This is a genomic window from Thermoleptolyngbya sp. M55_K2018_002, from assembly GCF_015295965.1.
Classification (GTDB): Bacteria; Cyanobacteriota; Cyanobacteriia; order Elainellales; family Elainellaceae; genus Thermoleptolyngbya; species Thermoleptolyngbya sichuanensis.
In genome coordinates, this window is record NZ_DVEA01000347.1 from 1 (window position 1) to 46706 (window position 46706).

Sequence of the window (46706 nt, forward strand, 5' to 3'; positions counted from 1 at the left end):
CGCGCCACTGGCACAAGCGATGCTAGCAGCGAATCGCCCGCTAGCGCCGAGGGCCGGCCTGCGGCGAACCAGCCCTCCCTCAACCCGCAGGATTACACCAACGTTTACATCGACGACACGCCGCAATACGACCTTGGTTCGACCCGCAGTGGACAAGCGCCCGTCGTTCTCTCAGAGCGGTCTACGGGCTGCCAGGTTGTGCTACAACCCGGCGCAGGCGTACCCAACAGCGTGTGCGCTCCTGGTGTGGGTGCAAGCGGGGTCACAACTGTCCAAATTGACCCAGAGACGGGCAAGCCGATTGCGGGCACAGAGGCGATCGCCCCTGGGAGTGTCCCTGGAACTGTGGCAGCCAGTGCCCCCACGGGCGGCGGTCGTGCCCTCAGCCTGTCGGTTGCCTCGCTGCAATCCTTCTACAACCGCACGATTCGCCCTCTGGCGCTGCGCGGCAATGGCAACACCAGCCTGATGTTCCCGTTGTCTATTCCTGCCGCCATTTCCTCAGCCTTTGGCTGGCGGGTGCATCCGGTCACGGGAGATGCACGCTTCCACTATGGCACCGACCTGGCCGCCCCGACGGGAACTCCGGTGCTGGCTGCCTTTTCGGGGCGCGTGGAAACGGCTGACTATTTGCGCGGCTACGGCCTGACGGTTGTGCTGAATCACAACAACGGTCGTGAGCAGACGCTCTACGCCCACATGTCGGAACTCTTCGTCCGGGCGGGGCAAACGGTCGAGCAGGGCGAAGTGATTGGCCGGGTTGGCAGCACGGGCCTATCCACCGGGCCGCACCTCCACTTCGAGTTCCGCGAGCTGACCCCGCAGGGCTGGGTGGCGCTGGATGCGGGCCTGGTGCTGCAAGCGGCGCTGAATAACTTGTTTAACGGCGTTCAGCTTGCTCTGGCGGCTCCGGCAACCAAGGTCGAAAAACCGGAGTCCGAATTTTCGGTAAAGGGACTCCAGGATTTTGGCAAGCTGGCGGAACGGGCCACGCCCCAGGTTGAGGCCGCAGCGGCATCCAATGCACCCGAGGATCAGGCAGCGTTGCCAACTGTTACGGTTCCCAAGCAAGCGCCGGGAGCAGAATAGCTCCTCTTAGGCAGCTAAGTGGTGCAGTTAAGTGTTACGAAAGGGGGCCTGTTGGCTAATACCCTCAAACCTTTCTATGTCCGCTGAACTATGGGTACTCGTGGCTGAGGAAAGGCAGCGGAACCAGTGTCCCCACTACATTGCCCGCTTGCACTGTCCCTAACCCTGCCTCGATTGCCTTCGTGCGGATGTAGGCCAGCCCTAGCGCCCCCGACTCGGTTTCTACCACGCTAGTCACATGCCCCACTTTATCTTCGCCGGAGGTTAGCACCGTCTCCTGCGGCGCGGCGGCACTGAATTGTACGCCCCATAATTGCTGCTTGACCCCGCGATAGGTGTGCAGGCGGGCGATGGTTTCCTGCCCGATATAGCAGCCTTTATTCAGCGAAATGGTGTGCCAGAGTCCTGCTTCTAGCGGGTTGTAGTCTTCCGTCAGTTCGTGGTCGGGCATCGGTCGTCCCTGCTCGATTCGCAGTCGCTCCCAGGCAGCCGCTTTTATCTGCGTCGCGCCTGCCGCCTGTAGCGCTGCTCGGAGAGACTCTGCTGCTGCGACTGGAGCCATAAGCGTGTAGCCTGGTAGCCCCAACCCGCTGCCTACCGCCACCCGCACCTCTGCCCCTGCGATGGGATAGAGGGCATGGCTACCGTAGGGCTGTCCCGCGCGATCGCCCGCTCCCAGCGCTTCAATCAGGCGATCGCTCTCTGGACCAATCAGCATCAGTGCGGTAGTCTCTGCGGTCACGTCCGCCAGCTTCACCTTGTCAGCAAAGAAAATAAACCGATCTAGCCAATCCATCAAAAACTCGCGGCGGGCAGGCGACACCAGCAGCAGCACGGAATCATCTTGCACGTAGGCTGTTGCCAGATCGATTGTCCGCCCCGTCGAGGTGACAAACACGGTATCGCAGCCCTCTCCCGGCTGGCGGGTCTGGAAGGTGTTCGTCGTCTGATTGTGCAAAAATCGCAGGCGATCGCCATCCGACACCACAATGCGCCCCCACTCCGAGGCATCGTATACTACGACACTGCTGCGGGCTGCCGTCACTTGGTCGCCAATTGAAACCTGAGTTGAATCAAGCCCCGCACTCATTCCAACCCCCATCCTGTCTAACGTTTACTCAATCCTCTATTTACTCAATACTCTAAGGCGGAATTTGGTCGGTCGGAATTCTGGAATTCTGCGGCTGCGCCGACCCCTTGCTCCCTGACCGCCAGAGCTACAGAACCAGTCCTAAATCCCTGCCCCTTGTTCCCTTACAATAAATTGCAATGCTTCAAAATGCGATCGCCCATGACTCATTCGACCGACCTCACCGCCCTGGCCCGCTGGATGGCTGCCGACTTTAGCAACCAAGAGCAAGCCTTCGAGAACCCGCCCTTTTTTGCCCATATCCGGGTCTGTATGCGGCCGCTGCCCGTGGAACTGCTGTCGGGCATTAGCCTGTTTGTGGAGCAAGCCTACGACTATGCGCTAAACGATCCCTATCGGCTGCGGGTGCTGAAGCTAGTGAACGCAGGCGACCATATCGAGATTGAAAACTACACCGTCAAGGACGAGACAGAGTTTTACGGTGCATCTCGCGACCTGACTCAGTTGAGCAAGCTGACGGGCGATCGCCTAGAAAAACTACCAGGCTGCAACATGATTGTGGAATGGACAGGGCACAGCTTTCGCGGCAAGGTGGAACCTGGCAAAGGCTGCATGGTGACTCGTCGTGGCAAGGAAACCTATCTAGACAGCGAGTTTGAAATCGACGACCAAATCTTTATCAGCCTCGACCGGGGCCGCGATCCCGAAACAGACGAGCATATCTGGGGTTCCGTCGCGGGGCCGTTTCACTTTGTGCGCTGGGCTAGCTTCGCGGATGAGATCCGCGCCTAGATCGCTATTCCAATCGCTATTCCAATCACGCTTCCAATCGTGCTTTCGGCGGCCGCGATTGCGCCAAAGCTGCAACTTGCGCTGACAAGGCTGGCAGGTGAGCCGCTTGAACCCTGGTGTGAAACTTGGGATGGGAGGCGATCGCCGCTACGATAGCTTCTAGATCGGCGTTGCCTGCCCGCGCTCCCAGCCCATTCACCGAACATTCCACCTGGCGCACGCCGACCGTCAGGGCCGCCAGGGAGTTTTCGTCCGCCAGCCCCAGGTCATTGTGACAGTGAACCGCCAGCGTTGCCTGGTCAATGTTCGGAACGCGATCGCCCACAGATTTGACCAGCGCGACAAACTCAGATGTCCTTGCCACTCCCATACTGTCGGGAATCGTGATGATGCTGGCTCCGCTGCAAATGGCCGTTTCCACCGCGCGACACACCACGTCGAGAGGGCAGCGCGTCGCGTCAAACGCAGACCATTCCACCTCTTCGCAATAGCGTCTGGCTAGAGACACCCCCTGCCGAATAGCGGCGATCGCCTCTGACTCAGCCCCCGCCGACGGGACGCGAATCGGCGTGAATACATTGATCGGGTTCCAGTGCTGCCGCCACCGCCTCAATTTCTTCCGGCTGACTGCTGGCAAGTCCGCAAATCGTTGCCTGCTTGACCTGGGCTGCCACCTCCAGCAGGTCGTCCCTATCTTTGCGAAACGCGCCCGGATAGCCCACTTCGATCACGTCTACACCCGCTGCCTCCAGCATCAGCGCCAATTGCAGCTTTTGAGCAAGGGTAAATTTTTGCGTCAGCGCCAGTTCACCGTCGCGCAGCGTTGTGTCAAAGATGGTAACTTGAATCGTTTCATCTGGTTGCCTCATCGCTCTACGCTCCCTTCCGCCAAATATTCCACCAAATATCGGGTAAACGCCACGCCGTCAAAATCCACCGCTTCAGTGTCGTATAGACGGAAGCCGAATTTCTGAAACAGCCCCAGGCTAAACTCGCTGGCTTCTGCATAGAGCCGCGTGACAGGTTTCGCGGCTGCGTCGTCCAAAAGCGCTTGCAGCAGCATAGACCCGATACCCTGATGGAGGCGATCGCCCCGCACATAGGTCGAGCGAATGTGGCCATTCGTCTCGATACCTGCAAATCCCACAATTCCGGTTTCATCAGTCGCCACATAGGTCGTCGCGTCTAATATAAAGTGGCGAAAGAGGTCCAGATTTTCGGCAAAGGATGCCCAAGTCTGCGTTTGAACCAGGCTGTAATGCTGCGGCCCGTGCTGCAAGACGGTGTGCTGATACAGCGCCGCCAGTTCAGCCAGATCTGATTCTTCAGCGAGTCGAATATTCATAGTCCCTATCCCGCCGCTTCCACTCCCTGAACTTTGCCCATCTCTTTGTTGCCCATCTCATTTCTTCAAGGGTCGCGAAACCTGTAAAAGATTTTTTCACGATGCTGATTTTATGCGTTATCCTAGACAAGGCACAAATCTCTAACACAGCTTGCAGATTGTCTTTGAAAGTTCTGTCTGCAACTTGCTAGACAGCTTGTGTTGATTGGTTTATAATTTGAAATTGTCGCCAAAATCGGGCTGTGCGTGTTTGCGAGTGCCTTCCCGGCAGGAATAGTGCCCGGAAGCCCTTATGGATACTGGGTGGTTTATCTGCTCAAGTCCCGGCGACTCAGGCAGAAGCCATTTATTTGAGCTAGTGAGTCTGTCTGCAAGATTGTAGAACATCTGTGAATCTGTGTGCCTTTGGGCTGACAGCAGATTGATTGTGTTCGACAAAAACAGCTTGGTGTCTTATGAAGTTTGCAAGGCAAGTTTTGTCTGGCACCCTTGCAGCGTGTAAATAGGGAGACGATTAACCGTGTCTGTTGGAATTCTTGGCACCAAACTGGGGATGACCCAGATTTTTGATGAGGCAGGGAAGGCTATTCCTGTAACCGTCGTCCAGGCTGGCCCCTGCACAGTCACGCAAATTAAAACAGCAGAGGTGGATGGCTACAGTGCTGTCCAGGTTGGCTTTGGCGAGGTTACCGAAAAGGCGTTGAACAAGCCTGAACTCGGACACCTCAAAAAAGCTGAAGCGTCTCCCCTCCGCCACTTAAAGGAATATCGGCTCGACAGCCCTGCTGATTATCAGTTAGGGCAGCAATTGACGGCGGATATCTTTACGCCAGGGCAACAGGTGGACGTAATTGGAACGAGCATCGGACGCGGCTTTGCGGGCTACCAAAAGCGCCACAACTTCAAGCGGGGGCCGATGGCTCACGGTTCCAAGAACCACCGTCTTCCCGGTTCTACGGGCGCGGGCACTACGCCGGGTCGGGTTTATCCTGGCAAGCGCATGGCAGGTCGTCTGGGTGGCACGAGAACCACGATCAAGAAGCTGACAATTGTGCGGGTGGATGGCGATCGCAACTTGCTCCTGATCAAGGGGGCAATCCCTGGAAAGCCCGGTGCCTTGGTCAATATTGTTCCTGCCAAGCAGGTCGGAAAAGCAAACTAAGAATTTGCTGAGCGTTTAGATTTTGCGATTTTGGTGATTGGAGCAGTGAGCCAGCACCCCGACGAGGAGAAACAGACCCATGGTTGAGTGTGTAGTTAAAAATTGGCAGGGTGAAAGCGCTGGCACCGCCTCGCTAGATCTGCGCGTCGCTAACGAAGACAATGCGCCCCATATCGTTCATCGGGCCTTGGTGCGCCAGTTGAACAATGCTCGACAGGGCACTGCCTCTACCAAGACTCGTTCTGAGGTTAGAGGTGGTGGACGCAAGCCTTGGCGGCAAAAGGGCACAGGTCGCGCCCGTGCGGGTTCGATTCGCTCTCCCCTATGGCGTGGCGGCGGCGTTATCTTTGGCCCCAAGCCCAGAGACTACTCCGTTAAGATGAACCGCAAGGAGCGGCGCTTGGCGCTCAGAACCGCGCTGCAAAGCCGTGCTGAAGACCTGATTGTGGTTCAAGATTTCGCAAATGAGTTGCCCCGTCCCAAAACCAAGGAACTGGCGCAGGCGTTGACTCGCTGGGGCGTAGGGGAAAACGAAACGACTCTCCTAATTGTTTCTGAGCGAGACGAGATGGTTTATCTGTCGGCTCGAAACATCAGCTCCATCAAGCTAATTTCTGCTGGCAATCTCAACATCTTTGATCTGCTGGCGGCTGACAAGATCGTGGCAACTGCGTCTGCCCTAGAAAAAGTGCAGGAGGTATACGGTGACTAAGTTTGATTCGCGCAACCTGGCAGATCTGATTCGCCGTCCCCTAGTGACTGAAAAGGCAACTCAGCTTCTTGAGGAAAACAAGTACGTCTTTGAAGTGGTTCCCAGCGCAACAAAGCCGCAGATCAAGGCCGCTATTGAATCTTTGTTTGAAGTGAAGGTGGTTGGTGTGAACACCAGCAAGCCCCCGAAGAAGCATCGTCGAGTCGGTCGATTTGCTGGACACAAGCCCCAATACAAGCGGGCAGTTGTGACCCTGGCAACAGGTGATTCCATCGTCCTGTTCCCCGAAGTGTAACGTCTGAAAGCCATCCCCTTGAGAGATTGAAGCCATGGGCATTCGTACATACCGACCTTATACACCTGGCACGCGAGAGCGCTCCGTTGCTGACTTTGCTGAGATCACTCGTAGTGAACCAGAAAAGTCCCTGACTCGCTCGGTGCATCGTCCCAAGGGACGCAACAATCGGGGCGTAATCACCTGTCGCCACCGGGGTGGCGGGCACAAGCGACTATATCGGGTAATTGACTTCCGCCGCGACAAGCGAAACATTCCCGCCAAAGTGGCAGCAATCGAGTACGATCCCAACCGCAACGCCCGGATTGCGCTTCTTTATTATCAGGATGGCGAGAAGCGCTACATCCTTTGTCCTGCTGGCTTGACGGTCGGTACAACTGTGATCGCGGGTGAGGACTCTCCTTTTGAGGTCGGAAACGCTTTACCACTGGGCAGTATGCCGCTGGGTACGACGGTTCACAATGTGGAATTAGTCCCTGGCAAGGGTGGACAGATTGTTCGCGCAGCAGGCGCTTCGGCGCAAATTGTAGCGAAAGAGGGTGACTTTGTGACACTCCGCCTGCCGTCCACAGAGGTGCGGATGATTCGCCGCGAGTGCTACGCCACGATTGGTGCAGTGGGTAATGCCGAGTCTCGCAACATTAGCCTGGGCAAGGCAGGGCGCAAGCGTTGGCTGGGCCGTCGTCCGGAAGTTCGCGGCAGCGTCATGAACCCAGTCGATCACCCCCACGGCGGCGGTGAAGGACGTGCGCCGATCGGTCGTTCTGGCCCTGTGACTCCCTGGGGCAAGCCAGCCTTAGGCATGAAGACTCGGAAGAAGAAAAAGGCAAGTAATGCGTTGATTGTTCGTCGCCGCCGCCGCACGTCCAAGCGCGGTCGTGGAGGTCGCGAGTCTTAAGGTTCCGAGTCTTTTTACAGGGTTTATGGTTCGTTGACTATCACACGTTTGGTCAATTGGTAGAGGTAAGTCGGTTATGTCTCGCTCACTCAAAAAAGGTCCTTTTGTGGCCGATCATCTTCTAAAAAAGGTTGAAGCGTTGAATGTGAAGGGCGATAAGCAGGTAATCAAAACCTGGTCTCGTGCCTCAACGATTCTGCCTCAGATGATTGGACATACGATTGCCGTTCATAACGGTCGTCAGCATGTTCCGGTTTATGTAACGGAGCAAATGGTGGGACACAAGTTGGGTGAGTTTGCGCCGACTCGTACCTTCCGGGGACATGCCAAGAGCGACAAGAAGTCTCGTCGTTAGGTTGAGTCAGGTTTATTTCAGGACGTTCGCAGTAGTTCACAGATACTTGGATTTAGTGCTTGCTGTTGCTCAAACTCTAAAAGCTTGCTGCAAGACACTTGAGAGGAAATCATCATGGCAGTTACGACCGCAGACGAAGTAAAAGCTGTTGCCCGTTATATCCGCATGTCGCCCCATAAGGTGCGTCGGGTTCTGGATCAGATCCGGGGGCGTTCTTACCGAGAGGCACTGATTATCCTGGAATTTATGCCCTACCGCGCCTGCGATCCGGTGCTTAAGGTGCTGCGGTCTGCCGTTGCCAATGCTGAGCATAACGAGGGCTATGCCCCTGCTGAACTGGTGGTGACGACTGCCTATGCTGATCAGGGCCCCGTGCTGAAGCGGTTTCGCCCCCGCGCTCAGGGTCGGGCCTATCAAATTCGCAAGCCGACTTGTCACATCACGATTGCGGTTGCGCCGGGTGCTGAAGACTGAGTTACGACCCTGTTTGAGCGTGTTGAATGGCGATCGCCCCTTGTTTTATACCCTTCACTCAAATTCTTGCCTTTTCTGAGGACGCATTGTGGGACAGAAGATTCATCCAGTTGGTTTCCGCCTCGGCATCACCCAGGAGCATCGCTCTCTCTGGTTTGCTGACTCCAGCCGCTATCCCAAGCTGCTGCAAGAGGACTACAAAATCCGCAAGTATGTTGCCAAAGAGTTGAGCAGTGCAGGTATCTCTCAGGTTCGCATTGAGCGCAAGGCCGACCAGATCGACCTCCAAGTTTTGACGGCCCGCCCTGGCGTGGTTGTGGGTCGTGGCGGCGCGGGGATCGAAAAGCTGCGCGAGGGTCTTCAAAAAGAGTTGGGAGACACCAGCCGCCAGATTCGGATCAACGTGGTTGAGGTCGCTCGTGTGGATGCTGATGCTGCGCTGATTGCTGAATACGTGCAGCAGCAGCTCGAAAAGCGGGTTTCGTTCCGTCGGGTTGTGCGTCAGGCGATTACCCGCGCTCAGAAATCAGGGGTGCAGGGCATCAAAATCCAGGTGAGTGGTCGCCTAAACGGCGCAGAAATTGCCCGTACGGAATACACTCGCGAAGGCAAGGTGCCGCTCCACACGCTGCGGGCAGATATTGACTATGCCTACACCACTGCCCAGACGATCTACGGCATTTTGGGGATTAAGGTGTGGGTGTTCAAAGGTGAGATTATTCCTGGGCAGGAACGAGTGACGCAAGAAGCCGCTCCTAATGTGCCGCCCCGTCGCCGTCAGCAGCGCCGCCGCCAGTTTGAGGATCGTTCTAACGAAGGATAGGGAAGGCGGGCTGAAGGGCGAAAGCTGAATCAGACCAGTGCTTCCATCCCCACCCTGACCCTAGCTTCAATTTCAAGGTAGTGAGCCATGTTAAGTCCAAGACGAACTAAATTCCGCAAGCAGCAGCGCGGCCGCATGAAAGGGCGGGCAACTCGCGGCAACAATATTGATTTTGGTGATTTTGGGCTTCAGGCAATGGAGCCGTCCTGGATTACCTCCCGTCAGATTGAGGCTAGCCGTCGAGCCATGACTCGATACATCCGTCGGGGTGGCAAGATCTGGATTCGTATTTTCCCGGATAAGCCGGTTACCATGCGTCCGGCGGAAACCCGGATGGGTTCGGGTAAGGGCAACCCTGAGTTTTGGGTGGCAGTGGTAAAGCCGGGTCGAATCTTGTTTGAGATTGCTGGAGTGCCGGAAGAGACTGCCCGTGAGGCGATGCGACTGGCGCAGTACAAGCTTCCAATCAAGACCAAGTTCATTGTTAAGGAACAACAAGAGCAAGCAGTGGAGGAGTCGTAGAGATGGCTCTGCCTAAGATTTCAGAGATTCGTGATCTCAGCGATCAAGAACTCAGTGAGCAAATTGTAGCCGCCAAGAAGCAGTTATTTGACTTGCGCTTCCAAAAGGCGACGCGGCAACTGGATAAGACGCATCAGTTTGGACATGTCCGCCATCGGCTAGCGCAACTGATGACCGTAGAGCGGGAGCGGCAATTGGCAACTGCACAAGCGGATGCAGAGAAGGAGTAAGGGGCAATGGCAGTCAAAGAGCGAGTTGGAGTCGTGGTGAGCGACAAGATGGAAAAGACGGTCGTCGTCGCGGTGGAGAACCGTGCCCCTCACCCGAAGTATCGCAAAATTATGGTGCGAACGAAGCGCTATAAGGTTCACGACGAAGAAAACAAGTGCAAAACGGGCGATCGCGTTCGGATTCAAGAAACTCGTCCGCTCAGCCGCACAAAGCGTTGGACCGTCGTGGACATCCTAAATCAGACTTCAGAGAGCTAGTCCACCCCGGAGGAGAGACACCATGATTCAACAGGAAACTTATCTCAACGTGGCGGACAACAGCGGTGCTCGCAAGCTGATGTGCATTCGAGTGTTGGGTGGCAACCGTCGCTATGCCGGTGTGGGAGATGTGATCATCGCTGTGGTTAAGGATGCCATTCCGAATATGGCGGTCAAGAAGTCTGATGTGGTACGGGCAGTGGTTGTGCGAACCAAGAAGGGTCTGCGGCGAGACAGCGGCATGAGCATCCGGTTTGACGACAATGCCGCCGTGATCATCAACAACGATGGCAACCCCAGAGGAACTCGCGTGTTTGGCCCGGTTGCGCGGGAGTTGCGCGATAAGAACTTTACTAAGATTGTCTCGCTGGCTCCGGAGGTGCTGTGATGGGCAAGCTGCGCTACAAAATGCATGTGAAGAAGGGCGACACCGTCCAGGTTATTTCAGGAAGCGATAAGGGCAAAGTCGGCGAGATCTTGCGTGTCTATCCTGAAACCAGCAAGGTGGTGGTCAAAGGCGTTAACGTGCGGACGAAGCATGTTAAGCCTCAGCAAGAAGGGGAGTCTGGTCAGATTCAGACCTTTGAGGCTCCGATTCATAGCTCCAATGTCCTTCCTTACTCCACCAAGCAGAAGGTTGCGAGCCGAATTTCTTATACCTTCAATGCGGATGGCCGAAAAGTCAGAATGCTGAAGAAGACCGGTGAGATCATCGACTAGCGTTTCAGATTCACGTTTCATGTTTCATTCCTGACCAAGCCCAGGAATATATCAGGAGAGTGTTATGGCAAGTCCCAGGTTAAAAACCTACTATCAGGAGACCGTAGTTCCGAAGCTGGTTGAGCAGTTTAACTACGAAAACGTTCATCAGGTTCCCAAGGTGGTCAAGGTGACCGTGAACCGGGGGATGGGCGAAGCGGCTCAGAATGCAAAAGCGCTGGAGGCTTCCCTGGCAGAGATTGCGGTGATCACTGGACAAAAGCCAGTGGTGACGAGGGCTAAGAAGGCGATCGCCGGTTTCAAGATTCGTAAAGGAATGCCAGTGGGCATCATGGTCACCCTGCGCTCGGAGCGCATGTATGCCTTTCTGGATCGCCTTATAAACCTGGTGCTGCCTCGGATTCGAGATTTTCGCGGCATCAGCCCCAAGAGCTTTGATGGTCGTGGTAACTATACTCTGGGGCTTCGTGAACAACTCATTTTCCCCGAAATTGAGTACGACAACATTGATCAAATTCGGGGCATGGACATTTCGATCATCACCACGGCAACCACAGATGAAGAGGGACGCGCCCTGTTAAAGGAACTGGGAATGCCCTTTCGCGATAACTGAGGCAGGCTGACAAAGAGGAAATTATGGCGTCTAACGACACAATTGCAGACATGCTGACCCGCATTCGCAACGCGAATCTCGCCCGGCATCAAACGACCGAAGTCCCGTCTACCAAGATGACGCGCAACATTGCTCGTGTACTCTTGGAAGAAGGATTCATCAGCGAGTTTTCTGAGACAGGCGAAGGAGCGCAGAAGCGACTGGTAATTGCTCTGAAATATAAGGGCAAAGGCCGCCGTCCAATTATCAATGCGCTACAGCGGGTCAGCAAACCTGGACTGCGAGTTTACTCAAACTGCCGCGATCTGCCTCGCGTGTTGGGTGGCATTGGAATTGCCATTGTTTCAACCTCTAGCGGCATCATGACGGATCGGGATGCCCGTCGTCAGGGTGTGGGAGGGGAAGTTCTCTGCTACGTCTGGTAAGGATTTTTCTCGATCTAGCTTTGTCTGAGCGGATGGCTGCTTGGGTCAAAGCTAAATCTAGCCTCTCATTTTATTTGTGTTTGCTTTGTGTTTGCCTGGTGGCGCTTGTGTCGTAAGCGCATCGCTTGAAAGCCAGCAAGATCGTCCAGGAGTGACTTGTCATGTCTCGCATTGGAAAACGTCCTATTAGTGTCCCTCAGAAGGTGACCGTTACCCTTGACGGTCAAACCCTGGTTGTCAAAGGCCCCAAGGGAGAACTCTCGCGCACGCTTCCGCCAGAGGTTGAGGTTCTGCAGGAGGGCGATACGTTGACGGTGAATCGTCGCAACGAGTCCCGCGCTGCCCGTCAGCGCCACGGCTTGTGCCGAACGCTGGTTGCCAATATGGTGGAGGGCGTGTCTCAGGGATTTCAGCGCAAGCTTGAAATCCAGGGGGTGGGTTATCGGGCTCAGATTCAGGGGCGAAGCTTGAACCTGATTGTAGGCTATAGCCATCCAGTTTTGATCGAGCCACCTGACGGAGTTCAATTTGCCGTTGAGAACAACACCAACATTCTAGTCAGCGGAATTGATAAGGAAATTGTCGGTAATATTGCGGCTCAGGTTCGCGCAGTTCGTCCGCCAGAACCCTACAAGGGCAAGGGCATTCGCTATGCTGGCGAGGTTGTCAGACGTAAGGCCGGTAAGGCAGGGAAGAAATAACCTATGAAACTGACTCGTAAGGAAGCGACTCAGCGTCGTCACGTCCGCATCCGCCAGACAGTTTCTGGCACTTCTGAACGTCCTCGTCTGGCTATATTTCGCTCTAATCAGCATATCTATGCCCAGGTCATTGATGACACGCAGCATCGAACGCTTGCTGCTGCATCGACTCTGGAGCCTGCGCTGCGCGAAAAGCTCACTTCAGGTGCGAACTGCGATGCGTCTGTAGAAGTCGGTAAGCTGATTGCAGCGCGATCGCTCGAAAAGGGGATTACGCAAGTCGTGTTTGACCGGGGCGGCAAGCTGTATCACGGCCGCGTCAAGGCTTTGGCAGATGCCGCTCGTGAAGGTGGTCTAAGCTTCTAGCCTTTCAGATTCATCTCTAGGACAAGCACACTATCCAGGACAAGCAAGCTATGGCGAAGAAAACCAAGACAAGTCGCGTCAAAGAAAAAGAAACTGAATGGCAGGAGCGTGTCGTTCAAATCCGCCGCGTTACCAAAGTGGTTAAGGGGGGTAAGAAGCTTAGCTTCCGGGCGATCGTGATCGTTGGCAACGAACGGGGCCAGGTTGGGGTCGGCGTTGGCAAGGCCGCTGACGTAATTGGTGCAGTGAAGAAAGGCGTTGCCGACGGCAAGAAGCACTTGGTCGAGGTTCCCCTGACTAAGTCTGACTCCATTCCTCACCCAACCAATGGCGCAGGCGGCGGCGCGAAGGTGATGATTCGTCCCGCCGCTCCGGGAACTGGTGTAATTGCAGGTGGTTCCGTGCGTACCGTGCTGGAACTGGCGGGTGTGAAGAACGTTCTGGCGAAGCAGTTGGGTTCGGGTAACCCGCTCAATAACGCCAGGGCCGCTGCAAATGCACTTTCTGCCCTCCGCACCTTCTCTGAGGTAGCAGAAGAACGCGATGTTCCCATTGAAAAACTCTATTCCTGACGAACTATGAGACTTTCAGACACATTTCCAAAACCGGGTTCTCAGAAGCGTCGTCGCCGGGTTGGCCGGGGCATTTCCGCCGGGCAGGGTGCAAGCGGCGGCTTCGGAATGCGGGGACAAAAGTCGCGCTCTGGACGCAGCACCCGGCCGGGCTTTGAGGGTGGGCAGTTGCCTCTCTATCGCCGGATTCCGAAGCTGAAGCATTTCCCGCTGATCAACCGGATTTCCTACACCATCGTGAACGTAGGAGACTTGGCTGAACTGCCCAAGGGCACAGAGGTCAGCCTCGACTCGCTGATGGAATTGGGAATTGTGACGCAAAACGATGGCCCGTTGAAGATTTTGGGCGACGGTGAACTGAGTGTTGCGCTTCAAGTGACGGCTGCGGCCTTTACTGAATCGGCAAAGCGCAAGATTGAGAGCGCAGGCGGAAGCTTCAACCTGCTAGATTAAGATATGGAGCGACTTTGCGGCAAGGCAGAGCGGTGAGTGGTTGGCTCTCCTGCTCTGCTTAGTTTTATAGAGGGAGAGGTACTGAGACTATGGTGCGCGATAAGACACCCACGGCGCAGGAAACTTTCTTGCAGATGGCCCAAGCAGCCGGACTGCGAGGACGACTTTTGCTGACTTTGGGAATGTTGATTCTGGTACGGCTGGGTGTCTTTATCCCGATCCCTGGCATTAATCGACAGGCCTTTCAGGCGGCCACAGAGACCGGCGCTTTATCGGCCATCATTGGCTTTTTAGATGTGTTTACGGGTCGAGGACTCTCGACGCTGGGTATTTTTGCACTGGGTATTTTGCCTTATATTAATGCGTCTATTATTCTGCAACTGCTGACGGCTGCGCTCCCCAGTCTTGAGAAGCTGCAAAAGGAAGAGGGAGAAGCGGGCCGCCGCAAGATTGCTCAAATTACGCGCTACGTTGCACTGGGTTGGGGCATTATTCAAAGCCTGGGTCTAGCGATTTTTGTGAACCAGTTTGCTGAGTCGCCTGGGCCGCTGTTCATTGCACAAATGGTGCTGGCTCTGACGGCTGGCTCGATGTTTGTGATGTGGGTAGGTGAGCTGATCACGGAGCGGGGTGTGGGCAATGGTGCGTCGCTGCTAATTTTCGTCAGCATTGTCTCAACTTTGCCGCGATCGCTCGGACAAACCATCGACCTTGCCCAGAGTGGCGATCGCAGCGTGGTTAGCGGCGTGATCATTCTGCTCCTGGTGTTCCTGGCAATGATCGTCGGCATCGTTTTTGTTCAAGAGGGAACCCGGCGTATTCCCATCATCTCTGCCCGTCGCCAGGTTGGGCGCAAACTCTACCTTGAAAAGAGCAGCTATCTGCCGCTGCGCCTCAATCAGGGCGGCGTGATGCCGATTATTTTTGCTACGGCGGTTCTGTCTCTCCCGATCTACCTCTCGCAGTTTTTTGGGGATAACGAGATGGTGACGCGGGTGCTGTCTTACCTACGGCCAGGCACTTGGGTCTACGTGCTGGTGCTGCTGCTGCTGATCTTGTTCTTCAGCTACTTCTATGCATCGCTGGTGGTTAATCCAGTGGACATGTCCCAGAATCTTAAGAAGATGGGTGCAAGCGTGCCGGGGATTCGTCCTGGTAAGGCAACGAGTGATTATATTGAACGGGTGCTGAACCGACTGACCTTTTTGGGTGCGATTTTTCTGGGATTGGTTGCGATTGTTCCGGCTGCCGTTGAAGGCGCGACCCGCGTGACGACCTTTCAGGGCTTGGGTGCTACGTCACTGCTAATTCTGGTGGGTGTCGCAATTGACACGGCAAAGCAGATTCAGACCTATGTAATTTCGCAGCGCTATGAAGGGATGGTGAAGCAATAGTGGCACGACTGATATTTTTAGGACCCCCTGGAGCCGGCAAAGGAACTCAGGCGGCCGAACTAGCGGCTAGCGCTTCGATTCCTCATGTTTCTACAGGAGATATTTTGCGGGCTGCTGTGGCAGGCGGAACCGAGCTTGGGCAAAAGGCTCAGTCCTACATGGATCGCGGGGAGTTGGTGCCGGATGCTTTGATTCTGGACTTGGTGCGCGATCGCCTCAGCCAGCCAGATGCCCAAGAAGGCTGGATTTTGGACGGCTTTCCTCGTAATGTTGAGCAGGCCAAGTTTCTTGATGAACTATTGGCAGAAATTGAACAGTCCTGCGATTGTGTCGTCAATTTGGAAGTGCCCGATGAGGTTTTGGTGGCCCGCCTCTTGGGCCGAGGGCGGACAGACGATAACGAGGAAGTGATTCGTACTCGTCTGGCGGTATACCGCAATCAAACTGCGCCGCTGATTGACTTTTATCGCGATCGCCAGCAGCTTGTTTCAATCGATGGCAATCAATCCATTGAGCATGTGGGGGCGGCGCTACGCCAGTTGATTAGCAGCTAGGCAGCTTAGCTTGGCTTGAAAAAACACGTTTGGACAGACCGTTCCAAGCTCATTGGTCGTGCCGCGGATACCGACACACGCAGGTTCTTGGAGTATTTGTTAATCTAATAGATGGCGCATTTTTTAGGTGTTTAGGGTACTCAACGGTTCCCTGGGGTATGGAAGCGGTTTGCTTCAAGGCCCTTTGTGATGGATATGTCTGGAATACCCGTTTGGAACATCAGAGAGGCAGGATCGCTCTAGGCTGCAAATTAGCACGCTCAAAGCGCTATGGGGTCTGGATCACTGGTCTGAGTCACTGGCTTGAATCGCTTGTAGTTTAGGAGGATGCATTGTCTAAACAGGATCTGATTGAAATGGAAGGAACGGTAACGGATTCGTTGCCCAACGCCATGTTTCGCGTGGACTTAGACAACGGATTTAACGTCTTGGCACATATTTCGGGCAAGATTCGCCGAAATTACATCAAAATTTTGCCGGGCGATCGCGTCAAGGTCGAGCTAACACCCTACGACCTGACCAAAGGGCGAATTACCTATCGCCTCCGAAATAAGAAGTAGGAGAGGCACTGCATTCAAGTGTGAATAGCTTTTGATGGCGTTTAGCGCGATCGCCTGCCCACAGGCGAGGTATTTAATCTAAGACTTTTCCTTGACATTTTATCTAAAAAGTTGATAACATATTGGGTTTGTAGTCAGTAGTCAAATTTGGGACATTTCGGGGCATGAAAGTCCGAGCATCCGTCAAGAAAATCTGTGAGAAGTGTCGCGTCATCCGTCGCCGCGGCCGAGTTATGGTGATTTGTTCTAACCCCAAGCATAAGCAACGGCAGGGTTAGTACGTTGAGTGGTTGAATCGACCTATCTTAGGTCAATTTGAAGTTGAGTTCATTGCTGAGCGGCAGAAGTAGGAGTACAAAGCGTGGCACGAATTGCCGGAGTGGATCTTCCTCGCGATAAGCGTGTTGAGATCGGTTTGACCTATATCTATGGCATCGGGCTAACCCGATCCAAAGCAATCCTCGCGAAGACGGGTGTGAACCCCGATACCCGCGTTAAGGATCTGAGCGACGCAGATGTTGCAGCCCTGCGCGAAACGGTGGAGTCTGACTATGAGGTCGAGGGTGATCTCAGACGTTTGGAATCCCTGAACATTAAGCGCCTGATGGACATCGGCACCTATCGCGGTCGGCGGCACCGGATGGGTCTGCCCGTTCGCGGACAGCGGACTCGCACGAATGCTCGAACCCGTCGCGGCGGTCGGCGCACGGTGGCTGGCAAGAAGAAGGCTCCTGGCAAGAAGTAGACAATAGGCTGAGGGTGGTGCTGGCGGACTTGTGTGAACCAGTGCATGGCTGGCTTTGTCAGGGCGCTTTTTCCAGAAGTGAACTAGCGTGTTGATTTTGTTCCCTCTTTGGTGTGGTTGTATCTGATTGCTCGACCTACTTGCCTCAGCGATCGAGATAGTTGTGGGCGGGAAGGCTTTTGGTCCCAGCTCTGCTTTTAGTCCCATCTCTAAGGCTGCTTGAGGGCGATCGCCCTTCTACGTTCCTCTCAGGTGTTGCCAGTCCAATCTTCCACGCCTATCCACCCCATCTCTCTGAATCTATTTCCCTGTCCTAGCAGTTTGACTACCCTTGGTTTGACAAAGTAAACCCTATTCCTAGACTTAGCGAAGAGAAATGGCTCGACAACCCACGAAACGAACTGGCCCCAAGAAGCAAAAGAAGAACATCCCCAGCGGTGTTGCCCATATCCAGTCCACATTCAACAACACGATCGTGACGATCACGGACGCAAATGGAGAGGCGATTTCTTGGGCCTCTGCTGGCTCCAGCGGCTTCAAAGGGGCCAAGAAAGGAACCCCTTTTGCGGCTCAGACTGCTGCTGAAAATGCGGCTCGTCGCGCCATGGATCAGGGAATGCGTCAGATTGAGGTGATGGTCAGTGGCCCTGGGTCAGGACGGGAGACTGCCATTCGGGCGCTCCAGGGCGCTGGACTGGAAATCACACTAATCCGCGACGTAACGCCTATCCCACACAACGGCTGTCGTCCTCCCAAGCGGCGGCGAGTCTAGTCTTTCCTGCTTTGTTGGAGCAAGGACTGCCGGAAGCTCAGCAAGCAGGGAGTCGAGCGGATTCAGTTGAGGGATAAAGCGCTGGTTTTTGTTTCGACGGTTGATATCTTTGCTAGGCTGACCAGTTAGGTTTTGTTTCTCCAGAGCAAGGGGATAGAGCGCTGGCAGACGAGAACATTGAAAACATAAGAAGGTTGCCTGCCTTCTGTGGCTAAGGAGAAGAGAGGTTGGTCTATGGCACATTTCAAGGTTGAGTGCATAGAGTCCGAAACGGGGAAAAACCAGAGTCTATACAGCAAGTTTGTTCTTGAGCCTTTGGAGCGGGGTCAGGGTACGACGGTCGGAAATGCACTCCGACGTGTGCTGCTGTCGAACCTAGAGGGGGCTGCGGTTACGGCAGTCCGCATTGCAGGGGTGACGCATGAGTTTATGACCGTGCCGGGTGTGAAAGAGGATGCCCTCGACATCCTGCTGAACATGAAGGAAGTCGTGCTGAAGAGTTACTCTTCTCAGCCCCAGATTGGACGGCTTCGGGTGGAGGGCCCGCTGGAAGTCACCTCTGCTTACTTCGATCTTCCATCTGATGTCGAAGTGGTGGATGAGACTCAGCACATCGCGACGGTTTCCGCAGGTTCTGTGCTGGAGATGGAGTTCAAGATCGAGAAGGGCATCGGCTATCGAGCTATTGATCGGAGCCGGGATGACTCTTCGGCGGTTGATTATTTGCAGATCGACTCAATTTTCATGCCTGTGCGTAAGGTGAATTACACCGTTGAGGATGCACGGGTTGGCGGGTCTCTAGAAAAAGATCGCCTGATCATGGAAGTGTGGACGAATGGTAGCATCACTCCTCAAGATGCCCTGAGTCAGGCTGCCAGTATTCTGGTGGATCTGTTTACCCCGCTGAAGGACATCACGATTGATGACATTGGGCCCATCTTCTCGGATGATGAAGATCCCCACAACCAGATCTTGATTGAGGAACTGAATCTTTCGGTTCGCGCCTACAACTGTCTGAAACGGGCCCAGATCAATACGGTGGCGGATTTATTGGAGTACTCCCAAGAAGATTTGTTAGAAATCAAAAACTTTGGTGCGAAGTCTGCCGAAGAGGTGATCGAGGCGCTTCAAACTCGCATGGGGATTACCCTGCCCCATGAAAAGCCTGCCAAGACTGGTTAAGGTCGTTGGGGTTCTGACTTGCTATGCCGTATCGGGGCTGGGCAAGGGGTAAGGACTTTGGGTAGGAACTTTACCGTACTGCTTTCGTTTTGCTGTTTAGTTTAATTTCTAAGTGATATGCGTCACCGTCGTCGTGTTCCACAACTGGGTAAGCCCGCAGATCAGCGGCGCGCTCTCCTCAGAGCGCTGACCACCGAACTCATTCGTCACGGTCGCATCACAACGACCAAGGTGCGGGCCAAGGCAGTCCGTTCCGAAGCAGAGCGAATGATTACGCTTGCAAAGGACGGCTCTCTGGCTGCTCGACGTGAGGCTCTGGGCTACCTTTATGACAAGCAGCTTGTTCACGCCCTGTTTGAGGGTGCGAAGGAGCGCTATGGCGATCGCAATGGGGGCTATACTCGCATTCAGCGAACCGTAAGCCGCCGGGGCGATAACGCTGAAATGGCGATTATCGAACTGACCTGAGGATGTAGGCATCTGGCTATGGCGATCGCGCTGCCAACGCTAAAGGAGTCTGCTAGTTCAGGGGAAGCCTGCTCGGTAGATTCGCAACGGGTTGCCCTGGTCATTCAATACCTGGGCACTCGGTTTCACGGCTGGCAGCGGCAGGCGCAGCATCGCACCGTCCAGGAAGAAATTGAGCGGGCGATCGCCGCTGTGCTGGGGCATTCTGTGACGCTGCATGGCGCAGGGCGAACCGATTCTGGCGTTCACGCAGCCGCTCAGGTGGCTCATTTTGATGCGGCGACCCTAATTCCGCCCTACCGCTGGCGCGATATTCTCAATAGCCGCCTGCCAGAAGACGTGCTAATTCGAGCTTCGGCCCCGGTGGATCGTTCCTGGCACGCTCGGTTTTCAGCGATTTGGCGACGCTATCGCTATACGCTCTACACTGACGCTTGCCCCAATTTGTTTGTCCGCCCCTTTAGCTGGCACTATTATCATGCGCCGCTGGATGTTGAAGCCATGCAGGCAGCGCTGACCCCATTGCTGGGGCGACAGCACTTGGCAGCATTTCACCGGGCTGGCTCGAAGCGGGCCCATTCCTGGGTCGATGTGCAGGCGGTAGAGTGTGTCCGACGCGGGCCCTTTGTGCAGCTAGAGATCCAGGCAAGCGGGTTCCTCTACGGCATGGTGCGTCTGCTGGTGGGAATGCTGGTTGATGTGGGACGGGGAGAGCGATCGCCCACCGAGTTTACCCGCCTCTGGCAAGAGCAGCGCCGGGACGAGGTTAAGTATGCCGCTCCGCCGCAGGGACTCTGCTTGCTGCGCGTAGGCTATCCTGAGTCGCCCTTTGAGCCGAGCCTCTGGTATGACACGCAGCCCCAGTTCCTCTTGCCGCTGACCGAGCCAGCGATCGCCGTTGCCTCGTCTAGCTAGTGCGTCGTCAAGCCCTTTTCCTCTTTTGCCTAAGCCTCCTAACTCTTAGCCTCCTACGAGCCTTTCCTAACCCTTTGACCCTCCTGGAACCTGATAGAACATCATGAACAAGACCTATCTTCCTCCCACAACCGAAATTGAGCGTAAGTGGTACGTCGTCGATGCGACCGATCAGCGCCTCGGACGGCTGGCCAGCGAAGTCGCCAATGTGCTGCGCGGCAAGAACAAGCCGACCTTTACGCCACATCTGGACACGGGTGATTTCGTAATCATCGTGAATGCTGAGAAAGTAGACGTGACGGGCAAAAAGCGCACCCAAAAGCTCTACCGTCGTCATTCTGGGCGGCCCGGCGGCATGAAGGTGGAGAACTTTACCAAGCTCCAGTCTCGCCTGCCAGAGCGGATTGTAGAGCAGGCCGTGAAGGGGATGCTGCCGAAGAACTCCTTGGGTCGCCAGTTGTTTACCAAGCTCAAAGTCTACGCGGGCCCGACCCATCCTCATGCGGCTCAGCAGCCCGAAGTTTTGACGATTAAAACGATTCCTGGAGAGAAGTAAGAATGCAAGCTACTGAGAAGTCTGGTCGTGTTGTGTACTGGGGGACGGGTCGTCGCAAGTCGGCGATCGCCCGTGTTCGGCTGGTGCCTGGTACGGGCAAGCTGATCGTGAATGGCCGCCCCGGAGAAGAGTATCTCCAGTTCAACCCATCCTATCTGGCGATCGCCAAAGCGCCGCTGGAAACCCTGGGACTGGAAAATGAATACGACGTGTTGGTGAATGCAACAGGTGGCGGGCTGACCGGCCAGGCAGACTCAATCCGCCTGGGTGTAGCGCGGGCGCTCTGCGAACTAGACCCTGAGAACCGCAAGCCGCTGAAAATTGAAGGCTACTTGACCCGCGATCCCCGTGCTAAGGAGCGGAAGAAGTACGGTCTGCACAAGGCCCGCAAGGCTCCCCAATACTCGAAGCGCTAGACTGGCTGTAGGGGCGACGTAGGCTGCACCTCGCCCGATCGCCTGCATTGACTGTTTGACAATCCTTGACAACCCTTGAAAAGCAACAGACTTGAGACTGTTATGCCAAAGCCTGACATCCATCCCACTTGGTATCCCGAAGCCAAGGTTTACTGCAACGGTGAACTGGTCATGACTGTTGGTTCTACTAAGCCCGAACTGCACGTCGATGTGTGGTCTGGCAACCATCCCTTCTATACGGGCACTCAGAAGATTATCGACACTGAGGGTCGCGTGGAGCGCTTCTTGCGGAAGTATGGGATGACCGACTCGCGCACGGGCGATGGCGCAGCGGCGGATAAGAAGAAGTAGCGATAGGAAAGTTGGCGATCGCCTCCATTTTCTGAGTTTTGACCCTCACGGGTGGCGAACCCTTCGCCTCACCTATCGTTCTTTCCCACTCCCACCGCTATGGCAGAAGCCTATCTTCTCGACAAGCTGAATTCTGTAGAGCAAACCTTTCACGAACTGACGCGGCGGCTGGCTGATCCCGATATTGCAACCGATCCCACGGAGTTCCAGAAGCTTGCTAAAACTCGGTCGTCACTAGAAGAAACGGTGACGACCTTTGACGCATGGAAAAAAGCCCAAAGCGACCTAGAAGGGGCGCGACAGATTCTGAAAGACGCGGGTGGCGATGCAGAACTGCGGGAAATGGCGGCCCTGGAAGTAGACGAGCTAGAAGAAAAAATCGCGCACCTGGAAAATCGGCTAAAGGTGCTGCTGCTGCCGCGAGATCCCAACGATGATAAGAACATCATGCTGGAGATTCGGGCCGGTGCAGGTGGAGACGAGGCCAGTATTTGGGCCGGAGATCTGCTGCGGATGTATTCCCGATACGCCGAAAGCCAAAACTGGCGGGTCAAGATGGTCAGTGAGTCGCTGGCGGATATGGGCGGCTTTAAAGAAGCCATTTTGGAAATTCAGGGCGACCAGGTATACAGCAAGCTCAAGTTCGAGGCTGGCGTTCATCGAGTGCAGCGAGTCCCCGTGACGGAAGCAGGCGGGCGGGTTCACACCTCGACGGCGACGGTCGCTATCATGCCGGAAGTCGATGATGTGGAAGTGGAGATCGACCCAAAGGATATCGAGCTAAAAACAGCGCGATCGGGTGGCGCAGGCGGGCAGAACGTGAACAAGGTGGAAACCGCTGTTGACCTGATCCATAAACCAACAGGCATTCGCGTATTTTGCACCGAAGAGCGATCGCAGCTTCAAAACCGCGAACGCGCCATGCAAATCTTGCGAGCCAAGCTCTACGAAATCAAGCTGCGAGAACAGCAAGAAGCCGTCACCTCAATGCGCCGCTCTCAGGTTGGTACGGGTGAACGCTCCGAAAAAATTCGGACTTACAACTACAAGGACAATCGTGTCACCGACCATCGCCTAAACCAAAACTTTAGTCTCAACGCTGTTCTGGAGGGCGATCTGGAAGATTTGATCCAGTCTTGCATTTCCAAAGACCAGCAAGAGCGATTGGAGGAAATGGCTGCGTCTTCTTGATGCAAGCCCGATCGATGTATATCAAACCCGCATCAAGCCTTCGTGAAGCTCGATACCTCTACTCCGTCCGTTTTAGCAGGACACTAGGGTCAAGAACGGCTTATCACTCTTTTGGCGAATTGAGTGGATGCTGACTGGGCGGTGGAGCATTGGGATCGATTAGCTCGCTCAGGGCTTCGGTCAGTGCCTTCGGATCCATGAACACAATTTTGGAGTTTGGGCTATCGCCAAGTCGATAGCTGGCATCGACGTATCGTTGTGCGACCAGATATTTCATAATCTCCCGGCTGTTGGGCTGAGACTTTAGCGCATCCGCGATCATTTTCATGGATTGCACCGCACCCTCGGCTTCTTCAATTGCTGCCTGTTTTTTGCCCTGCGCTTCAGAAATAGCCGCCTTCTTTTTACTTTCGGCAGCACGCTCTAGCTCCATTGCCCGCAGCACATCTGGGGCAGGCTCAATGCTCTGCACCTCCACCCGCGTCACTTTCACGCCCCAGGTTGCAGTTGCTTCGTCAAGCTGGTGCAGCAAGGCCTGGTTGATCTCGTTTCTAGAGGAAAAGGTCTGAGCTAGACTCATCCGCCCAATTTCGGAACGGAGCGTCGTCGTCACCAGGCTCTCCAGCGCTTCCTCAATATTTTCCACGGCATAGAACGTGCGCTCTAGCTGCAAAATCCGCCAGTAGACTACTGCGTCTACGTCAGCCGATACGTTGTCTCCGGTAATCGCCTTTTGCTTGTCGATATCCAGCACGCGCTCCCGGGTGGATTCTTCTAGAACAATCGTGTCGAGGAACGGCACCACAAAATTCAGCCCTGCCGTAAGCTTACGGTGAAACTTCCCCAGCCGCTCTACTAGCGCCTCGGTGCCCTGATTGATAATTCTGACGGAGCCGACAGTATAACCCACAATTAGGAGAGCAAGGGCAGCAACGATGGACTCCATAGGGTGCGATTCTCCAAAGCAGCGTTAGAGAGAAGAGAGAAAGACTAGAGAGAAAAGACTATAGAGAAGAGACTGTTCTTCTAATGTATCCTTTGTGGCGGGATTTGGTACGGATGAACCGTGATAGGGTGATGAGGTGATGGAGGCGGCCAGTGGAACCTTTTCTTAACAACTCTTTATTATGAGGTTAACCTCTACCATTGTCTGTCTCCATGCTGAGCCAAATTAAAGATCTTGCTGCGAGCCTTGCCCCCCGACTGGTTGAAATTCGCCGCCATCTGCACAGCCATCCTGAACTGAGCGGACAGGAATACCAGACGGCCGCTTATGTTTCAGGAGTGGTGTCGTCTTGTGGACTGCATGTGCAGGAACTAGTCGGCAAGACAGGCGTAGTGGCAGAACTGCGCGGTACAGATAGAGACTCCCGAATGCTGGCAATTCGCGCGGATATGGATGCGCTGCCAATTCAGGAGCGTACAAGACTGGAATTTGCTTCGCGGCAGCCGGGAATTATGCACGCCTGCGGTCATGATGTGCATACCACCGTGGGGCTGGGGACAGCGATGGTGCTAGCGCAGTTGGGGATTCAGTTTCCAGGCACAACTCGGTTTTTGTTTCAGCCTGCGGAGGAGACGGCGCAGGGCGCAGGCTGGATGATTCGGGATGGGGTGATGGAGGGCGTGACGGCTATCTTTGGGGTTCACACGTTTCCGACGATTCCGGGGGGATCGGTGGGGATTCGCTATGGGGCACTGACGGCGGCGGCGGACGATTTGGAACTGGTGATTATGGGCGAGTCGGGGCATGGGGCGCGGCCGCATGAGGCGATCGACGCGATCTGGATTGCATCGCAGGTGGTAACGACGCTGCAACAGGCGATTAGTAGAACGCAAAACCCGCTGCGTCCAGTGGTGCTAACAATTGGGCAAATCCAGGGCGGGCGGGCACCGAATGTGATCGCGGATCAGGTGCGGATGCTGGGGACTGTGCGATCGCTCCATCCTGAAACCAGCGCTAGTCTGCCGGTCTGGATCGAGCAAATCGTGGCGAATGTCTGTCAGAGCTATGGGGCAAAGTACACGATGAACTATCGCCGGGGTGTGCCTTCGGTACAAAATGACCCAGCGTTGACGCAGATTATGGAGTCGGCGGCATCGGAAGCCTGGGGGGGCGATCGCGTCCAAATTCTTTTAGAACCCTCCCTCGGTGCAGAGGACTTCTCACTGTATCTGCAACATGCTCCTGGCACTATGTTTCGCCTGGGTGTAGCCTTTGCTGACAAGCCTAACTATCCGCTGCACCATCCCCAGTTTCATGTAGACGAAACGGCGATCGTGACGGGCGTGGTGACGATGGCCTACGCAGCGTATAAATACTGGCAGCAGTAATCGGAGGGTTGGGGTGCGGAGGGTGAGAGCAGGATCGCTGGGCCATTCCGCTATCAATGTCCGCTATCAATGTCCGTCACAGATGTCTGTCACAAATGTCCGTACCTGGGTGTCTAGAAATCCCACCCGGTTAACCACCTCGCTAAACCGCTATGCTGAATAGTATTGACCACTGGAAAAACGCCAGACGGCTGCGTAGTCTTTCGGCAATACTCGGCAAGATTTCGCATACGTTTGTGCGTTTGTCTGGTTAACTTCTAACGCAACATCGCCACATTGCAGTATTGCAACTCACAATATTGCAGCATCGGAATATTGCAACATCGGAATATTGCAACATTTGCAACATCTAGACGCTTGACAGAGGAGCCACATCGCTATGGCAGGCTTTGGAGATTTGGTTCAAAAGGCATTTTATCTGGGGGTTGGGCTAGCATCCTACGCAGGCGAAAAAGCGGGCAGCACGCTGGCAGATTTGCGGGTGCAGGCGCAAAAGCTAGCGGATGAAATGGTTGCTCGTGGCGAAATCAGCGCCGAAGAAGCCCGCCGCATGGTGGAAGAGATGATGAACCGCGCTCAGCAGCCTGCTGGGGGTGACCCCGAAAAACCCACGGAGCCGCGCCGCATCGAGATTCTGACGGATGAGGAAGAGCCAACGCCCTCTGCTAGCCAGCCGACCGCCGAAAACTCTGCAACCGAAAACTCTGCAACATCGGGCCAGTCGCCGAGCCAGCCAACGGCGGATGATTTACGTCAGCAAGTCGCCAAGCTGCAAGAGGAACTGAGACGGCTGAAACGGGATTAGGGACTGGGGATTCGGAATTGGGGATGAGGAGCGGCAGAGTGTCTGCTTTGGCAGGGCTGCGATCGCGCTGATTCTAGGTTCCGTATTGATCCCAACCTTTGCCCTTGCTTGGTATTGCCGCCCGACCCTGACTTCTAAAACTTGATCCCCAACCCCTAAGACCTATGTTTGAGACGATCGCCCAGCAAGTAGAACAGTTCCTAGAAGAGATTAACCGCGACGTGAATGAGGCGGTGGATGCAATTTTTGAATGGTCGGACGAAGTGGCAGAGCGGCTGAATGAGGCGATCGCCCCCGATCTCGACCAGATCGATCGCCAGATGGAAGAGTGGCTGGCTCCCTTTATCAATGCGGTGACGGGCGTAGAAAGCACCATCCAGGAAACCGTGCAGCCCTTTAACCAAACCGTTGACCCCATTCTCAACCGTCATCCCGCCTGCGTCGGCTGCCGCAATTACCACGGCCAGGTCTACGGCGGCACGATGCTGGTCTGCGGAATGCACCCGTTTGGCTGGGAAGGGGAGCAGTGCCCCGATTTTGAGTCGGTCTGGAAAGGTGGGGACAAAGCCTAAAGTAAACGCTGGCAAGTGAACGCTGGCATCCTTGCTGACCGTTTACTGCTGACTGTTTACTGCTGATCGTTTACCTTTACGCTTGCCTTTCCGTTTACTCTCGCTACTCTAGCTCTCGCCTGCCCTCTAGCGCCCGCGCCAGCGTCACCTCGTCGGCGTATTCCAGATCGCCCCCCATCGGCAGCCCAAAAGCAATGCGGGTGACCTTGGTAAACGGCTTTAGCAGTTGCCCAACATAAAGCGTGGTGGTGTCGCCTTCTACACTGGGGCTGATGGCCATGATGACTTCCTCAACCCCCTGCTGGGCTACGCGCTTAACCAGGGGTGAAATATGGAGATGGTCGGGGCCGATGCCTTCCATCGGAGAAATCAAGCCGCCCAAAACGTGATATTTGCCCTTGTATTCGCGGGTTTTTTCTAGGGCGATGACATCGCGAGAATCGGCTACCACGCAGATGAGCTGCGGATCGCGGCTGGGATTTTTGCAAATGTCGCAGACGGGTTCGGCCGACAGGTGAAAACAAACGGAACACAGTCCGACTTGCTGTTTTGCCTCTAGCAACGCCTGGGCTAGGGCTTTCACTTCTTCTTCTGGCCGCTTAAGAATGTGCAGCGCCAGCCGCTGAGCCGATTTGGGCCCAACGCCAGGAAGCCGTTGTAACTGTTCAATCAGGCGGGCGAGGGGACGAGTGTAGACCAGGGTTCCTCCAGGGGCCGCGAGGCGCAAAAGGGGCATAGATTTTCGATCATAGAGGATGGTTGCAGGATTGGGGCTGTTCAGCAGTTGCATCCTGGCTGCGAATTTGAGGACACCTGCGATTCCGCTTTAGAATCGTAGAATTGAGCGTAATTTTTGTTAGTTAGAAAACCTATGGTGAGGCTCTTTAAGCCGTCGTTTCGCAAGCAGATTGCCCGGATTGAGGTGGCGGGGGCGATCGCCAGTGACACTCGTAAGCGCGTCCTGGAAGCCCTCAAGCAAGTCGAGGAGCGGAAGTTTCCTGCACTGTTGCTACGAATCGACAGCCCTGGTGGAACAGTGGGCGATTCTCAGGAAATCTATCAAGCGCTAAAGCGGCTGGGTGAAAAAATCAAAATCGTCGCCAGCTTTGGCAATATCTCAGCCTCTGGCGGTGTCTATATTGGCATGGGCGCACAGCATATTGTGGCAAACCCTGGTACGGTGACGGGCAGTATCGGTGTCATTCTACGGGGCAATAATTTGGAGCGCCTGCTGGAGCGAATTGGCGTGTCCTTCAAGGTGATTAAATCTGGCCCGTATAAAGATATTCTGGCCTTTGACCGAGAACTGACAGAGCCAGAGCAACATATTCTGCAAGAGCTGATTGACACGAGCTACGGTCAGTTTGTGCAAACGGTGGCTGAAGCCAGGAACCTAGCGGTTGAAACCGTCCGGGGCTTTGCCGATGGACGGATTTTCACTGGGCAACAAGCGCTGGAACTGGGTGTGGTGGATCGCCTGGGAACCGAGGAAGATGCCCGCCGCTGGGCCTGCGAACTGGCTGGCCTCGATCCAGAAAAGACTCGCACGTTTAACATCGAGGAGAAAAAGAGCTTGCTTCGCCGATTGCGAACGGGGAGTGAAATGCAGGGCGATCGCCTTGGCAGTTTGCTCACCCACAGGCTATCTTCGGCTACAGATTGGATTGAATTTGAACTGGCGACGAGCGGTGTGCCGCTGTGGATGTATCGGCCATAGGCGGGGTGATGGAGTCACGAAGTGATGGCATGGCGGAGCAGTAACCCTTCTCCCAATCCCAATCCTTCTACGCTCCATTTCCTAAATACTCAAAACGGGAGGACAAATCTGTGGGTTGGCGAGTTCGGGCAATTCGGGGCGCAACGACAGTTGCAGAGAATACGGAAGGGGCGATCGCCGAAGCGGTAATCGAGCTATTGGAAGAACTGGAACGGCTCAACCCCGGAGTCCTCGACCCGGACGAAATCGTGAACCTGATTTTCTCCGTTACGCCAGATCTGGATGCTGTCTTTCCGGCCAAAATTGCCCGCCAGCGCCCCGGTTGGAACGATGTGCCGCTGCTGGATTTGCAGCAAATGGCGGTGAAAGGGAGCCTACCGCGCTGCATCCGCCTGCTGCTGCAAATCAACCTACCCGCTGAGGTGCGCGTCCGCCATGCCTACCTGCGAGAGGCGGCAGAACTGCGTCCGGATTGGCAGTATGCGCCGATGACGCTCCAGTAGGAGCATTACTTCACCGCGCCTTCCCATAGCCAGCCCAATTGCAAAACCAGCCCCGGCAGAACGGGTTCACCGGATAGGCTGGCGGGCGCGTCTAGCACTTCTACGGGCTGGTCGGGTCGATAAATTTCGGCTTGTTGTTCCTCTGGATTCAGCATCCAGCCGAGCTTTGCGCCACAGGAAAGGTATTCCTGCATCTTGGCGCGAATGGTTTGGGGATTGTCGCTGGGGGAGAGAAGCTCCAGCACAAAGTCGGGGCAGATGGGCGGAAACTTGCGTCGGAGATCGGGCGGCAGGGCTTCCCAGCGAGCCTTTTCAACCCAGGTTACGTCAGGAGAGCGATCGCCCCCACCCGGCAACCGAAAACAGGTAGACGAATCGAACACGACTCCTAGCCCAGTCTGCCGATTCCAAATCACAAAATCGGCTGTAAGAGTTGCATTATCTTTTCCAGTTTCTCCGCCAGTGGGAGCCATAATGACGAGTTCTCCGTTGGGGGTGCGCTCAAACTTGATGTCGGGATTGTTGGCACAGAGCGCGTCAAACTGAGCGTCAGTCAGCACAGTAATGGCACTCAGATCAATAGTGAAGTGGGTCATTGGACGGTGGCTCCTTGCGCTGGCGTTAACTCTAGAATAGGCTCTATGGCAGGATTTGGAGGTCAAGGAGTAGAGTTTAGGGCTGAACGCTAGAAAATTTTGAGACTTTGAGATATGCGACTTTGAGACATGCGACTATTTACAGACTTACAGACTCAAAGATGTCCCAAAGATCTTGATGCGCCATTTGCCTGCTATACACTGAAATATGTGGCCGGGTAGCAATTCAAATGTTCTACTCTAAGATTCTAGCCCCTGATAGTTGAGCCATTAGGGTGATCCGTATTTTGATCTCCAGATGTTGATCCAGGTGTTCTCTTTGCCCCTCCTATGTTAATTTCTCTCAACATTGAGAACTTTGCCCTGGTCGATCGCCTAGAGATTCGGTTTGGCCAGGGCTTGAACGTGCTGACGGGGGAAACGGGCGCGGGTAAATCGATTATCCTCGACGCGCTGGATGCGGCACTGGGCGGCAAGGTATCGGGGCGGGCGGTGCGAACGGGGGCGGATTCGGCGCGAATCGAGGCGACCTTTGCGATGGAGCCTGTGCTGCAAGACTGGCTGGCGGCACAGGATATTGAGCCGCTAGAGGATGAAACGCTGGTGTGTAGCCGCGAGATGACGCTGGGGCAGGGCACCGTCCGCAGCCGTTCGCGGGTGAATGGGGTGGTGGTGAACAAGCAGCAGATGGAAGACCTGCGCGATCGCCTCGTGGAAATTACCGCCCAGGGGCAAACCGTGCAACTGGGGCAGCCCAGCCTCCAGCGCGACTGGCTCGATAGCTTTGGTGGCGCTGCCCTGATGCAGCAGCGAGAAGTCGTTGCAGCTACCTATGCCGCGTTTCAGCAGGCGGCACAAGCGCTAGAAAAACGCCGCCAGATGGAGCAACAACGCCAGCAGCAGCTTGATTTGTTTGAATATCAGGCAAAGGAACTGGCGGCGGCAAATCTCAGCGATCCGCAAGAGTTGGAGCAGTTAGAGCAGGAACGCCAGCGCCTCAGCCATACGGTGGAGCTACAGCAACAGAGCTATCAGGTGTATCAGGCGCTCTACCAAAACGACACGGGCGGCAATGCAGCGGCAGATCTGTTGACGGATATGGTGCGCTATGACCGAGATCTGGAGCCAGTGTTGGATATGGTGGCGGACGCGCTGGCGCGGATACAGGAGGCGGGTCGGCAAATCAACACCTACGGTGAGGGGTTGGAAACGGACCCGGAGCGCCTAGAAGCCGTAGAGCAGCGAATTATTCAGCTTAAGCAGATTTGCAAGAAGTATGGCCCGACCCTTGCCGAGGCGATCGCCTACGCGCAGCGGGTGCAGGCAGATGTGGACGCGCTCAGCGATGGCGGACAATCGCTAGAAGCGCTGGAAGCCCAGTATGCCCAGCGTCAGCAAGAACTCGCCGCCGCCTGTGCCCAGCTTACGGAACTGCGTCGCGCCGCCGCCCACACGCTGGAGGCTCGAATCATTGAGGAACTGAAGCCGCTGGCCATGGAAAAGGTGCAGTTTCAGGTGGAGATTACGCCGGTGAATCCAACAGCGGCCGGGGGCGATCGCATCACGTTTCTGTTTAGCCCAAACCCTGGTGAACCGCTGCAACCGCTGACGGCGATCGCCTCTGGTGGGGAAATGAGCCGCTTTTTGCTGGCGCTGAAGGTGTGCTTTTCGCAGGTCGATCCGATCGGCACAATGGTCTTTGACGAAATTGACGTGGGGGTGTCGGGGCGTGTGGCCCAGGCGATCGCCGATAAGCTGCACCAGCTTGGCAGCCGCCATCAGGTACTCTGCGTGACGCACCAGCCGCTCGTTGCCGCCATGGCCCATACCCACTTTCGGGTCGATAAGCAGGTGATTGACCCAGCCGCAGAATCCACCAGCAACAATGGCCGCAGGAAGGCCAAAGCGACCCCTGAGCCAGTAGATTCTGAGCCAGTAGATACAGATTTGCTGGAGGGATCTGAAGACGTGCGGACGGTCGTGCGCGTATCCCAACTGAGCGATGATCAGCGCCGCCATGAGCTGGCTCAGCTCGTGGGTGGGAATGAAGAGGCGATCGCCTTTGCCGATTCGCTGCTGACTCAGGCCGCATCCCGCCAGCAGGACTCTGGAACTAAAACCGGAACTAAAACTGTAGCCAAGCCCAGGCGGAATCGGGGTTGAAGGCTTTCAAAAGCTTTCAAAATATCTTTTAAAAACTATATCTTTGGGCTATTTTCAAGAATGAAAACTTTTCAAGAATGAAAACTGGCCTAAGCAGCCCTATTCTCTTTCGAGAAATCCTTCCAGAAATAATTTCCCCAGCCTTCCCAATTAAGACAATAAGAAATGTTTCCAGATGTCTTCATTAAGTAGACTGGGGAAATCAAAATGGAGTCCACCAGTGCTTTAATTTGATGAGCCTAGGGGTTGGCAGGCTCGCTACGCAGAGAGCGTCCGACGCTTGGTGATCAGGCGATAAACTTCAATGATGTCACCTTCCTGCCAATCCTTGAAGTTGTCTACGCCGATGCCGCATTCGTAGCCTGCGCTGACTTCCTTCGCGTCTTCCTTCATTCGCTTCAACGAGTCGAGGTTGCCCTCGAAGATGACCTCGCCGCCGCGACGCACGCGCAGCTTGCTGTTGCGGATGACCTTGCCTTCCTTGACATAGCAGCCTGCAACGGCTCCCTTGCCCACGGTAAACACAGCGCGGACTTCTACCTGGCCCAGTGGTTCTTCCACCAGTTCGGGTTCTAGCAGGCCTTCCATTGCGCCCTGGATGTCATCCAGCAAAGCATAAATCACGGTATAGTCGCGCACGTCTACATCAGCTTGGTCGGCTGCCTGACGCGCCCCACTCGCAAAGGTTGTGTTGAACCCGATGATTACGGCGCTGCTGGCGGCTGCCAGGTCTACGTCAGTTTCGGTGATCTCGCCCGGAGCCGCTAGCAGCACCCGCACCTGCACTTCTTTTTGGGGAAGCTGTTGCAGCGCTGCCAGAATAGCTTCGACCGAACCCTGCACGTCTGCCTTCAGAATTAGGTTCAGCTCTTTCAGGTCGCCCTCTTGGGCCTGGCTGGAAATCGTATTCAGGCTGACGCGACGAGACGACATGGCCTGCTGCAAGCGAGAGAGACGCTGCTGATCGGTGCGATTGCTGGCGATCGCCCGCGCTTCTTTTTCATCCAGATAGACATCGAACTCGTCACCCGCAGCGGGCACATCGCTCAGACCCAGCACCTCGACCGCAAAGGATGGCTTACCCTCTTCCACCCGCTTGCCGCGATCGTCCACCATTGCGCGGACTTTGCCGAAGACCGAGCCGGCCACCAGGATATCGCCAACACGCAGCGTGCCGTTCTGAATGAGCAGCGTCGCCACCGGGCCTTTCGCCTTGTCCAGATGTGCTTCGATCACTGTGCCCTTAGCAGGGCGATCGGGGTTGGCGTAGAGGTCTTCCACCTCCGCCACCAGCAGGATCATTTCCAGCAGGGTGTCCAGGTTCTCTCCCGTCAGAGCGCTAACGGGCACCATAATGGTGTCGCCGCCCCACTCTTCAGCCACCAGCCCATATTCAGTTAGCTCTTGCTTCACCCGATCGGGCTGGGCTTCTTCCTTGTCTACTTTGTTAATGGCGACCACGATGGGAACCTCAGCCGCCTTGGCGTGGCTAATCGCCTCGATGGTTTGGGGACGCACCCCGTCATCCGCCGCCACCACCAGAATAGCGATATCCGTCACCCGCGCACCCCGTGCCCGCATGGCGGTAAAGGCTTCGTGACCCGGCGTATCCAGGAAAACGACCTGCTGCGTCTCGCCGTTATGTTCCACATCAACGTGATACGCGCCGATGTGCTGCGTGATGCCCCCTGCCTCGCCCTGAGCCACCTTGGTCTTGCGGATCGAGTCGAGTAGAGTCGTTTTGCCGTGGTCTACGTGACCCATGATGGTCACCACGGGCGGACGGCGCTGGAGATTTTCCAGATCTCCCGCATCCAGCATTTCTGTGACTTTCTTCGCCTCTGCTTCAGGCGCTTCGGTATCCACCAAAATGCCCATCTCTTCCGCCACCATCGTCGCGGTGGGGATGTCGAGAACCTGGTTTACCGTGGTCATGATGCCCTTCATAAACAGGGCGCGGATGACTTCGGTTTCAGGAACAACCAGCATATCAGCGAGTTCTGCCACCGTCAGGCTGCCCGTGAGGGTAATGATTTCGGGGCGCTGCCGAGTTTCCTGCTGTTCGCGGCGATCGCGCCGACTAAAGCGCTCGTTGCTAGAACCCCCACGCCGCCGCTGCGTCGGTGCAGCCACCGCCACGGGCTTTGCTGGAGCTTTTTGGCTCTTGGGCTTGGGCGGGCGCATCAGCGAAATGCTGAGGGCAGTCGGGGCCGAATCATCTCCGTCGGCTCCATCTAGCACCTCATCCAGATCGATGTCTTCGTCGTCGTCCAAAACGTTGGGCGATCGCCGCTTGGACTTCACACCGGCCTTAGCCACCTTGTTGGGGTTTTCCTCATCCTCCTCCTCCCAATCCTTGCCGCGCTTTGCCACCTTGGTCGGTGGCGTGGGCTTGGGCTTCAGCGTGGGCGGCTCTGCCAGGATAGGCATACTGCCTGCGCTGCGGGTGTCGGCTGCGCCAGACTCTTCGGATGCACCCGGAGCCGTTGGACGAACGGGCTTGCGGCGTAGCTCCAGCACTGGCTTGGCGCGCAGTACAGGCGGTTCAGAAGTTTCTGTAATACCAATGCGGCGAGGTGCGGACTCACTGGCTTCTCCAGAGCGGGACTCTGGGCGAGAGGCAGTGGGCGATCGCCGAAGCCCTTGGTCATCGCCTCCCACTCGCATGACCACCTGATCACTGCGATCGCTCGCCTTCTTCAGAACTGGGCGGCTCACGGAACTCACAGACTCTGTTCGCACAGGCTTAGAAGGCGGCCCCATCAAAGAGGGCTGCTCTTCGGGCAACGGTGCAGGCTCCGCCACTTCAGGGCGCACAGGAGGCGGCTGGGGCGAGTCAACTGGAGGAGACTCTACTTCTTTGGGTGCTTGCGACTTGGGTGCTTCCGAAACGGGAGTCGCAGGCTTTTGCACAGCAGGAGGCGTGGCAATCGGCCGAGGCTCAACTGTCCGTGCCTCAGCAGGCTCTGCTGCTGGACGATCCGGACGCACCGGCGCAGATGAGGTGGGCTGCGAGGCCGGAGCAGGCTGAACTTCTGGCCGCTTAGGTGGCTCTACCGCAGGGCGATGGCGACGGACTTCAAGAATTTGCTGCTTTTTAACAGGCGGCTGCACGGCGCTCTGTTTTCGTTGAGGCATAGAAGAAGGCGTTGAGGTAGGCCGGTGAACAGGAGGGGTATGGGATGCAGAAGGGCTGTGGGCAAGCCGTTCGGCCGCTGAGCGGATGCGGGCTGCCTCAGCTTCGGAAATAGTGCTGCTGTGGCTCTTGACCGGAATATTCAATTGTTCGCAAACGTCCAAAATCTCTCTATTATCCAGATTCAATTCCTTTGACAACTCGTAAATTCTCACCTTACCGTTCATCCACTCTCCCCTTCTTAGCCAACTGAGATTTTCACATAATGTTGCTTCGCTTTCCTAACGAGACGACGTGACAAGACGACGTTTACAATGCTCGACAGTTAAAGCCCAGACAAAAACAGCTTTAAGCTTGCTGCGTTGACTTTTGTTTCTAGTCCTTGCTCTAGCGCTAAGGCTTCGAGAATTCACTGCCCATCAGGTTGAGGTTCTATAAAATGTCTCTTGCCGCATCTGCAAAGAAACCCCGAACTAGAGCAGAACACAAAACTAAAACAAAGCTCTCCTGGGTTGAAGGCACGCCCTTATCTGGCCGAGGCTGCCCAAAATGCTTAGTGGTTGAAGGCTCGTTCTCCCTTAAAGTCAACACAACGTAGAGTCTGGCACCTAAAGTCTGGCATCCAGCCGATTTGATCAGTGATAAGTGTCTCCGTATCGGTCATTGAATCTCTGTGGCTGCTACCGGGGGCCCATACCTAACTTCAGTGTCTGACAATGAGATTGCGACAGACCCCTCCCCTAGAGTAACAACTCTCAGAAAGTTCCTAGGACAATCACCGGGCTTGCCCCAGCGAGTCTGGCTTCTGAGTGGAGTCCACAGCAAGACGCTGCCGCAGCGTTTGATAAACGGCTTCAGGTACAGACACTTTTAATGACCTCCCTAGCCTATCTTTCCTTTGGGCTGCCTGCAAGCAGCTAGCCGTCGGGCACAGGTAAGCCGATCGACCCATCCCATAATCTAATTGTATCGTCTGAGACGGATATACCCGCACGATTCGCCAGAACTCTGTCTTGGGTGCAAGTCTTCGGCAACTGAGACAGCGACGATAGTTAGGCGGTGGCATGACCGTTTTCGGAAGATGGCTCAGGCGGGATTTGAACCTGCGACCTTGGGCTTATGAGTCCCCTGCTCTAACCACTGAGCTACTGAGCCAGAAAAGCTGCAATTGAACGCCCTAAGCCGACTTTAACTAGCAAGCATGATTTTACCTGCTTGGTTCTATCTGCTTTGGTTTTACCGGACTGATTTGGTTTTACCGGATTGATAACGTTCTAAATTTTAGCCTTTATTAAGATAGCACATCTGATTGGTGGATTAGGGCGATCGCCCGCTAGAAAATTTCTGCAATTTGCTCGGAACCCACAGCAGGATGGGCGATCGCCCATCCTGCGCCGCCTAAAACTCTCCCTCTAGGGCGGGAATGCAGCGTTCGCAGAGCAGCGGATGCTCAGCAGACTCGCCAACATGGGTGGAATAATTCCAGCAGCGATCGCACTTTTTGCCTTCGGCATCTACGACACCAATGCTGAGGCTGCCTGCCTCTGCGCTGTATTTCAGGTCTGTCAAAATGCCGGGAGCATCGAGCAAGTCCACCTGAGAAGCCAGGAAAAGATAGCGCAACTCGTCTACGCCGTTGCCGCTGAGGCTGCTGGTGGGGTTGAGCGCCTCAAGCTGTTGCCGAAAATCAGCATCCGCTGCGTAGAGCAGCACCTTGGCCTCTAGCGACGAGCCGATTGCCTTGTCGTTTCGGGCTTGCTCCAGCACCTTGTTCACTTCAGTTCTCAGATCGCGCAATTTTTCCCACTTCGCCGCCAGTTCGGGATTTTCCCACGACGCTTCCAGCTTTACCCAGCCGGACTCAAAGACGGACAGGTAGGGGGTTTTGTAGGGCAGAAATTGCCAGATGTCCTCCGCTAGGTGAGAGAGGACGGGGGCGATCGCCCGTGCCAGATTTTCGATTGCGACGGCCAGCACGGTCTGGCAACTGCGGCGGCGGGGCGCATCGGCAGCGCTAATATAGAGCCGATCCTTGGCAATGTCGAGGTAAAAATTCGACAAGTCCACCACGCAGAAGTTCTGCACCGTCTGGAAAAAGCGGAAAAACTCGTAGGTCTTGAAGGCATCCGTGATGTCGGCAAACACTTCCGTCATTCGGTGCAGCATATAGCGATCGAGTTCGGGAAGCTCGTCATAGGGCACGGCATGAGTCGCTGGGTCAAAGTCATGCAGGTTGCCCAACAGGAAGCGGGCCGTGTTGCGGATCTTGCGATACACGTCTGCCATCTGCTTCAGGATGTTTTTGCCCAGCGGCACATCTGAGGTATAGTCCACCGACGACACCCACAGCCGCAGCACATCCGCGCCATAGGCTGGTTCCTCTTTCTGGTTTTTGCCGCCTTCAATGACGATGGCCGGGTCGACCACATTTCCCAGAGATTTGCTCATCTTGCGTCCCTGTTCGTCTAGCGCAAAGCCGTGGGTTAGGACGGTCTTGTAGGGCGCATGACCATTCACAGCAACGCTGGTCAAAAGGCTGGACTGAAACCAGCCCCGGTGCTGGTCTGAGCCTTCTAGGTACATTTCCACGGGATAGTGCAAGCCCTCTCGCTGCTGGGCCACTGCCGCCCAAGACGAGCCAGAGTCAAACCACACGTCCATCGTGTCGAAGCCCTTGCGGTAGCTGCGCCCGTTGCTGCGATAGGGTTCAGGCAGCAACTCTTCGACCGACATCTCCCACCAGGCATCGGAACCGCGTTCAGCAAAGATTTTCTGCACATGGCTGATGGTGTCGGCATTCAGCAGCGGCTCGTTGGTTTCCTCGTCATAGAAAACGGGGATTGGCACGCCCCAACTGCGCTGGCGCGAGATGCACCAATCCGAGCGATCGCCCACCATCGCCGTAATCCGGTTTTCGCCCTGTGCAGGAATCCACTCCACTTCTTTGATAGCCCGCAGCGCCTCTTCGCGAAAGCCTTCGACCGACGCAAACCACTGCTCCGTTGCCCGGAAGATCGTCGGCTTCTTGGTGCGCCAATCGTAGGGATAGCGGTGGCCGTAATCCTCTTCCTTCAGCAGGGCCCCAGCCTCCCGCAGCGCCTTGATCACGGCAGCATTGGCATCGCCCAGCACGTTCAACCCAGCAAAGGGCCCTGCCTCCGCCGTAAAGTTGCCCTCGTCGTCTACAGGTGACAGCACGGGCAGCCCATAGCGCTGTCCCACGATAAAGTCATCCTGACCGTGCCCCGGAGCCGTATGCACCAGCCCCGTGCCGGATTCTGTAGTGACGTAATCGCCGCCAATGACAATCGGACTCTCCCGATCAAACAGCGGATGGCGATAGGTGGAAAACTCCAGCGCCTTGCCCGAAATTTCTGCCTGCACGCTCAGCGACGTGTCTAGCACTTGCGTCAGTCGCTCCACCAAATCCTTGGCCACGATGAGGTGTGCAAAGGAGGTTCCCAGTTCACCCTTGAGCTTGCCGCCTTCATCTTTGACTACGGCGTAGGTCAGTTCGGGGTTAACGGCTACGGCCAGATTCGCGGGAATTGTCCAGGGCGTGGTCGTCCACACCGCAACGCCCAAGTCGCCCAAATAAGGTTTCAGTGCCGTTGCCCCATCGCCCAAGCTGATCACCGGAAAGGCGGCATAGATGCTGCGAGAAACGTGGCCTTCGGGATATTCCAACTCGGCTTCGGCCAGCGCAGTGCGGGAACTAGGACTCCAGTGGACAGGCTTGAAGCCGCGATAGATATAGCCTTTCAGCACCATCTGCCCAAACACGCCGATCTGCGCGGCTTCGTAGTCGGGGGTGAGGGTCAGATAGGGATGCTCCCAGTCACCCCATACGCCGTAGCGCATAAAGCTGGCGCACTGCTGCTGCTGCTGTTCCAGGGCCCAGGCTTTGGCGCGGCGACGCAGTTCAAGCGGGGTCAAGTTGCGCCGCTCTTCGGGCTTCATTGCTTGCAAGACTTTGACCTCGATGGGCAGCCCGTGACAGTCCCAACCAGGGATATAGCGAACTTTTCGCCCGTTCAGGAGTTGGAACTTGTTGATGGTGTCCTTCAAAATTTTGTTCATGGCGTGCCCGATGTGCAGCGCCCCGTTGGAGTAAGGCGGGCCATCATGCAGCACAAAGGGTTCGCCGGGGTTGGATTGCGACAGCTTTTCGTAAATTCGGTTGTCGGCCCAAAATTTCTGAATTTCTGGCTCACGTTTGGTGGCGTTGGCCCGCATGTCGAATTGGGTTTTGGGTAGGCTGACCGTATCTTTGTAGCTTCCGGGTTCTGTCGCTGTCACGGCGGTTGCAGGGTGAAAAGAACTGTGGTTTATCGAAACTATTATCAACCAGGGTTGAGCAACTGGGGGGCATTTTTGCAAATCTCCCCCGGCCGGGTAAGGGGGATGGAGGGCGATAGAGCGCCTCTCGGTAAATTCCACAGGATTGGGCTATCTTACAAGGCATATCCTCAGGCTTGCATCTGCGATCGCCCCTATGGACGGCTTTTTCCCGACCTCTTCGCCATTGGGCAAGCGCCCGTCCACGGTTGGCTTTCCTGCTGGAGGGTCAGCGTTCCTGGCAGGAAGTTCTTTGGGGCGATCGCCCTCGTCTCAGCCATTGTCTCAGGGCCGTTCTATCCGGGATCGTCCAATCAAGCTCCGAGCATCGTTGGGGATGGTCAACCCCGGCGGGGGGAGTCCTGGGGTCATCAGTCCCGATGTGCGCCTGCCGAGGCGATCGCAACTGAACCAACCCCCCGCGCCGCCCCTAAAGCTCAACGACACGGTACGAGGCCACCTCACCCTGCAAGATTGGCGAAATCCGCTGCGGGGCGGTCGCTTTGCCAAGGACTTTGTGATTGTAGGTGGCAAGACCAAGCGGCGCGTGGAGATTCGGCTGCGATCCCAGGCGTTTGATGCTTACCTGGAGCTAATCAGCGATCGCACGGGCCAGCCTCTCCTATTTGGCGACGACCTGAGTACGCGCAACACCAATGCTCGTATGGTGTTTACCCTGAAGGCGGGCGATCGCTACCGGGTGCGCGTAAGCAGCGCGTCTGGTGGGGCAGTGGGTGGCTACACGCTGATCAGCACAGTGACCAGCCGCACGCCGTCTGCGGACGGATTCAACTTCTACTACGGCTATGGCAGGGTGAGCGCAGCGGCGGCGATCGCGCGGGTTTTGGGGGCGTTGCCAGGGGCGGTGAAGCGGGAGGGCGATCGCCCCTGGCTCGCCCCCAGCCACAGGCCCACCGCAGGAAACCAAAACATTCTGGGACAGGGCATCACAGTTGCCGTGATTGACGACGGGGTGGATTTGTCTCACCCGGCACTGGCAGACAATCGCTGGGTAAATCCGGGCGAAATTGCTGACAACGGCATCGACGACGACGGCAACGGGCTAGTTGATGATGTCTCTGGCTGGAGCTTTGTGGAGGGCAACAGCCAGTTTGCCCGCTATGGCGGCGAACCCCTTGGATTAGACCATAGCGAACACGGCACCCACGTCGCCGGAATTATCGCCGCCAAGGGAGATGGGGGTGGTATTTCTGGTGTTGCCCCGGCTGCAAAAATTATGGCACTGCGGGCGATCGCCAGCCACACCGACACGGGCAGTCCCCAGTTTGACGACTCCATCGCCGCCAGCATCACCTATGCCGTCAACCACGGTGCACGAGTGATCAACCTCAGCCTGGGCAATTACATTGGCGATCCTGCCATGAGCAAAACGCTTGCGGCGCTGCGGTTTGCTGCTCAGCAGGGCGTGGTTGTGATTGCGGCAGCGGGCAATGAGCGCGAAACCCTAGGCGCAGTGCTGCCGATCGAACCCGCGCTGTATGCCAGAGAGGGACTGGCGATCGCCGTGGGGGCGCTGGCGGGCGATCGCCGCATGGCCACCTTCTCGAACCCAGCGGGCGATCGCCCCTATCCGTTTTTGGTCGCTCCCGGTGCAAATATCTACTCCACCGGGCTGAGAGGCGGGTATGTCTACAAATCCGGCACGTCAATGGCGGCTCCCTATGTCGCGGGCGTAGCGGCACTCATGCTCAGCGCCAACCCCAGCCTGACTCCCGCATCAGTAGCGGCAATTCTAGCGGAAACGGCTGATGCGGCGGGAATTGAAGTCGTTTAAGGCCCGACTTACTCCAGCAAATCTGGCTCTTCTCGCACGATTTTGTCATAAAGCGACTGGAAGCAAAACCAGCCCATGAAATGCGTCCCGACCTGACTGTAGGTAAGGCTGGCGACTTCGTGGGGAATGGCGACAGGTTTGCCGACAGCTTCGGCCATCAGTTGCGCCTGACAGGTGCGATCCATCGTGATAAACCACCAGGCCGCCTCATCGACCGAGTGCCCCACGGTTAGCAGCCCGTGGTTGCGGAGAATCACCGCTTTGCGATCGCCCAACACGCGCCCAATCCGCTGCCCTTCCGACAAATCCAGCACCACGCCCGTATAGTCGTCAAACAGCGCATGGTCGTCATAAAACGAGCAGGCATCCTGCGTCAGCGGGTCGAGCAGGCGACCGAGGGAGGCCCAGGCCTTGCCATAGAGCGAATGGGCATGGGCAGCAGCCACCACATCAAGACGCGCCTGATGAACCTGCGAGTGAATTGCAAAGGCGGCCGCGTTGACAGGGCGACTTCCCTCTACCACCTCGCCCTTGTGGTTCACCAGCAGCAGATCCGATGTGCGAATGTGCCCAAAATACATCCCGAATGGATTCACCCAGAAGTGATCGGGATGCTCCGGATCGCGGGCAGTAATGTGTCCTGCCACGCCCTCATCGAAGCCGTAGCGGGCAAACAGACGAAAGGCGGCAGCAAGGCGCTGCTTGCGATGTAGGCGTTCGTCCTCAACGCGCTCGAATGTAGGCGGCTGCGGCAGATTGGGTTGGATCATGGTCAGGCATTTGAATTCAGAATTTCCCTTCCCAGTATGCCTAAAGGTCGGATACGTGGCCCTGTGCTATCAATTGGGCTTGGGAAACACCTAAAACCACGCCTAAAACCACGCCGTAAAACGCTGTAAATAGCTATAGCGGTCATCACAAGCGGTCATCACAAGCGGTCATCACAAGCGGTCATCACAAGGAATAAAGCGAGCCTGTGGCACGGTTCTCCCTAACCCCAAGCTCGCTACGGTGTTCTATTGCCTAACCTGCCTAAACTGCTGTGACCCCCGCCATTGCAGCTTAGGTCGTTACATCAAACGCTCACACCACCACGAAATCGCGTCCTAGCAGCACATTGGTCGTATCGCGTACCACCGCAATCAGGTCGTTGCCGCGATAGATCAGCGTGTCCAGGGCCGCCCCACCTTCCAGGCTGCGGGTCTTGTCCAGTTGATACTGGCTCAGCGCACCCTTGACCTGGAACTTGTCCAACTGGAACGCGCTGAAGTCGGTGATGCTGGCGTAGGAGTTGCCCACCGTGTTCAGATAATAGGAACCCGCGCTATTGCCCAGTTCAAACGTGTCTGCCCCCACGCCACCGGTCATGATGTCCCGTTCACCCGCATTGTTAGCCGTCGTGCCGCCGCGCAGTCGGTCGTTGCCGTCGCCGCCCAGCAGCGTATCCGACCCAGATCCGCCTACTAGGGTATCGTTGCCGCCCAGACCGCTCAGCATATTGTTGCCGCTGTTGCCGTTGATCACGTTGTCTCGGAAATTGCCTGTGCCGTTGATATTGGCAACACCACTCAGGTTCAGGTTCTCAAGGTTGGCAGAGAGCGCGTGGCTGACGGAGGCAATCACTAGGTCGATGCCCCCTGCCACCTCAGCCGCCACGTCACCTGCCGAATCTACGATATAGGTGTCGTCGCCAAAGCCGCCGTTCATGGTGTCATTCCCCAGACCACCACTCAGGAAGTCATTACCATCCCCACCGTTGAGCGTGTCGTTACCTGCCAGGCCAAACAGGAAGTTGTTGCCTGCGTTGCCGTTGATCACGTTGTTCAAATCATTGCCCGTGCCGTTGATATTGGCAGCGCCCAGCAGCGTTAGGTTTTCGACGTTGGCAGACAGCGTATGGCTGACGGAAGCGCGAACTTCATCAATGCCCTGTCCGGCGAGTTCAACCACCACGTCCGAGACAGAATCGACGATGTAGGTGTCGTTGCCAGCGCCGCCGCTCAGGGTGTCGATGCCCGCTCCGCCATCGAGATAGTCGTTGCCCGCACCGCCGTTGATGGTGTCGTTGCCTGCTAGGCCAAACAGGAAGTTGTTTCCTGCGTTGCCGTTGATGACGTTATCTTTGGCGTTGCCTGTGCCATTGATATTGGCAACACCACTCAGGTTCAAGTTTTCCAGGTTGAGGGAGAGCGTATGGCTGACGGAGGCAATCACTAGGTCGATACCGCCCGCCACTTCACCCGCCACGTCGCCTGCCGAGTCTACGATGTAGGTGTCATCTCCAAAACCACCATTCATCGTGTCGTTACCTGTCCCGCCATCGAGGTAGTCATTCCCATCGCCGCTGTTGAGCGTATCGTTGCCTGCTAGACCAAACAGGAAGTTGTTACCGCTGTTGCCGTTGATGACGTTGTTCAGGGCGTTGCCTGTGCCGTTGATGTTGGCAGTGCCCAGCAGCGTCAAGTTTTCGACGTTTAGGGGGAGGGTGTAGCTAATAGAGGAGCGGACTTCATCAATGCCTTGTCCGGCTAGTTCAATCACAACGTCGCCGGGTGAATCGACGATGTAGGTATCATTTCCAACACCGCCGCGCATGGTGTCGCTGCCTGTGCCACCGTCGAGTAGATCGTTACCTGCAAGTCCTTCTAAGATATCGTTGCCTGCTAATCCAAAGATGGAATCGTTAAGTAAGGTGCCGACTAAACGCCGTCTGAAAATTAGAGGAATCCCGTTAACGGTGTCGTTGTCATTGAATTGAGAGCCAATAATAGTGGCCATATTGAAATTCTCCTTTTGAGGACGCAATATCCGAGCGTCTTTGGTATGGGAGGTGTGGCTGTGGGGTGAAGCCCCCTGTTTAACCTCTGAGGAGTTATCGGAGTGGGTGCGGGGAATTACGCAGGCTGTGCGAATTTTTACAAAAAGAAATCCCTCGCTTGGGTGAAACGAGGGATGAGTGATTCAGATTAAGTATTGAGAGGCAGGGTGTTCGAGCTATTCCAGTCCCAATTCTCGTTTGAGCAAACTGATGGATTTTTCACCGATGTAGTTTTCGCAGCATTCGATTTTGGGTGGACGAATGATGTGGTCGCGGGAAAGCTGGATGGCGGCTTTGACGCTGGGCAGGCTGGCCTGGTCGCAGATGATGACCTGGGCGCTGCGAACCATTGCACCCAGCTTGTAGGCATCGTCTGCCTTGGCGGTCATGATCAGCAGTTCTTCGCCCCGCAGGCTGTGAATGATGACCTCGGCCGCTCGCAGAATGCCGGAACTAAGGCTGACGAAGCCGATGCAGGTGTCTTTTGGGAGTCCTTTCATCAGCTTTAGCTCTTTGCCGTAGTCGTAGATATCGACCGGGATGACGCGGACGGATTTGGGAGAGGCGATCGCCTCTGCTTCGCCAATGAAATAGCGACTGGTGACCACTGTGCCGCCCCGCGCCTGATCCAGCACACTCGCCAACTCCTCCATTGGCACAAGCTGGACAGGGATTTGCAGCGCCTGCTGGAGTTCGCGCACCATGAGTTCCCCCGCGCCGATGTCGTAGCCCGGAGCCGTGACCAGCACCCGCGCACTGCACCGCAGTCGCCAGTCGATTTCAGCCAGAAATAGCTCCCGCGCCTGACTGAGGGAACAGCCCTGGTTGAGCAGTTCATCCAGGCTTTTTTGCACCAGCTTGTAGGCCTGGGGATGTTTGGCTAGTACGGGCGATTGGTTGCCTTTGGTGTGGCCTTCGTCGCCTTGGGATTTCACAAAGATGCCCGCACCCGCCTTGGCATCTACAATGCCGTCGTCCTCCAGCATCCGGTAGACCTTGCTGATGGTGTTGCGGTGTAGCCCGGTCTGCATAGCCAAGGCGCGGGTGCTGGGGAGCCGCTGTCCGGGGGGAAACTGGCGGGAGGCGATCGCAAAGCGGATCTGGGTGTAAAGCTGGGTAGAGGCGGGGATTTCGCCGTCGGGCTGGATATGAAACTCGACCATAACCATCTCCAGGGGAGTGTTGAGAGGCTTGAGACAGAGGCAGGGGCGATCGCCACCAAGACGTGAACTTGAATACACGCTCAGCAACTTTAGCAAAACAGGCTTAGAAAACAGGCCAAAAAAAGGCTCAGGAAGCCGCTTCAGAATCGCGCCTGTTAAAAATGCCATTGAGACCTGTCTGATCTACGTTACGAAAAGTGTCTACACGCTGGATGTGACAGTTTCCAGAATACACAGCCTGAGAAAGTTTGAACCCTTTGCCAAATATTTTTTGAGGCAGCCGCTTCAAAGAGCCGCCCCAAGCAGCGCACTCTGAATTCCTCGCCGCCTCTACAAACAAGCATCCCAGGCTTGCCGCTAAGCGGAGACAGCCGCCTATCGAAGACAATAGAAGGAATGCGCTAGGCTAGGTCGCAAGCCTGGGCACCTTCCATCTGGGTCAACCTCCTTGCCATGTTGCCGCTGCTGACTGTCACGCTGTTTGTCATTTGTGGTTCTGCGCTTTGTTCTTGCACCGAGGCAGCCCTGCTGTCGATGCCGATCCTCAAAGTGCGGCAACTGGCGCAGTCTTCTAACCGGGCTTCTGCCAAGGCGCTGCTGGCGATTCGAGAGAAGATGAATCGGCCAATCGCCACGCTGGTGATTTTCAACAACCTGTTCAACATTCTGGGGAGCATCGTCATCGGCTCACTGGCTGCGTCTGTGCTGAACAGCGCAATGATTGGCGTTTTTTCTGGCGTTTTAACGTTTCTGATCATTATTTTTGGGGAAATCTTGCCGAAAACCATCGGCGAACGCAACGCCGAAAGCATTTCCCTGCTGGTTGCCATTCCGCTCACCTTGCTGACGCGCGTGTTTACGCCCGTGGTGCTGCTGCTGGAGAAGGTGACGGCTCCGTTTGTCAGTGGCAACCATCGCCCCACGACCAATGAAGCTGAAATTCAGCTTTTGACCACCATTGGCCGCGACGAAGGCGTGATTGAAGACGACGAAGCCGAGATGATTCGCCGCGTGTTTGCGCTCAACGATGCCACGGCGGGCAAGCTGATGACTCCCCGCGTGGCGATTACGTATTTGGAAGGAGAGCAGACGCTCGAAGCCTGTAAGCCCGATATTATTGACTCGCAGCACAATCGTCTGCTGGTAATTGGGGAGACGATTGACGATGTGCTGGGGATTGCGCTGCGGCATGAACTGCTGACGGCGCTGATTGAGGGACAGGGCGATCGCCCCATTTCCTCCTTTGTTCGCAAAGCCTGGTTTGTGCCGACGAGCCTGCGGGCCGATCGCCTGCTGCGGTCATTTCAAACCAGCCGCGAACATCTGGCCGTGGTGGTCGATGAATATGGGGGCGTGGCGGGTGTGATTACGCTGGAAGACGTGCTGGAAGTCATTACGGGTGAAATCGTGGATGAAACCGATTACATCATCGACATGCAAGATGTGGCCCGTCGCCGCCGCGCCCGCATTTTGAATGAAAATCCGAGCCTGCTAGACTGATGCGCCGACTGGTGTTGCCGTGGAAAACGTTGTGAATACTGGGCTGGAGCAGATTCGCATTGTGCTGGTGGAACCCGCCGGGCCGCTGAATGTGGGGGCGATCGCCCGCGTCATGAAAAACTTTGGGCTGCGGCAGTTGGTGTTGGTCAACCCCCAGTGTGACCCACTCAGCGCCGAAGCGCGGCTGCTGGCCGTCCACGCGGCCGACGTGCTGGAAGCCGCCCACCCGGTCGCAACGCTATCGGAAGCGCTGACGGGCTGCCAGCG

Annotated in this window: 55 protein-coding genes and 1 tRNA gene; 42 read left to right on the forward strand and 14 right to left on the reverse strand. The window is 55.9% G+C overall.

Annotated features, from left to right (window positions below; all coding sequences use genetic code 11):
- Window positions 1-1089, forward strand: a 1089-nt coding sequence (locus IGS51_RS17625; RefSeq protein ID WP_297080118.1) for a M23 family metallopeptidase, incomplete at its 5' end; no start/stop codon positions are given.
- A gap of 88 nt (window positions 1090-1177) precedes the next feature.
- Here the strand turns inward: IGS51_RS17625 and IGS51_RS17630 are convergent.
- Window positions 1178-2179: a folate-binding protein gene (locus IGS51_RS17630; protein ID WP_297080119.1), complete on the reverse strand. Its 1002-nt coding sequence runs from the start codon at window positions 2177-2179 to the stop codon at window positions 1178-1180.
- Between the two features lie 201 nt (window positions 2180-2380).
- On the opposite strand from IGS51_RS17630, the gene IGS51_RS17635 reads away from it, so the two are divergent.
- Window positions 2381-2971, forward strand: a complete 591-nt coding sequence (locus tag IGS51_RS17635; RefSeq protein ID WP_172358445.1) for a chromophore lyase CpcT/CpeT — start codon at window positions 2381-2383, stop codon at window positions 2969-2971.
- Window positions 2972-2996: 25 nt separating this feature from the next.
- On the opposite strand, the gene IGS51_RS17640 is transcribed toward IGS51_RS17635, so the two are convergent.
- From IGS51_RS17640 to IGS51_RS17650, 3 genes are read right to left on the reverse strand one after another with little or no spacing between them, the layout of a single operon-like run.
- A complete protein-coding gene (locus IGS51_RS17640) occupies window positions 2997-3584 on the reverse strand; it encodes a hypothetical protein (RefSeq protein WP_297080120.1) in 588 nt (195 codons plus the stop codon).
- Window positions 3511-3840 carry a hypothetical protein gene (locus IGS51_RS17645; RefSeq protein WP_297080121.1) on the reverse strand — a complete coding sequence of 110 codons (330 nt, stop codon included), beginning with the start codon at window positions 3838-3840 and terminating at the stop codon, window positions 3511-3513. Before IGS51_RS17645 ends, IGS51_RS17640 begins: the two co-directional genes overlap by 74 nt.
- Window positions 3837-4316: a GNAT family N-acetyltransferase gene (locus IGS51_RS17650; protein ID WP_297080122.1), complete on the reverse strand. Its 480-nt coding sequence runs from the start codon at window positions 4314-4316 to the stop codon at window positions 3837-3839. The genes IGS51_RS17645 and IGS51_RS17650 overlap by 4 nt, the downstream gene beginning before the upstream one ends.
- Before the next feature lie 520 nt (window positions 4317-4836).
- Here IGS51_RS17650 and rplC point away from each other — a divergent pair.
- The 31 genes from rplC to prfA all read left to right on the forward strand — a co-directional run bounded on the left by rplC (window position 4837) and on the right by prfA (window position 22999).
- The gene (gene rplC, locus IGS51_RS17655) at window positions 4837-5478 is read left to right on the forward strand and encodes a 50S ribosomal protein L3 (protein ID WP_297080123.1); all 642 of its coding nucleotides are present in this window, start codon (window positions 4837-4839) and stop codon (window positions 5476-5478) included.
- A gap of 79 nt (window positions 5479-5557) precedes the next feature.
- On the forward strand, window positions 5558-6190 hold the full coding sequence (gene rplD, locus IGS51_RS17660) for a 50S ribosomal protein L4 (RefSeq protein WP_297080124.1): 633 nt from the start codon (window positions 5558-5560) through the stop codon (window positions 6188-6190).
- A complete protein-coding gene (locus IGS51_RS17665) occupies window positions 6183-6485 on the forward strand; it encodes a 50S ribosomal protein L23 (protein WP_068510083.1) in 303 nt (100 codons plus the stop codon). Before rplD ends, IGS51_RS17665 begins: the two co-directional genes overlap by 8 nt.
- 34 nt (window positions 6486-6519) lie before the next feature.
- Window positions 6520-7383 (forward strand): 50S ribosomal protein L2, encoded by an 864-nt coding sequence (rplB, locus tag IGS51_RS17670; protein ID WP_297080125.1) that lies wholly within the window; start codon window positions 6520-6522, stop codon window positions 7381-7383.
- A 76-nt stretch (window positions 7384-7459) separates the two neighbouring features.
- On the forward strand, window positions 7460-7738 hold the full coding sequence (rpsS, locus tag IGS51_RS17675; protein WP_068510079.1) for a 30S ribosomal protein S19: 279 nt from the start codon (window positions 7460-7462) through the stop codon (window positions 7736-7738).
- Window positions 7739-7852: 114 nt separating this feature from the next.
- Complete coding sequence (rplV, locus tag IGS51_RS17680; protein ID WP_297080126.1) at window positions 7853-8212, forward strand: 50S ribosomal protein L22; 360 nt, start codon at window positions 7853-7855, stop codon at window positions 8210-8212.
- A gap of 88 nt (window positions 8213-8300) precedes the next feature.
- Window positions 8301-9035 carry a 30S ribosomal protein S3 gene (gene rpsC, locus IGS51_RS17685; RefSeq protein ID WP_297080127.1) on the forward strand — a complete coding sequence of 245 codons (735 nt, stop codon included), beginning with the start codon at window positions 8301-8303 and terminating at the stop codon, window positions 9033-9035.
- Window positions 9036-9122: 87 nt separating this feature from the next.
- Window positions 9123-9557 carry a 50S ribosomal protein L16 gene (gene rplP / locus IGS51_RS17690; protein WP_068510074.1) on the forward strand — a complete coding sequence of 145 codons (435 nt, stop codon included), beginning with the start codon at window positions 9123-9125 and terminating at the stop codon, window positions 9555-9557.
- Window positions 9558-9559: 2 nt separating this feature from the next.
- A complete protein-coding gene (gene rpmC, locus IGS51_RS17695; protein WP_297080128.1) occupies window positions 9560-9787 on the forward strand; it encodes a 50S ribosomal protein L29 in 228 nt (75 codons plus the stop codon).
- A gap of 6 nt (window positions 9788-9793) precedes the next feature.
- Entirely contained in the window at window positions 9794-10045 is a 252-nt protein-coding gene (gene rpsQ / locus IGS51_RS17700; protein ID WP_277772177.1) for a 30S ribosomal protein S17, read from the forward strand.
- A gap of 22 nt (window positions 10046-10067) precedes the next feature.
- Window positions 10068-10433 carry a 50S ribosomal protein L14 gene (rplN, locus tag IGS51_RS17705; protein WP_068510068.1) on the forward strand — a complete coding sequence of 122 codons (366 nt, stop codon included), beginning with the start codon at window positions 10068-10070 and terminating at the stop codon, window positions 10431-10433.
- Complete coding sequence (gene rplX, locus IGS51_RS17710) at window positions 10433-10765, forward strand: 50S ribosomal protein L24 (protein ID WP_068510066.1); 333 nt, start codon at window positions 10433-10435, stop codon at window positions 10763-10765. The genes rplN and rplX overlap by 1 nt, the downstream gene beginning before the upstream one ends.
- A 64-nt stretch (window positions 10766-10829) precedes the next feature.
- Entirely contained in the window at window positions 10830-11378 is a 549-nt protein-coding gene (gene rplE / locus IGS51_RS17715) for a 50S ribosomal protein L5 (RefSeq protein WP_068510065.1), read from the forward strand.
- Window positions 11379-11401: 23 nt separating this feature from the next.
- Window positions 11402-11803, forward strand: a complete 402-nt coding sequence (gene rpsH, locus IGS51_RS17720; RefSeq protein ID WP_068510063.1) for a 30S ribosomal protein S8 — start codon at window positions 11402-11404, stop codon at window positions 11801-11803.
- Between the two features lie 161 nt (window positions 11804-11964).
- Entirely contained in the window at window positions 11965-12504 is a 540-nt protein-coding gene (gene rplF / locus IGS51_RS17725) for a 50S ribosomal protein L6 (protein WP_297080129.1), read from the forward strand.
- A gap of 3 nt (window positions 12505-12507) precedes the next feature.
- Entirely contained in the window at window positions 12508-12870 is a 363-nt protein-coding gene (gene rplR, locus IGS51_RS17730) for a 50S ribosomal protein L18 (RefSeq protein ID WP_172358433.1), read from the forward strand.
- Window positions 12871-12920: 50 nt separating this feature from the next.
- Complete coding sequence (gene rpsE / locus IGS51_RS17735; protein ID WP_172358432.1) at window positions 12921-13442, forward strand: 30S ribosomal protein S5; 522 nt, start codon at window positions 12921-12923, stop codon at window positions 13440-13442.
- 6 nt (window positions 13443-13448) lie between these two features.
- Window positions 13449-13895, forward strand: coding sequence for a 50S ribosomal protein L15 (rplO, locus tag IGS51_RS17740; RefSeq protein ID WP_297080130.1), 447 nt, complete (start codon window positions 13449-13451; stop codon window positions 13893-13895).
- Window positions 13896-13984: 89 nt separating this feature from the next.
- Window positions 13985-15289 carry a preprotein translocase subunit SecY gene (gene secY, locus IGS51_RS17745; RefSeq protein ID WP_277772174.1) on the forward strand — a complete coding sequence of 435 codons (1305 nt, stop codon included), beginning with the start codon at window positions 13985-13987 and terminating at the stop codon, window positions 15287-15289.
- Window positions 15289-15843 (forward strand): adenylate kinase, encoded by a 555-nt coding sequence (locus tag IGS51_RS17750; protein WP_297080131.1) that lies wholly within the window; start codon window positions 15289-15291, stop codon window positions 15841-15843. The genes secY and IGS51_RS17750 overlap by 1 nt, the downstream gene beginning before the upstream one ends.
- Window positions 15844-16175: 332 nt before the next feature.
- Entirely contained in the window at window positions 16176-16403 is a 228-nt protein-coding gene (gene infA / locus IGS51_RS17755) for a translation initiation factor IF-1 (RefSeq protein ID WP_058881950.1), read from the forward strand.
- 164 nt (window positions 16404-16567) lie between these two features.
- Window positions 16568-16681 (forward strand): 50S ribosomal protein L36, encoded by a 114-nt coding sequence (rpmJ, locus tag IGS51_RS17760; RefSeq protein ID WP_006618079.1) that lies wholly within the window; start codon window positions 16568-16570, stop codon window positions 16679-16681.
- Window positions 16682-16764: 83 nt separating this feature from the next.
- Window positions 16765-17148, forward strand: coding sequence for a 30S ribosomal protein S13 (gene rpsM, locus IGS51_RS17765; RefSeq protein WP_068510050.1), 384 nt, complete (start codon window positions 16765-16767; stop codon window positions 17146-17148).
- A 376-nt stretch (window positions 17149-17524) separates the two neighbouring features.
- Window positions 17525-17920, forward strand: coding sequence for a 30S ribosomal protein S11 (gene rpsK / locus IGS51_RS17770; RefSeq protein WP_068510048.1), 396 nt, complete (start codon window positions 17525-17527; stop codon window positions 17918-17920).
- A gap of 234 nt (window positions 17921-18154) precedes the next feature.
- Window positions 18155-19102, forward strand: coding sequence for a DNA-directed RNA polymerase subunit alpha (locus tag IGS51_RS17775; protein ID WP_297080132.1), 948 nt, complete (start codon window positions 18155-18157; stop codon window positions 19100-19102).
- Window positions 19103-19219: 117 nt separating this feature from the next.
- Window positions 19220-19570: a 50S ribosomal protein L17 gene (gene rplQ / locus IGS51_RS17780; protein WP_277772171.1), complete on the forward strand. Its 351-nt coding sequence runs from the start codon at window positions 19220-19222 to the stop codon at window positions 19568-19570.
- Between the two features lie 18 nt (window positions 19571-19588).
- Window positions 19589-20485 (forward strand): tRNA pseudouridine(38-40) synthase TruA, encoded by an 897-nt coding sequence (gene truA, locus IGS51_RS17785; protein ID WP_297080133.1) that lies wholly within the window; start codon window positions 19589-19591, stop codon window positions 20483-20485.
- A 103-nt stretch (window positions 20486-20588) separates the two neighbouring features.
- Window positions 20589-21041: a 50S ribosomal protein L13 gene (gene rplM / locus IGS51_RS17790; RefSeq protein WP_297080134.1), complete on the forward strand. Its 453-nt coding sequence runs from the start codon at window positions 20589-20591 to the stop codon at window positions 21039-21041.
- A 2-nt stretch (window positions 21042-21043) separates the two neighbouring features.
- Complete coding sequence (gene rpsI, locus IGS51_RS17795) at window positions 21044-21457, forward strand: 30S ribosomal protein S9 (protein ID WP_068510037.1); 414 nt, start codon at window positions 21044-21046, stop codon at window positions 21455-21457.
- Between the two features lie 102 nt (window positions 21458-21559).
- Window positions 21560-21808 carry a 50S ribosomal protein L31 gene (gene rpmE / locus IGS51_RS17800; protein WP_068510035.1) on the forward strand — a complete coding sequence of 83 codons (249 nt, stop codon included), beginning with the start codon at window positions 21560-21562 and terminating at the stop codon, window positions 21806-21808.
- Between the two features lie 99 nt (window positions 21809-21907).
- On the forward strand, window positions 21908-22999 hold the full coding sequence (gene prfA, locus IGS51_RS17805) for a peptide chain release factor 1 (protein ID WP_172358423.1): 1092 nt from the start codon (window positions 21908-21910) through the stop codon (window positions 22997-22999).
- Between the two features lie 103 nt (window positions 23000-23102).
- Here prfA and IGS51_RS17810 read toward each other — a convergent pair whose 3' ends face one another.
- Complete coding sequence (locus IGS51_RS17810) at window positions 23103-23945, reverse strand: SPFH domain-containing protein (protein ID WP_297080135.1); 843 nt, start codon at window positions 23943-23945, stop codon at window positions 23103-23105.
- A gap of 212 nt (window positions 23946-24157) precedes the next feature.
- On the opposite strand from IGS51_RS17810, the gene IGS51_RS17815 reads away from it, so the two are divergent.
- The 3 genes from IGS51_RS17815 to IGS51_RS17825 all read left to right on the forward strand — a co-directional run bounded on the left by IGS51_RS17815 (window position 24158) and on the right by IGS51_RS17825 (window position 26710).
- A complete protein-coding gene (locus tag IGS51_RS17815; protein WP_297080136.1) occupies window positions 24158-25333 on the forward strand; it encodes a M20 family metallopeptidase in 1176 nt (391 codons plus the stop codon).
- A 379-nt stretch (window positions 25334-25712) separates the two neighbouring features.
- Window positions 25713-26138, forward strand: a complete 426-nt coding sequence (locus IGS51_RS17820) for a phasin family protein (RefSeq protein ID WP_297080137.1) — start codon at window positions 25713-25715, stop codon at window positions 26136-26138.
- Between the two features lie 164 nt (window positions 26139-26302).
- A complete protein-coding gene (locus IGS51_RS17825; RefSeq protein WP_297080138.1) occupies window positions 26303-26710 on the forward strand; it encodes a hypothetical protein in 408 nt (135 codons plus the stop codon).
- 103 nt (window positions 26711-26813) lie between these two features.
- Here the strand turns inward: IGS51_RS17825 and recR are convergent, their stop codons facing one another.
- Entirely contained in the window at window positions 26814-27446 is a 633-nt protein-coding gene (gene recR / locus IGS51_RS17830; RefSeq protein ID WP_297080139.1) for a recombination mediator RecR, read from the reverse strand.
- Between the two features lie 135 nt (window positions 27447-27581).
- On the opposite strand from recR, the gene sppA reads away from it, so the two are divergent.
- Together sppA and aroH are read left to right on the forward strand one after the other, a co-directional pair.
- A complete protein-coding gene (gene sppA / locus IGS51_RS17835) occupies window positions 27582-28427 on the forward strand; it encodes a signal peptide peptidase SppA (protein ID WP_297080140.1) in 846 nt (281 codons plus the stop codon).
- 110 nt (window positions 28428-28537) lie between these two features.
- Window positions 28538-28930 carry a chorismate mutase gene (gene aroH, locus IGS51_RS17840; protein WP_172358416.1) on the forward strand — a complete coding sequence of 131 codons (393 nt, stop codon included), beginning with the start codon at window positions 28538-28540 and terminating at the stop codon, window positions 28928-28930.
- A gap of 5 nt (window positions 28931-28935) precedes the next feature.
- On the opposite strand, the gene IGS51_RS17845 is transcribed toward aroH, so the two are convergent.
- Window positions 28936-29526, reverse strand: coding sequence for a Uma2 family endonuclease (locus IGS51_RS17845; protein ID WP_297080141.1), 591 nt, complete (start codon window positions 29524-29526; stop codon window positions 28936-28938).
- Between the two features lie 330 nt (window positions 29527-29856).
- Between IGS51_RS17845 and recN the strand changes: the two genes are divergently transcribed.
- A complete protein-coding gene (gene recN, locus IGS51_RS17850) occupies window positions 29857-31689 on the forward strand; it encodes a DNA repair protein RecN (RefSeq protein WP_297080142.1) in 1833 nt (610 codons plus the stop codon).
- Window positions 31690-31947: 258 nt separating this feature from the next.
- On the opposite strand, the gene infB is transcribed toward recN, so the two are convergent.
- The 4 genes from infB to ileS form a co-directional block, all read right to left on the reverse strand.
- Complete coding sequence (gene infB, locus IGS51_RS17855; protein ID WP_297080143.1) at window positions 31948-35052, reverse strand: translation initiation factor IF-2; 3105 nt, start codon at window positions 35050-35052, stop codon at window positions 31948-31950.
- A gap of 548 nt (window positions 35053-35600) precedes the next feature.
- On the reverse strand, window positions 35601-35891 hold the full coding sequence (locus tag IGS51_RS17860; protein WP_297080144.1) for a YlxR family protein: 291 nt from the start codon (window positions 35889-35891) through the stop codon (window positions 35601-35603).
- A 16-nt stretch (window positions 35892-35907) separates the two neighbouring features.
- Window positions 35908-35980: transfer RNA gene (locus tag IGS51_RS17865), tRNA-Met, on the reverse strand.
- Between the two features lie 243 nt (window positions 35981-36223).
- Window positions 36224-39061 carry an isoleucine--tRNA ligase gene (gene ileS, locus IGS51_RS17870; RefSeq protein WP_297080151.1) on the reverse strand — a complete coding sequence of 946 codons (2838 nt, stop codon included), beginning with the start codon at window positions 39059-39061 and terminating at the stop codon, window positions 36224-36226.
- 259 nt (window positions 39062-39320) lie between these two features.
- Here ileS and IGS51_RS17875 point away from each other — a divergent pair, with 259 nt between their 5' ends.
- Window positions 39321-40958 (forward strand): S8 family peptidase, encoded by a 1638-nt coding sequence (locus IGS51_RS17875; protein WP_297080145.1) that lies wholly within the window; start codon window positions 39321-39323, stop codon window positions 40956-40958.
- 8 nt (window positions 40959-40966) lie between these two features.
- Here IGS51_RS17875 and IGS51_RS17880 read toward each other — a convergent pair whose 3' ends face one another.
- From IGS51_RS17880 to IGS51_RS17890, 3 genes are all read right to left on the reverse strand, one after another.
- Window positions 40967-41728 (reverse strand): class II aldolase/adducin family protein, encoded by a 762-nt coding sequence (locus IGS51_RS17880; protein WP_297080146.1) that lies wholly within the window; start codon window positions 41726-41728, stop codon window positions 40967-40969.
- Window positions 41729-42041: 313 nt separating this feature from the next.
- The gene (locus IGS51_RS17885) at window positions 42042-43736 is read right to left on the reverse strand and encodes a calcium-binding protein (RefSeq protein ID WP_297080147.1); all 1695 of its coding nucleotides are present in this window, start codon (window positions 43734-43736) and stop codon (window positions 42042-42044) included.
- A gap of 216 nt (window positions 43737-43952) precedes the next feature.
- Window positions 43953-44939: a GntR family transcriptional regulator gene (locus IGS51_RS17890; protein ID WP_297080148.1), complete on the reverse strand. Its 987-nt coding sequence runs from the start codon at window positions 44937-44939 to the stop codon at window positions 43953-43955.
- Window positions 44940-45392: 453 nt separating this feature from the next.
- On the opposite strand from IGS51_RS17890, the gene IGS51_RS17895 reads away from it, so the two are divergent.
- Both IGS51_RS17895 and IGS51_RS17900 read left to right on the forward strand, forming a co-directional pair.
- Window positions 45393-46439, forward strand: coding sequence for a hemolysin family protein (locus IGS51_RS17895; protein ID WP_297080149.1), 1047 nt, complete (start codon window positions 45393-45395; stop codon window positions 46437-46439).
- 19 nt (window positions 46440-46458) lie between these two features.
- Window positions 46459-46706, forward strand: a 248-nt coding sequence (locus IGS51_RS17900) for a TrmH family RNA methyltransferase (RefSeq protein WP_297080150.1), incomplete at its 3' end; no start/stop codon positions are given.

Coding starts and splice junctions, on each gene's coding strand:
- IGS51_RS17630 (WP_297080119.1), bottom strand. CDS start 2,179: ATGAGTGCGGGGCTTGATTCAACTCAGGTTTCAATTGGCGACCAAGTG.
- IGS51_RS17635 (WP_172358445.1), top strand. CDS start 2,381: ATGACTCATTCGACCGACCTCACCGCCCTGGCCCGCTGGATGGCTGCC.
- IGS51_RS17645 (WP_297080121.1), bottom strand. CDS start 3,840: ATGAGGCAACCAGATGAAACGATTCAAGTTACCATCTTTGACACAACG.
- IGS51_RS17650 (WP_297080122.1), bottom strand. CDS start 4,316: ATGAATATTCGACTCGCTGAAGAATCAGATCTGGCTGAACTGGCGGCG.
- rplD (WP_297080124.1), top strand. CDS start 5,558: ATGGTTGAGTGTGTAGTTAAAAATTGGCAGGGTGAAAGCGCTGGCACC.
- rplB (WP_297080125.1), top strand. CDS start 6,520: ATGGGCATTCGTACATACCGACCTTATACACCTGGCACGCGAGAGCGC.
- rpsS (WP_068510079.1), top strand. CDS start 7,460: ATGTCTCGCTCACTCAAAAAAGGTCCTTTTGTGGCCGATCATCTTCTA.
- rplV (WP_297080126.1), top strand. CDS start 7,853: ATGGCAGTTACGACCGCAGACGAAGTAAAAGCTGTTGCCCGTTATATC.
- rplP (WP_068510074.1), top strand. CDS start 9,123: ATGTTAAGTCCAAGACGAACTAAATTCCGCAAGCAGCAGCGCGGCCGC.
- rpmC (WP_297080128.1), top strand. CDS start 9,560: ATGGCTCTGCCTAAGATTTCAGAGATTCGTGATCTCAGCGATCAAGAA.
- rpsQ (WP_277772177.1), top strand. CDS start 9,794: ATGGCAGTCAAAGAGCGAGTTGGAGTCGTGGTGAGCGACAAGATGGAA.
- rplN (WP_068510068.1), top strand. CDS start 10,068: ATGATTCAACAGGAAACTTATCTCAACGTGGCGGACAACAGCGGTGCT.
- rplX (WP_068510066.1), top strand. CDS start 10,433: ATGGGCAAGCTGCGCTACAAAATGCATGTGAAGAAGGGCGACACCGTC.
- rplE (WP_068510065.1), top strand. CDS start 10,830: ATGGCAAGTCCCAGGTTAAAAACCTACTATCAGGAGACCGTAGTTCCG.
- rpsH (WP_068510063.1), top strand. CDS start 11,402: ATGGCGTCTAACGACACAATTGCAGACATGCTGACCCGCATTCGCAAC.
- rplF (WP_297080129.1), top strand. CDS start 11,965: ATGTCTCGCATTGGAAAACGTCCTATTAGTGTCCCTCAGAAGGTGACC.
- rplR (WP_172358433.1), top strand. CDS start 12,508: ATGAAACTGACTCGTAAGGAAGCGACTCAGCGTCGTCACGTCCGCATC.
- rpsE (WP_172358432.1), top strand. CDS start 12,921: ATGGCGAAGAAAACCAAGACAAGTCGCGTCAAAGAAAAAGAAACTGAA.
- rplO (WP_297080130.1), top strand. CDS start 13,449: ATGAGACTTTCAGACACATTTCCAAAACCGGGTTCTCAGAAGCGTCGT.
- secY (WP_277772174.1), top strand. CDS start 13,985: ATGGTGCGCGATAAGACACCCACGGCGCAGGAAACTTTCTTGCAGATG.
- rpmJ (WP_006618079.1), top strand. CDS start 16,568: ATGAAAGTCCGAGCATCCGTCAAGAAAATCTGTGAGAAGTGTCGCGTC.
- rpsK (WP_068510048.1), top strand. CDS start 17,525: ATGGCTCGACAACCCACGAAACGAACTGGCCCCAAGAAGCAAAAGAAG.
- IGS51_RS17775 (WP_297080132.1), top strand. CDS start 18,155: ATGGCACATTTCAAGGTTGAGTGCATAGAGTCCGAAACGGGGAAAAAC.
- rplQ (WP_277772171.1), top strand. CDS start 19,220: ATGCGTCACCGTCGTCGTGTTCCACAACTGGGTAAGCCCGCAGATCAG.
- truA (WP_297080133.1), top strand. CDS start 19,589: ATGGCGATCGCGCTGCCAACGCTAAAGGAGTCTGCTAGTTCAGGGGAA.
- rplM (WP_297080134.1), top strand. CDS start 20,589: ATGAACAAGACCTATCTTCCTCCCACAACCGAAATTGAGCGTAAGTGG.
- rpsI (WP_068510037.1), top strand. CDS start 21,044: ATGCAAGCTACTGAGAAGTCTGGTCGTGTTGTGTACTGGGGGACGGGT.
- rpmE (WP_068510035.1), top strand. CDS start 21,560: ATGCCAAAGCCTGACATCCATCCCACTTGGTATCCCGAAGCCAAGGTT.
- prfA (WP_172358423.1), top strand. CDS start 21,908: ATGGCAGAAGCCTATCTTCTCGACAAGCTGAATTCTGTAGAGCAAACC.
- IGS51_RS17810 (WP_297080135.1), bottom strand. CDS start 23,945: ATGGAGTCCATCGTTGCTGCCCTTGCTCTCCTAATTGTGGGTTATACT.
- IGS51_RS17815 (WP_297080136.1), top strand. CDS start 24,158: ATGCTGAGCCAAATTAAAGATCTTGCTGCGAGCCTTGCCCCCCGACTG.
- IGS51_RS17820 (WP_297080137.1), top strand. CDS start 25,713: ATGGCAGGCTTTGGAGATTTGGTTCAAAAGGCATTTTATCTGGGGGTT.
- IGS51_RS17825 (WP_297080138.1), top strand. CDS start 26,303: ATGTTTGAGACGATCGCCCAGCAAGTAGAACAGTTCCTAGAAGAGATT.
- recR (WP_297080139.1), bottom strand. CDS start 27,446: ATGCCCCTTTTGCGCCTCGCGGCCCCTGGAGGAACCCTGGTCTACACT.
- sppA (WP_297080140.1), top strand. CDS start 27,582: ATGGTGAGGCTCTTTAAGCCGTCGTTTCGCAAGCAGATTGCCCGGATT.
- IGS51_RS17845 (WP_297080141.1), bottom strand. CDS start 29,526: ATGACCCACTTCACTATTGATCTGAGTGCCATTACTGTGCTGACTGAC.
- recN (WP_297080142.1), top strand. CDS start 29,857: ATGTTAATTTCTCTCAACATTGAGAACTTTGCCCTGGTCGATCGCCTA.
- infB (WP_297080143.1), bottom strand. CDS start 35,052: ATGAACGGTAAGGTGAGAATTTACGAGTTGTCAAAGGAATTGAATCTG.
- IGS51_RS17860 (WP_297080144.1), bottom strand. CDS start 35,891: ATGCCACCGCCTAACTATCGTCGCTGTCTCAGTTGCCGAAGACTTGCA.
- ileS (WP_297080151.1), bottom strand. CDS start 39,061: ATGCGGGCCAACGCCACCAAACGTGAGCCAGAAATTCAGAAATTTTGG.
- IGS51_RS17875 (WP_297080145.1), top strand. CDS start 39,321: ATGGACGGCTTTTTCCCGACCTCTTCGCCATTGGGCAAGCGCCCGTCC.
- IGS51_RS17880 (WP_297080146.1), bottom strand. CDS start 41,728: ATGATCCAACCCAATCTGCCGCAGCCGCCTACATTCGAGCGCGTTGAG.
- IGS51_RS17885 (WP_297080147.1), bottom strand. CDS start 43,736: ATGGCCACTATTATTGGCTCTCAATTCAATGACAACGACACCGTTAAC.
- IGS51_RS17890 (WP_297080148.1), bottom strand. CDS start 44,939: ATGGTCGAGTTTCATATCCAGCCCGACGGCGAAATCCCCGCCTCTACC.
- IGS51_RS17895 (WP_297080149.1), top strand. CDS start 45,393: ATGTTGCCGCTGCTGACTGTCACGCTGTTTGTCATTTGTGGTTCTGCG.